General features: G+C 58.3%; 50 protein-coding genes (2 of these 50 cut by a window edge). 37 read left to right on the forward strand and 13 right to left on the reverse strand.

Annotated elements, in window-relative coordinates; all coding sequences use genetic code 11:
* From recJ to ung, 4 genes are all read left to right on the forward strand, one after another.
* Positions 1-124 carry the end of a single-stranded-DNA-specific exonuclease RecJ gene (gene recJ, locus AC13C0_RS15770; RefSeq protein ID WP_341581425.1) on the forward strand. It extends 1610 nt beyond the left edge of the window, so the window shows 124 of its 1734 coding nt (coding positions 1611-1734); its start codon lies off the left edge, out of view; it ends in the stop codon at positions 122-124.
* Between the two features lie 243 nt (positions 125-367).
* A protein-coding gene (gene prfB, locus AC13C0_RS15775) for a peptide chain release factor 2 (protein ID WP_117619790.1) occupies positions 368-1463 on the forward strand; the annotation gives its coding sequence in 2 pieces (ribosomal slippage) (positions 368-439 and positions 441-1463; 1095 coding nt in all).
* A gap of 52 nt (positions 1464-1515) precedes the next feature.
* Positions 1516-3051: a lysine--tRNA ligase gene (lysS, locus tag AC13C0_RS15780; protein WP_117619791.1), complete on the forward strand. Its 1536-nt coding sequence runs from the start codon at positions 1516-1518 to the stop codon at positions 3049-3051.
* Between the two features lie 3 nt (positions 3052-3054).
* Positions 3055-3789, forward strand: coding sequence for a uracil-DNA glycosylase (gene ung, locus AC13C0_RS15785; RefSeq protein WP_117619792.1), 735 nt, complete (start codon positions 3055-3057; stop codon positions 3787-3789).
* A gap of 129 nt (positions 3790-3918) precedes the next feature.
* Here ung and AC13C0_RS15790 read toward each other — a convergent pair whose 3' ends face one another.
* The 5 genes from AC13C0_RS15790 to nadB form a co-directional block, all read right to left on the reverse strand.
* Positions 3919-4752 carry an HDOD domain-containing protein gene (locus AC13C0_RS15790; protein WP_117619793.1) on the reverse strand — a complete coding sequence of 278 codons (834 nt, stop codon included), beginning with the start codon at positions 4750-4752 and terminating at the stop codon, positions 3919-3921.
* Positions 4753-4878: 126 nt separating this feature from the next.
* A complete protein-coding gene (ygfZ, locus tag AC13C0_RS15795) occupies positions 4879-5874 on the reverse strand; it encodes a CAF17-like 4Fe-4S cluster assembly/insertion protein YgfZ (RefSeq protein WP_117619794.1) in 996 nt (331 codons plus the stop codon).
* Between the two features lie 21 nt (positions 5875-5895).
* Complete coding sequence (locus AC13C0_RS15800; RefSeq protein WP_341581426.1) at positions 5896-6360, reverse strand: hypothetical protein; 465 nt, start codon at positions 6358-6360, stop codon at positions 5896-5898.
* Entirely contained in the window at positions 6344-6616 is a 273-nt protein-coding gene (locus tag AC13C0_RS15805; RefSeq protein WP_117619796.1) for an FAD assembly factor SdhE, read from the reverse strand. Before AC13C0_RS15805 ends, AC13C0_RS15800 begins: the two co-directional genes overlap by 17 nt.
* A 40-nt stretch (positions 6617-6656) precedes the next feature.
* Positions 6657-8261, reverse strand: a complete 1605-nt coding sequence (gene nadB / locus AC13C0_RS15810; protein WP_205422233.1) for an L-aspartate oxidase — start codon at positions 8259-8261, stop codon at positions 6657-6659.
* A 133-nt stretch (positions 8262-8394) separates the two neighbouring features.
* Here nadB and rpoE point away from each other — a divergent pair, with 133 nt between their 5' ends.
* From rpoE to pdxJ, 13 genes are all read left to right on the forward strand, one after another.
* On the forward strand, positions 8395-9081 hold the full coding sequence (rpoE, locus tag AC13C0_RS15815) for an RNA polymerase sigma factor RpoE (RefSeq protein WP_341581427.1): 687 nt from the start codon (positions 8395-8397) through the stop codon (positions 9079-9081).
* Positions 9082-9096: 15 nt separating this feature from the next.
* On the forward strand, positions 9097-9657 hold the full coding sequence (locus tag AC13C0_RS15820; RefSeq protein ID WP_117619798.1) for a sigma-E factor negative regulatory protein: 561 nt from the start codon (positions 9097-9099) through the stop codon (positions 9655-9657).
* Between the two features lie 71 nt (positions 9658-9728).
* Complete coding sequence (locus AC13C0_RS15825) at positions 9729-10700, forward strand: MucB/RseB C-terminal domain-containing protein (protein ID WP_162893792.1); 972 nt, start codon at positions 9729-9731, stop codon at positions 10698-10700.
* On the forward strand, positions 10697-11146 hold the full coding sequence (locus AC13C0_RS15830) for a SoxR reducing system RseC family protein (RefSeq protein ID WP_117619799.1): 450 nt from the start codon (positions 10697-10699) through the stop codon (positions 11144-11146). The genes AC13C0_RS15825 and AC13C0_RS15830 overlap by 4 nt, the downstream gene beginning before the upstream one ends.
* 81 nt (positions 11147-11227) lie before the next feature.
* Positions 11228-12700, forward strand: a complete 1473-nt coding sequence (locus AC13C0_RS15835) for a DegQ family serine endoprotease (RefSeq protein WP_117619800.1) — start codon at positions 11228-11230, stop codon at positions 12698-12700.
* Between the two features lie 128 nt (positions 12701-12828).
* Positions 12829-15555, forward strand: a complete 2727-nt coding sequence (locus AC13C0_RS15840; RefSeq protein ID WP_341581428.1) for a bifunctional diguanylate cyclase/phosphodiesterase — start codon at positions 12829-12831, stop codon at positions 15553-15555.
* 104 nt (positions 15556-15659) lie between these two features.
* Positions 15660-17462 (forward strand): translation elongation factor 4, encoded by a 1803-nt coding sequence (gene lepA, locus AC13C0_RS15845; RefSeq protein WP_117620455.1) that lies wholly within the window; start codon positions 15660-15662, stop codon positions 17460-17462.
* Positions 17463-17473: 11 nt separating this feature from the next.
* Positions 17474-18271, forward strand: a complete 798-nt coding sequence (gene lepB, locus AC13C0_RS15850) for a signal peptidase I (protein WP_117619802.1) — start codon at positions 17474-17476, stop codon at positions 18269-18271.
* Positions 18272-18297: 26 nt separating this feature from the next.
* A complete protein-coding gene (locus AC13C0_RS15855) occupies positions 18298-18687 on the forward strand; it encodes a DUF4845 domain-containing protein (protein ID WP_117619803.1) in 390 nt (129 codons plus the stop codon).
* Positions 18684-19373, forward strand: a complete 690-nt coding sequence (gene rnc, locus AC13C0_RS15860; protein ID WP_117619804.1) for a ribonuclease III — start codon at positions 18684-18686, stop codon at positions 19371-19373. Before AC13C0_RS15855 ends, rnc begins: the two co-directional genes overlap by 4 nt.
* On the forward strand, positions 19373-20290 hold the full coding sequence (gene era / locus AC13C0_RS15865; protein WP_117619805.1) for a GTPase Era: 918 nt from the start codon (positions 19373-19375) through the stop codon (positions 20288-20290). Before rnc ends, era begins: the two co-directional genes overlap by 1 nt.
* A 7-nt stretch (positions 20291-20297) precedes the next feature.
* A complete protein-coding gene (recO, locus tag AC13C0_RS15870) occupies positions 20298-21026 on the forward strand; it encodes a DNA repair protein RecO (RefSeq protein WP_117619806.1) in 729 nt (242 codons plus the stop codon).
* Entirely contained in the window at positions 21016-21756 is a 741-nt protein-coding gene (pdxJ, locus tag AC13C0_RS15875; protein WP_341581430.1) for a pyridoxine 5'-phosphate synthase, read from the forward strand. The genes recO and pdxJ overlap by 11 nt, the downstream gene beginning before the upstream one ends.
* On the opposite strand, the gene AC13C0_RS15880 is transcribed toward pdxJ, so the two are convergent.
* A complete protein-coding gene (locus AC13C0_RS15880) occupies positions 21757-24633 on the reverse strand; it encodes an ATP-binding protein (protein WP_117619808.1) in 2877 nt (958 codons plus the stop codon). It lies immediately after the preceding gene.
* 226 nt (positions 24634-24859) lie between these two features.
* Here AC13C0_RS15880 and cysM point away from each other — a divergent pair, with 226 nt between their 5' ends.
* From cysM to AC13C0_RS15905, 5 genes are all read left to right on the forward strand, one after another.
* Positions 24860-25753 carry a cysteine synthase CysM gene (gene cysM, locus AC13C0_RS15885; protein ID WP_117619809.1) on the forward strand — a complete coding sequence of 298 codons (894 nt, stop codon included), beginning with the start codon at positions 24860-24862 and terminating at the stop codon, positions 25751-25753.
* Between the two features lie 26 nt (positions 25754-25779).
* The gene (rlmD, locus tag AC13C0_RS15890) at positions 25780-27129 is read left to right on the forward strand and encodes a 23S rRNA (uracil(1939)-C(5))-methyltransferase RlmD (RefSeq protein ID WP_117619810.1); all 1350 of its coding nucleotides are present in this window, start codon (positions 25780-25782) and stop codon (positions 27127-27129) included.
* A 57-nt stretch (positions 27130-27186) separates the two neighbouring features.
* The gene (gene relA, locus AC13C0_RS15895) at positions 27187-29424 is read left to right on the forward strand and encodes a GTP diphosphokinase (RefSeq protein ID WP_117619811.1); all 2238 of its coding nucleotides are present in this window, start codon (positions 27187-27189) and stop codon (positions 29422-29424) included.
* Positions 29421-30278, forward strand: coding sequence for a nucleoside triphosphate pyrophosphohydrolase (mazG, locus tag AC13C0_RS15900; RefSeq protein WP_341581431.1), 858 nt, complete (start codon positions 29421-29423; stop codon positions 30276-30278). Before relA ends, mazG begins: the two co-directional genes overlap by 4 nt.
* A gap of 136 nt (positions 30279-30414) precedes the next feature.
* Positions 30415-30759, forward strand: coding sequence for a pilin assembly protein (locus AC13C0_RS15905; protein WP_117619813.1), 345 nt, complete (start codon positions 30415-30417; stop codon positions 30757-30759).
* 25 nt (positions 30760-30784) lie between these two features.
* On the opposite strand, the gene AC13C0_RS15910 is transcribed toward AC13C0_RS15905, so the two are convergent.
* Positions 30785-31024: a hypothetical protein gene (locus AC13C0_RS15910; protein WP_117619814.1), complete on the reverse strand. Its 240-nt coding sequence runs from the start codon at positions 31022-31024 to the stop codon at positions 30785-30787.
* A 104-nt stretch (positions 31025-31128) separates the two neighbouring features.
* On the opposite strand from AC13C0_RS15910, the gene ppc reads away from it, so the two are divergent.
* From ppc to AC13C0_RS15940, 6 genes are all read left to right on the forward strand, one after another.
* Positions 31129-33774, forward strand: a complete 2646-nt coding sequence (ppc, locus tag AC13C0_RS15915) for a phosphoenolpyruvate carboxylase (RefSeq protein ID WP_341581432.1) — start codon at positions 31129-31131, stop codon at positions 33772-33774.
* 59 nt (positions 33775-33833) lie between these two features.
* Positions 33834-35204, forward strand: coding sequence for an HDOD domain-containing protein (locus AC13C0_RS15920; protein WP_117619816.1), 1371 nt, complete (start codon positions 33834-33836; stop codon positions 35202-35204).
* 201 nt (positions 35205-35405) lie between these two features.
* Entirely contained in the window at positions 35406-36059 is a 654-nt protein-coding gene (gene adk / locus AC13C0_RS15925; RefSeq protein WP_117619817.1) for an adenylate kinase, read from the forward strand.
* A 34-nt stretch (positions 36060-36093) separates the two neighbouring features.
* Complete coding sequence (tsaB, locus tag AC13C0_RS15930; protein ID WP_341581433.1) at positions 36094-36804, forward strand: tRNA (adenosine(37)-N6)-threonylcarbamoyltransferase complex dimerization subunit type 1 TsaB; 711 nt, start codon at positions 36094-36096, stop codon at positions 36802-36804.
* Between the two features lie 131 nt (positions 36805-36935).
* Complete coding sequence (locus AC13C0_RS15935; protein ID WP_341581434.1) at positions 36936-37298, forward strand: UDP pyrophosphate phosphatase; 363 nt, start codon at positions 36936-36938, stop codon at positions 37296-37298.
* Positions 37298-38131, forward strand: coding sequence for a class I SAM-dependent methyltransferase (locus AC13C0_RS15940; RefSeq protein ID WP_117619820.1), 834 nt, complete (start codon positions 37298-37300; stop codon positions 38129-38131). The genes AC13C0_RS15935 and AC13C0_RS15940 overlap by 1 nt, the downstream gene beginning before the upstream one ends.
* A gap of 45 nt (positions 38132-38176) precedes the next feature.
* Here AC13C0_RS15940 and plsB read toward each other — a convergent pair whose 3' ends face one another.
* Positions 38177-40645 (reverse strand): glycerol-3-phosphate 1-O-acyltransferase PlsB, encoded by a 2469-nt coding sequence (gene plsB / locus AC13C0_RS15945; protein ID WP_117619821.1) that lies wholly within the window; start codon positions 40643-40645, stop codon positions 38177-38179.
* A gap of 152 nt (positions 40646-40797) precedes the next feature.
* Between plsB and nudC the strand changes: the two genes are divergently transcribed.
* A complete protein-coding gene (gene nudC / locus AC13C0_RS15950) occupies positions 40798-41613 on the forward strand; it encodes an NAD(+) diphosphatase (RefSeq protein ID WP_117620456.1) in 816 nt (271 codons plus the stop codon).
* A complete protein-coding gene (murI, locus tag AC13C0_RS15955) occupies positions 41610-42467 on the forward strand; it encodes a glutamate racemase (protein WP_341581437.1) in 858 nt (285 codons plus the stop codon). Before nudC ends, murI begins: the two co-directional genes overlap by 4 nt.
* Here the strand turns inward: murI and AC13C0_RS15960 are convergent.
* The 4 genes from AC13C0_RS15960 to AC13C0_RS15975 form a co-directional block, all read right to left on the reverse strand.
* A complete protein-coding gene (locus AC13C0_RS15960; protein WP_117619823.1) occupies positions 42451-43458 on the reverse strand; it encodes a DUF2156 domain-containing protein in 1008 nt (335 codons plus the stop codon). The two genes, murI and AC13C0_RS15960, sit on opposite strands and share 17 nt — an antisense overlap.
* A 51-nt stretch (positions 43459-43509) precedes the next feature.
* Positions 43510-44163: a class I SAM-dependent methyltransferase gene (locus AC13C0_RS15965; protein ID WP_117619824.1), complete on the reverse strand. Its 654-nt coding sequence runs from the start codon at positions 44161-44163 to the stop codon at positions 43510-43512.
* Between the two features lie 233 nt (positions 44164-44396).
* Entirely contained in the window at positions 44397-46574 is a 2178-nt protein-coding gene (locus tag AC13C0_RS15970) for a putative bifunctional diguanylate cyclase/phosphodiesterase (RefSeq protein WP_341581438.1), read from the reverse strand.
* A gap of 24 nt (positions 46575-46598) precedes the next feature.
* Positions 46599-48584, reverse strand: coding sequence for an HDOD domain-containing protein (locus tag AC13C0_RS15975; RefSeq protein WP_117619826.1), 1986 nt, complete (start codon positions 48582-48584; stop codon positions 46599-46601).
* 279 nt (positions 48585-48863) lie between these two features.
* Between AC13C0_RS15975 and AC13C0_RS15980 the strand changes: the two genes are divergently transcribed.
* The 4 genes from AC13C0_RS15980 (at position 48864) to AC13C0_RS15995 (ending at position 54860) form a co-directional block, all read left to right on the forward strand.
* Entirely contained in the window at positions 48864-50114 is a 1251-nt protein-coding gene (locus AC13C0_RS15980) for an AAA family ATPase (RefSeq protein ID WP_341581439.1), read from the forward strand.
* Between the two features lie 243 nt (positions 50115-50357).
* Positions 50358-51893 carry a fatty acyl-CoA reductase gene (locus AC13C0_RS15985; protein WP_117619827.1) on the forward strand — a complete coding sequence of 512 codons (1536 nt, stop codon included), beginning with the start codon at positions 50358-50360 and terminating at the stop codon, positions 51891-51893.
* A gap of 307 nt (positions 51894-52200) precedes the next feature.
* Entirely contained in the window at positions 52201-54150 is a 1950-nt protein-coding gene (acs, locus tag AC13C0_RS15990) for an acetate--CoA ligase (RefSeq protein WP_341581440.1), read from the forward strand.
* A 44-nt stretch (positions 54151-54194) separates the two neighbouring features.
* The gene (locus tag AC13C0_RS15995) at positions 54195-54860 is read left to right on the forward strand and encodes a LuxR C-terminal-related transcriptional regulator (protein WP_064227147.1); all 666 of its coding nucleotides are present in this window, start codon (positions 54195-54197) and stop codon (positions 54858-54860) included.
* Positions 54861-54933: 73 nt separating this feature from the next.
* Here the strand turns inward: AC13C0_RS15995 and AC13C0_RS16000 are convergent, their stop codons facing one another.
* Positions 54934-55917, reverse strand: coding sequence for a D-2-hydroxyacid dehydrogenase (locus AC13C0_RS16000; RefSeq protein ID WP_201257871.1), 984 nt, complete (start codon positions 55915-55917; stop codon positions 54934-54936).
* 240 nt (positions 55918-56157) lie between these two features.
* Between AC13C0_RS16000 and AC13C0_RS16005 the strand changes: the two genes are divergently transcribed.
* The 3 genes in view from AC13C0_RS16005 to AC13C0_RS16015 are tightly spaced (at most 9 nt apart) and all read left to right on the forward strand, a layout consistent with a single transcriptional unit that may run on beyond the window.
* On the forward strand, positions 56158-57384 hold the full coding sequence (locus AC13C0_RS16005; protein WP_064227150.1) for a pyridoxal phosphate-dependent aminotransferase: 1227 nt from the start codon (positions 56158-56160) through the stop codon (positions 57382-57384).
* 9 nt (positions 57385-57393) lie between these two features.
* Entirely contained in the window at positions 57394-57585 is a 192-nt protein-coding gene (locus AC13C0_RS16010; protein WP_064227151.1) for a CPXCG motif-containing cysteine-rich protein, read from the forward strand.
* Positions 57578-57671, forward strand: the start of a protein-coding gene (locus tag AC13C0_RS16015; protein ID WP_341581441.1) for a YceB family lipoprotein. 479 nt of this gene lie beyond the right edge of the window; the window shows 94 of its 573 coding nt (coding positions 1-94); it begins with the start codon at positions 57578-57580; its stop codon lies off the right edge, out of view. Before AC13C0_RS16010 ends, AC13C0_RS16015 begins: the two co-directional genes overlap by 8 nt.

The raw sequence follows: 57671 nt of genomic DNA on the forward strand, positions 1-57671 counted from the left end.
CGGTCCGGAAGTGCCTGACTATACCCGCACCGGGGCCCGGGTGGTTTACAAACCGGATGCCAATACCTTTCGGGGCCGCACCAATCTGCAGCTCCTGGTGGACTATCTCGAGCCGCTCTCCTGATTCCCGGAAAGCGATACCACTGACCAAGCTTGGGCAGGAGGCGGGGGAGTTGCTCCGGGAGTGTCGAAAACAGGGATGTTTTCGTCAAGCGTACAGGGACGTATTCACAGCGTCTCCCGGAGCAACTTCCCCGCCTCCTGCTTACTACCAGGTCGAGGATAACCACGGCTGATTTACAAACCGATTTCCGGTAGAATTCCGCCTCTGTTTTACTCTCCATTTTCAAGAGCGAGTAAGGGTTTCATGGAAATTAATCCGATTGTTACGAAGATTAAAGAGCTTCGTGAGCGCACTGAAGCGCTCAGGGGGTATCTTTGACTACGATCAGCGCAGTGAACGACTGATCGAAGTTGAGCGTGAGCTGGAGCAGCCCAGTGTCTGGGATGACCCGGACCGGGCTCAGGCTCTGGGAAAAGAGCGTGCGGATCTTGAATTGATCGTAAAGACCATCGATAACCTCACCTCCGGCCTGGAAGACGCGAAAGGTCTGCTGGATATTGCTGCAGAAGAAGAGGACGAAGCTACGGTCGCCGAGATCGAGTCTGACCTCGACGGTCTTGATAAGGAGCTCGAGAAGCTCGAATTTCGCCGCATGTTCTCCGGCGAGATGGACGCCAACAACGCCTACCTGGACATCCAGGCCGGCTCTGGCGGCACCGAAGCCCAGGACTGGGCCAACATGCTCCTGCGTATGTACCTGCGCTGGGCGGAGCGTCGGGGCTTCAAGGCGGAGATCGTCGAACTGATGGAAGGCGATGTGGCAGGCATCAAGAGTGCCACGATCCACGTTCAGGGTGACTACGCGTTCGGCTGGTTGCGCACGGAAACCGGCGTTCACCGGCTGGTTCGTAAATCGCCTTTTGATTCCGGCAACCGCCGCCACACCTCCTTCTCATCGGTGTTTGTGTCGCCGGAAGTGGACGACAGCTTCGAAATTGAAATCAACCCGGCGGATCTCCGGGTGGATGTCTACCGTGCCTCGGGCGCCGGTGGTCAGCACGTTAACCGGACCGAGTCAGCGGTACGTCTGACCCATAACCCCACCGGCATTGTTGTGGCCTGTCAGGCTGGCCGAAGCCAGCACCAGAACAAGGATCAGGCCATGAAGCAGCTGAAGGCGAAGCTGTTTGAGCGCGAGATGCAGGAGCGTAACGCCGAGAAACAGAAGGCCGAGGACGCCAAGGCCGATATTGGTTGGGGCAGCCAGATCCGTTCCTACGTTCTGGATGACAGCCGCATCAAGGACCTGCGCACCAAGGTCGAAACCAGTAATACCCAGTCGGTGCTGGACGGTGACATTGACAAGTTCATCGAAGCCAGCCTGAAGATGGCGCTGTAACCAGTGCCTTTGCCACGCTAACCCGGACAACCCCGATTCCTAGTGAGCCAAAATGACTGATCAAACTCAGAATGCCGCACAGCATGAGGACAACAAGCTGATTGCCGAGCGTCGCGCCAAACTGTCAGAGATGCGCGATCAGGGCAGTGCCTTCCCCAACGACTTCCGTCGTGACGCCACCGCCGCCGGGCTTCAGGCGAAATACGGTGACAAAACCAAGGAAGAGCTGGAGTCCCTGGGCATCAAAGTGGCCATTGCCGGCCGCATGATGCTCGACCGCAAGGCATTCAAGGTGGTTCAGGACATGACCGGCCGCATCCAGATCTATGCCTCCAAGGATGTCCAGAAAGACACCAAACACTGGGATCTCGGGGATATCGTGGGCGTGCGAGGAACCCTGTCCAAATCCGGCAAGGGCGACCTGTATGTCACCATGGACGAGTACATGATGCTCACCAAGTCCCTGCGGCCGCTGCCAGAGAAGCACAAGGGACTGACCGACACCGAAGCCCGTTACCGTCACCGCTACGTGGACCTGATGGTCAACGAGGACAGCCGCCGGGTGTTCTACGCACGCTCCAGGATCATCAGTGCCATGCGCCAGTACTTCACCGACCGGGACTTCATGGAAGTGGAAACCCCGATGCTTCAGGTGATTCCCGGTGGTGCCACCGCGCGCCCATTCGTGACCCACCATAACGCCCTGGGTATCGACATGTACCTGCGTATCGCGCCAGAGCTGTTCCTGAAGCGCCTGGTGGTGGGTGGCTTTGAGCGGGTGTTTGAGATCAACCGCAATTTCCGTAATGAGGGGCTCTCCACCCGCCATAATCCGGAGTTCACCATGGTGGAGTTCTACCAGGCCTACGCGGATTACAATGATCTGATGGACCTCACCGAGGACATGCTCCGCACCATCACCCAGAAGGTGCTGGGCACAACTACGGTTGTGAACTCCCGTACCCTGGCTGATGGCAGCGAGGAAACCGTCGAGTACGATTTTGGCAAAACCTTCGAACGCCTGACCGTGGTCGACGCCATCCTGCGTCATAACCCGGACATCAAGCCCGAGCAGCTGGCGGATAATGCCAGTGCCCGCCAGGTTGCCAAGGATCTGGGCATTCACCTCAAGGACGGCTGGGGCCTGGGTAAGGTTCAGATCGAGATTTTCGAGGCGACCGCCGAGCATCGCCTGATCCAGCCTACGTTCATCACTGAGTATCCGAAAGAAGTGTCGCCCCTGGCCCGCTGCAAGGACAGCAACCCGTTCGTCACCGAACGCTTCGAATTCTTCGTGGGTGGGCGCGAGATTGCCAACGGCTTCTCGGAGCTGAACGATGCGGAAGACCAGGCCGAACGCTTCCAGGACCAGGTGGCCGAAAAGGACGCCGGCGACGACGAGGCCATGTTCTACGACGAAGATTACATCATGGCGCTGGAATACGGCCTGCCGCCCACCGCCGGCGAAGGCATTGGCATCGACCGGCTGGCCATGCTGCTGACCAACTCGCCCTCGATCCGTGACGTCATCCTGTTCCCGGCCATGCGCCCCGAGCACAAGGCCGACAGCCGGAAAGACGAGGGCTGATCCATGAGCCCGGTTGAGGTACTGGCCAGCCAGCTCAGGCCCGACCGTGGCTGGAAAGAGCATCTCTCGGAAGAATTCCGCCAGCCCTACATGCAGAGCCTGGCGGAATTCCTGGCCGCTGAGGAGCAGGCCGGCAAAGTCCTGTTCCCCGCCAGCCATCACTGCTTTAACGCCCTTAACAGCACGCCCCTGGATAACGTAAGGGTGGTCATTCTCGGGCAAGACCCCTACCACGGCCCCGGCCAGGCCCATGGCCTGTGTTTCTCCGTGCGCCCGAACGTGGCAACCCCACCCTCGCTGGTCAACATCTTCAAGGAAATCCAGGGCGACCTGGGCGTCACCCCGCCGGACCACGGCTGCCTGCAACCCTGGGCAGAGCAGGGCGTATTACTGCTCAACAGCGTCCTCACCGTCGTCCAGGGCCAGGCCGGCGCCCACCAGGGCAAAGGCTGGGAAACCTTCACCGATAAGGTCATCGAAACGATCAATCGCGAACGGGAAGGCGTGGTGTTCCTGCTCTGGGGGAGCTACGCCAAAAAGAAAGGCCGGCACATCGACCGCAGCAAGCACCTGGTGCTGGACGGTCCGCATCCGTCACCACTGAGCGCCTACCGAGGCTTCTTCGGTTGCAAGCACTTCTCGAAAGCAAATGAGTGGTTGGAGCAGCAGGGCAAACCCACGGTTAAGTGGGAGCTGCCTTCAAAGGAAGTTTTGCTCGACCGGTACCGGAAAGCCTGAGCTCCAGCGGGTGGGGCAGTCTCCCAAAACCGTGCGGAGCCATGGATGGCGGAGCCGAGCGTACAGGGATGTATTTACAGCGTGTTTTGGGAGACTGCCCCACCCGCTGGAGCCGCCCCCAAGGTTGATTTACTGCAGAAGAGCCATGGCGGCTTCCATCTGGGCGTTCAGATCCTCTTCCTCGCTCATGTCGATATTCGGATCCAACCCAAGACGATCAAAAGCAGAAACCTTCGTCCAGTCCATCTCCGTCCAGGGGTGCTCGGAGCCCGCAACCAGCTGGAGATTGGCAACCATCACCAGGTCGGCATAGTCTGCCGCCGGAACCTCACGATTGAAGCGGGCGTATTCCAGCGGAACATTCTGAAGATCTATCGGGAAGTCCCACTTCTTGAGAATCGTCGCCCCGATTTTCGGGTGCAGCTCTTCAATCACGTTGTCCAGCATGATGCTGCTGATCTGAATATCCTGATCTTCCACGTATCGCAGGATCGGCAGAACCCCGATCAGATGAACCAGGCCCGCGAGAGTTGCCTGGTCCGGTTTGAGCCTGGTGTAGTGCTGGGCCAGTACGTGGCAGACACCGGCAACTTCGGTGCTGGTCTGCCAGGTGGCGCGCATCCGCTTGTCGATCATGTCAGAGGTGGCCTGGAACATCTGCTCCATGGCCAGGCCCATCGCCAGATTGCTGGTGTAGGCCATGCCGAGGCGGCTCACCGCCATGTTCAGGTTTTCAATAGCCCGGCTGCCACGGAACAACGGGCTGTTGCACACCCGGATAATGCGTGCGGAAAGGGCGGTGTCATTGCTGATCACCTTCACCAGGTCGGCGATGGCCGAATCCTCGGATTGCGCAATGTCCCGTACCTGCAGGGCCACTTCCGGAAGGGTAGGCAGCACAAGCTTGTCATTTTCGATGGCGGCATTAAGGTCGGCTTTAATGGTTTCGACAATATTCGACATGGTCAGTTACGGTCCGCATGTTGGTTCCGGATACCGACCACGGGTGTTGGTCGTTACCCTAAAAAAATCAGATATGTGAGCTACTGCATAGCAAAATAGCAAATTCCGAGGGGTTTGCCTGTCAACTTATGTATCTGATTGTGGGCTTTTTTCCCTCTCGGGTACAACGTAGGGCAAAGGCATCGGAATAAGGACAGCGTCGGGCTGCCCTTCCGGATGAAGGTTTTTTTCACACGCATCATGGCGTACAACGGCCAGCAACTCACAACTGCCGTTACGGTATTTCACTGAGTTGACCACCTCGCCCACCGAACGCTCGCCAGCAACCAATGCACTGCCAGGAACCGGGAGTTCACCGGCCTGTTCAATCCGGAAACGAAACAGGCTCTTCTTCAGTTGGCCGAGGAAGTGCATCCGGGCAATAACCTCCTGACCGGTGTAGCAGCCCTTCTTGAAGTGGATACCGCCCACGTGTTGCCAGTTCAGCATCTGGGGAACGAAGGACTCCTGGGTGGCGGTAGTGAGGGATGCGACGCCGGCAGCGATCTCCGAGGCGTACCAGTCTGCCCGGGGCCGCTGGTCAGAGGTGTCGAGGCTGTTCTCATCCCCCGTGGTTTGCCAGAACTCAAAACGGGGTGTGCCCTCGGCGGTCGGCTCTGTTCTCACCAGGAACCCGGTATCCAGCTCGACAGAGTCCCCGGGGTCCTTCAGATTGTTTATGGCATTTCCCGCCAGGGTCTCGGCCACCCGGTTACCGAGAATACCGACAAGGCTGGCTGCCGGAATCACGTCCATGGAAGTGCCCCGGAACAGCATCAAGTACTTGCGCAGGTGGCTGATGGTGTCGTCAGCGAGATCGGTGGAAAAGTCCATCAGGATATCCTCTCCGGCCCTGACCATGCGGGTCAGGCAGTAGGCGCGGCCTTTGGGTGTTGAGGCCGCCGCCCGGGGAGAGCGCCCGGCGGTTACTTCATTGAGGTTCTGGCTGAACTGGCCCTGGAGAAACTTGTCTGTCCCCGGGCCGCTGATCCGCACGACAATCCGGTTATTCAGGACCGTCCAGCCATCACCGGGCAAAGGAAAGTCTGCAACCGCTGGTACAGGTGTGTCTGGGTCAGTCATGGAGTGCTCCAGATCAATGCATCATGTGGATGGTGGCCTGGACCGGCCCAGTCTGAGCCACATTCTCAGGCGACGGAATGCCTCTTCAGCAACGTTGCCGGGCCGGCCGGATGACGATGTCAGAAGGATAATCGTGTATGGCCGGTATCTGGTGTCTGCAGGGCGAAGTTTCAAGAGCGCCTGCCCGGACCAGACCCGGCTGGCCGCCGATGCAACTACCGGGATCTTCCGATGGTCTGCGGTTCTCGCATACAGCTGGTCCTGCTCTACAAGCAATTCTTTGACGGAGCGACGGCCTTTGAGCAGGCCGTTGCATTGAAATTGCACCAGCGCGCCCGCCAAAACGACCGGAATGGCGGCCAGCAGCCAGGCTTTGCCAGCCAGGGCCGCCACAATCAGAAATGCCAGCAGCGCCAGCCAGGGCACAGTTGCCATGACCCCGACCAGCCAGGACGGTGAGAGCGTCAGCTCAATCCGGCTGGACACGATTGAGGATTATGTCGACCATCCGTTGCAGGTCCGGATCTTCCGGGCGGCTGCGCTGCATGAACCATTCGAACATGTCGTTATCCTCGCAGCTGAGCAGTTTTTTATAGCGGGCCTGGTCGTCGGCGTTGAGCTCCCGGTAGGCCTCCTCTACAAAGGGGATCAGGAGGTTGTCCAGTTCAAGCATGCCGCGACGGCTGTGCCACCACAGGCGGTTAAATTCTGCTTTTTCGGACGATGCAGGTGTCTCTGACATAGTTTTTACCATCGAATCGTTTGTAAAAGTCGGTGTTGATTCAGGGCGCAAGCGTGCGATAAGTCGTTGGTACCAGCACGGTATCACGGACCTCATGGAGCAGTCCCGGGTAATCCAGTGTGTAGTGCAGCCCACGGCTTTCCTTGCGCTGCAGTGCAGAACAGATTATCAGGTCTGATACGGTGACCAGGTTTCGCAGCTCTAGCAGGTCGTTGGTGACCCGGTAATTGCTGTAGAACTCGCCGATTTCCGCGGACAACAGGTCGGCCCGGTGCTTGGCCCGCTGCAGTCGTTTGGTGGTCCGCACAATTCCTACGTAGTCCCACATGAAGTGGCGCAGTTCGTCCCAGTTGTGGGAAATAACAACGTCTTCATCGGAATCGCGCACCTGGCTTTCATCCCAGTCCGGGGCTTCCGGGGGCGGCGGAATATCTGCCTCACGCCGGGTAATATCTGCCGCCGCCGCCCGCCCATAGACCAGACATTCCAGCAGGGAGTTGCTGGCCATACGGTTGGCACCGTGGAGCCCGGTGAACGCCGCTTCGCCCACCACATAAAGCTGGTTGATGTCGGTTCTGGCGCGTTCGTCGCTGACAATGCCGCCGCAGGTGTAGTGGGCGGCCGGGACCACGGGAATGGGTTCTCTGGTGATATCAATGCCAAAGCCCAGGCACTTCTCGTAAATGGTCGGGAAGTGGTGCTTTATAAAGTCTTCGGGTTTGTGGCTGATATCCAGGTACAGGTGATCGGCACCCAGGCGTTTCATCTCATGGTCAATGGCCCGGGCAACGATGTCCCGGGGTGCCAGTTCTCCGCGCGCATCGAAGCGGTCCATGAATCGAGTGCCATCGGGCAGTTTCAGCAAGCCGCCTTCACCGCGCACTGCTTCGGTGATCAGGAAGGACTTTGCATGGGGGTGATACAGGCAGGTCGGGTGGAACTGATTAAACTCCATGTTCGCCACCCGGCAGCCGGCCCGCCATGCCATGGCGATACCATCGCCGGATGCCCCGTCCGGATTGGTGGTGTAGCGGTAGGCCTTGGAGGCGCCCCCGGTGGCAATGACGGTAAACCGGGCCCGGAACAACTCCACATGGTTGTCCTCAAGGTTCAGGATGTAGGCGCCGATACAGCGGTTACCCGGCAGCGACAGTTTCCGGTTGGTGATCAGGTCTACCGCGACCCGGCCAGACATAAGCTCGATGTTGGGCCTGGCCTGGGCCTGGGATGTGAGGGTGGTTGAGACGGCATGACCGGTGGCATCGGCAGCGTGAATGATGCGCCGGTGGCTGTGACCGCCTTCCCGGGTCAGGTGATAGTGGGCATCCTGGTCCCGGCTGAAGTCGACTCCAGAATCAATCAGCCAGTCGATGCTTTCCTTGCCGTGCTCCACGGTGAAACGGACAGCATCCTCATGGCACAGGCCGGCCCCGGCATTCAGGGTGTCGGTGATGTGGTGTTCTGTGGAATCCTGATCATCCAGTACCGCCGCAATACCTCCCTGGGCCCAGAGGGTGGCGCCGCTGCTGATCTCGGCCTTGCTCACCACGCATACTTTCAGGTGCTCTGGCAGATTGAGAGCAACGGTCAGGCCGGCAGCACCACTGCCGATAATAAGAACATCGTATTCGCAGGACTGTGGCATCGGGTCGTTATCGCAGGCCATAATGTGGACGTGTATTGAACTAAACTTTACGCTTGCTGTCTATTTGGCCTGACAGGGTGAGCCGCCCGGCAGGTGGCGCACCCGTTTCATGAACGGACGCCGGATAGCATCAATGACGCAACGATACTTGGTACAGGCCGGACAGCTGGCCGTCAAATCAGGGAACCCCGGCAAACAGTCCATGACTCCTGATAAAGACAAGCAACAGGGTGAGCACCCCGACAGCCAGACAGACCTGCAGTTGGTGCGCAAGGTCAAGAGCGGTGACCGTGCCGCGTTCGACCTGCTGGTAGTCAAGTATCAGTCCAGGGTTGCGTCTATCATCAGCCGTTACGTTTACGATAGCCAGGAAGTCATGGATCTGACCCAGGAAACCTTCGTTAAGGTATTCCGGGCGATCGAACGCTTCCGTGGTGACAGCGCCTTCTATACCTGGCTTTACCGGATTGCCGTGAATACTGCCAAGAACTATCTGGAATCCCGGGGGCGGCGTCCCCAGGGCAGTGCCGATTCGGCTGAAGCGGAGAATTTTGATGAAGGCTCGAGGCTTCGGGATACCGCTTCACCGGAACGGCTGCTGCAGAGGGAACAGCTCCAGAAGGAGTTGACCAAGGCCATTGCCCAGTTGCCGGAAGAACTGCGTTCGGCGTTTTTGCTACGGGAATATGACGGCCTCAGTTATGAAGATATTGCCGGGATACTGGAGTGCCCCATCGGTACCGTGCGTTCACGAATTTTCAGGGCCCGGGATGCGGTTGATCGTCATCTCGGACCTTTGCTCAACCACTCGGTCACGTAATTGAGGTTGCATCCCATGGATGATCGTCTCAGAGAAACACTGTCCGCCATGATGGACGACGAAGCTGACGAACTGTCGGTACGTCGCCTGTTGTCACACGGTAGCCAGGATGAGGTCCGGGCCCAGTGGCAGCGATGGCAGGACGTTCGGGATCTTCTGCATGACGGCCACTCACCGGCCCATGGAGTGGATGTGAGTGTTGCTGTGCGTGAATTGCTCGATGGCCGAACGTCCGCTTCGGCGCGGTCCCAGGTCCTGCGGCCGAACACGAATGTTCGCCGCTGGCACTGGCCTGCCGTGGCCATGGTTGCCACGGCGCTGCTCGTTGGTTTTGGCGCTGGCGCAGGTTGGGATTCTTCTGATGTCGGGCCTGCCCAGCCAGCGACTTCTGCTGCGCCAGAGGTGCCGGCACCGGACCAGCCGGTCAGGGAGATTGCACTGCAGGGTCTGGATGATGAGCAGTGGGAGTACATGAGTCGTTATTTGCTGGAACACGCGCAGCACAACAGTGTCGGCGCCGGTCAGGGAGCCGTCGGCTATGCCCGCCTGGTCAGCGCCAATGGCAACGGTTACTGATCCCTGGAGTGAGTGTGATCATACGCAAAGCCCTGAGTGCTGTTTCCCGGAATCGGTCACTGTCATTGCTGATGGCCCTGGTGGTCTTGCTTACCGGCCCAGTGCCGGCGGCGGCTGCCGATGAAGAGGAAGCAGCGGCCTGGCTCGAACGCCTCGGTCCGGCTCTGAACATGACCTCCTATCGCGGCGTTTTCGTGTACGCCCGGGGTGACCGCGTGCATTCAATGCAGATTGCGCACCGTTACAATGACGGTGTTGTCGAGGAGCGGTTGGTTCTGCAGGACGGCGGCAGCGGCGAAATTGTCCGCAAGGGAATGAACGTGGTCTGCGTGCTTCCCGAAAGGGGCCGCATCAAACTTGATCAGGTTATCCCATCCGGTCCTTTCGCCGAGGCGTTTACCAGCCAGTTGGTGCCAGTGAGCCGCTGGTATCGTGCTGAAATGAAGGGTGAGGATCGGGTCGCGGGTTACGATGTGGTGACGGTGGCCCTTCGTGCGAAAGATCCCTACCGCTACAGTCACCGGTTGTGGCTGGAGAAGTCCACGGGGCTTCTGTTAAAGAGTCATGTGCGCAATGCCGAGGGCGAGGTTCTGGAGCATTTCCAGTTCACCAGTTTGCAGATCGGCGAAAACATCCCCGACAGTGAGTTTGAAATTCGCACCCGTGGCCGTGAAATTTCGAGGACGCTCGAGGGCTCGGCGCCTCAGGCATCGACTGTTCAGCGCATGGATGGCTGGCAGCTTGGCTGGCGACCGGACGGTTTCGTGCCGGCCGCGGCTCCGCGTTCTGGCAAGGGGAAGGCGGTTGCTTTCTCTGACGGCCTGGCGGCGTTTTCGGTCTTTGTTGAGCCCGCTGGCGCGGTAAACATGCCCACCGGCGCCTCCCGGATCGGTGCCACGACAGTCTATATGCGCAAGGTCTGGGATGAGGGCAGAGCATTTCTGGTCACTGTTGTCGGTGAATTGCCGCCACAAACCGCTCGCCAGGTTGCTGAATCCGTCCGGATCGAGAACGCATTGGCACTTGGTGCAGGTGGGTCATGATTACGGAAACGGGGAAAGTTGTTGCGCTCAAGGGCGACCGTGTCTGGGTTCGGACCATCCGCGCCAGTGCGTGTCAGAGCTGTGCTGCCCGTAATGGTTGCGGGCAGAAAGTGCTGGCAGCCGCAACCGGGGGGCGGGCGAATCAGATTCTGGTGACGAACACAATTAACGCCCGGGTCGGGGATGAGGTCACCATCGGAATTGATGAGCGGGCGCTGCTTGGTGCCTCGCTGGTAGTCTATGGGATCCCGCTGATTCTGATGGTGGTGGCGAGTGTTCTTGGCCACCATTTGTCTGGTGGGCAGGACAGTGCCGCCATGCTGGCCGCCGCAGGTGGCCTGGCCCTGGGTTTTGTGGTTGTACGCAAACTGCAGCGTCCCGGCACAACGGACTACGAGCCCCGGTTGGTTCGGGTTAACCGGATTTTCTCCCAAAACTGTCTATAAATCCTACCGTTTTTTAAGTTGAAATTCGGTGTCTTGACCCGAAAACTACTGCAAGGTCTTTGCTACACCAGGGAGTACAACATGTCGAGAACAACAGAAGTTGCCCCGCAGTCCCGGAATTTTCAGTCCGGTGGCGCACTGGCCATTCTGCTATTGGTGCTGTCCGTCATTGTGCTGACGGGTTGGAGTCAGGCAGGGTTGGCTCAGGGTTTGCCCGATTTTACCGAGCTTGTTGAAGATAACGCGGGCGCTGTGGTCAATATAAGCACGACCAGTGCGCCCAAGGCGGGGAACGCGCGGGGTATGCCGTTTGACGAGCGCCAGCTCGAACAGATGCCTGAATTTTTCCAGGACTTTTTCCGCGGCCCCCAGTCTCCCTTTGGTGGTGCTCCGGGGAACTCCCAGCCTCGCCGGTCCATGGGCTCCGGTTTTATTGTGTCTGAGGATGGCTACGTACTCACCAACAACCATGTGGTTGAAGGTGCCGATGAAATCATTGTTCGCCTGAATGACCGGAGGGAGCTGCCGGCAACACTGGTGGGGACAGATCCACGTTCCGACATGGCGGTTCTGAAAATCGAGAATGGTGAAGATTTGCCCGTGGTGAAAATAGGCCGCTCGAGCGAGTTGAAAGTCGGTGAATGGGTGTTTGCAATCGGGTCTCCGTTCGGTTTCGATTATACGGTGACCGCTGGAATCGTCAGCGCCCTGGGTCGTTCACTGCCGTCTGAGAATTATGTTCCCTTCATCCAGACCGACGTTGCCATTAATCCGGGCAATTCCGGTGGCCCTCTGTTCAATCTGGACGGTGAAGTGGTCGGCATCAATTCCCAGATCTACACCCGCTCCGGTGGTTTTATGGGCGTCTCTTTTGCCATCCCCATTGACGATGCCATGAACGTTTTCCGCCAGTTGCGCGACAAGGGCGTCGTTTCCCGCGGCTGGCTGGGTGTATTGATTCAGGAAGTGAATCGTGATCTGGCGGAGTCCTTCGGCCTTGAACGGCCAAGAGGCGCACTGATTGCCGAAGTCATGGCAGACTCTCCGGCGCAACAGGCGGGCCTGCAGGCGGGCGATATCGTGCTTAATTACGACGGTGAACCCGTTGAGCTTTCCTCGGACTTGCCGCCAATGGTGGGTCGCACTCCGGTCGGTGAAACGGCCAATCTCAGGGTGCTCCGTGGTGGCGAAGTCATTGAACTGGGTGTCGAAATCGGCCGGCTGCCCGAGGAAGGAAGCGAGCAGGCGGTAGTTCCTTCGGGTGGCAGTGGCGGCCCATCCTCTGCACCTCTGGGTATGAGGGTGGAGCCTCTGCCGGCGGATCTTGCCGATTCCCTCGGTGTTGATGGTGGGGTGATTGTTGCCGATGTCGCCCGTGGCGCCGCTTATGAAGCCGGCATCCGGCCGAGAGACGTAATCACTGAAATCAACCGCAAGAAGGTTGCCTCCGTTGCAGATTTTCGTGAGGTGGTCCGGGCGTTGCCTGACGACAAGGCAGTGTCGGTGAGAGTGGTGCGGCAGGGTCGCGCGCTGTACCTGGTGATGAAGCCCTGACCCTGAGTCACTGAGCACCAGGCAGTCTCTGAAAGCCCCCGGATGTGTTGAAAACGACACACCCGGGGGCTTTTGTTATACTCGCTGTCATAAATATAAATGAGTGGCCACGGAACGGACCAGAACCCATGATAAACAGACAGGAACTCTCCCTCCGCAAGCTGCTGGAATTTCGTAATGCCTGGGTCGCGTGGCTGATTTTTGCAGTGGCGGTAGCCGTCACTATCCTGCTTTGGCAGGTCTCAATCAGGCTTGTTGAAGACCGCACCGAAGCCAGATTCCGCACCCAGTCACTGCAGTTGAAATCGGCCATCGAAGAGCGCCTCCTGAACTATGAGCAGGTACTGGCCGGAAGCGCCGGGCTTTTCGCCGTGGCCGGCGATGTGTCCCGGGACCAGTGGCGGGAATACGTCGACAAGGTTGATATCAACCGTTATTACCCCGGTATTCAGGGTATTGGCTATGTCCGTCGTATTGGCGTGCGGCAGATGGCCGATCATATTTCATCCGTTCGGGCTGAGGGTGTTCACAACTACCTGGTGAAGCCGCTTGGAAGCGGTCCCTATTACTACCCCATGGTCTATCTGGAACCGGGAACCGAGCGGAATCGCCGCGCCCTGGGCTACGATGCCTTCAGTGATCCGGTCCATCGCCGGGCCATGGAACGGGCCCGTGATGACGCCGTCCCCACCATAACCGCGAAAGTCGTACTGGTTCAGGAGGAGCTCGGGAAGGACCAGGCAAGCTTTCTGATGTATTACCCCGTTTTTCAGGGCGGCGAAGTTCCCGGGATCCGAGCCGAGCGCCGCATGATGCTGGCGGGTTATGTGTTCAGTGCGTTTCGCATGAACAACCTGATTGACGGGATTGTTGGTCTGATATCGCCGTTTCTTGATGTCCGGATCTATGACGCGGGGGTCGCGGAGCGGCAGAATCTGATGTACGGCTCCAACCTGGGTTCGCTTGATAACGAATTCAGTTTCGAGATGAGCCAGACGATCAGCCAAGGGGGGCGTGACTGGTTACTGCAGACCCGGTCCACCCCGGCGTTCGATTTTCTGGCATCGGATCCGCGGCCGCCCATTGTGCTTGGAGCAGGCCTGGTTATCAGCGGACTGTTGTTCCTGTTCGTACTGGCTCTCATCCGCTCACGGCTGATGGCCCAGATCAGTGCCGGACGCTACCGGGCCATTACCGAAGGGGCTGCCAACGTCACGCTGGTAATGGACCGCACTGGGCAGGCTCTTTATGCCAGTCCGTCGAGCCTGGACATTCTTGGTTTTGAGCCGGACCAGGTGCAGGCCCTGAATTTTGAAGAGCTGGTTCATGGGGATGACTGGCCCCAGTTGCAAAAGGGCTTTGACGATTCCGTGAGCGCACCGGGCAAGCAGATGCCGGTTATCCGTATCCGGATTCGCGATGCCGAGGGCCGGTGGCGGGATATGGAAGGCACGTTCACAGCCATGCTGTCTGTGCCCGGTGTTAACGGCGTTGTCCTGAGCCTCCGTGATCTGACGCAGCTGAAGGCTGCCCGGTCCGAGCTGCACCGCCTGGCGTTCTACGACCCGCTGACAGGGCTGGCAAACCGGCAGCTTTTTCGGGATCGTCTCAACCATGTGGTGAGCCGCAGTCGCCGGAGCGGGGAGCCGGCCGCCCTGATGTTCCTGGATCTGGACGGATTCAAACGCATCAACGATACCCTCGGGCATGATTCGGGTGACGAGCTGCTGTGCCAGGTGGCCCAATGGCTGGTGGGTTGCGTTCGCGAAGAGGATTCGGTCGCCCGGCTGGGGGGCGACGAATTTGTTGTCCTGCTGTCCCGGATCAGCGGTCCGGACGCCGCAGGCAAGGTGGCAGAGACCATTTTGCGCAGCCTGTGCCAGCGCATCCGTCTTAACGATCATGAGGTCGGAATCACCGTCAGTATCGGCATTACCATGGTTCCCCACGACAGTGAGGATGCCGGAACCCTGATGAAGTATGCCGACCTGGCCATGTACCGGGCCAAGGAACTGGGTCGGAATACCTTCCAGTTCTTCACGCCCGCGATGAATATCAAGGCTGCCCGGAGGCTGCTCCAGCAGGAGGAGCTGGCAACGGCTCTGGATGGCGAACGCTTCGTGCTGCACTACCAGCCCAAGATTGATCTGGCCAGCGAACGGGTGATCGGGGTGGAGGCATTCCTGCGCTGGCACCATCCGGATAAAGGGCTGGTATCGGCCCAGCAGTTCATCGCGCTGGCGGAGGAAACGGGGCTGATTGTGCGCCTCGGCGAGATGGCACTTCGCCAGGCCTGTATCCAGGTTCAGGCTCTCGAACGGGCCGGATTTGAGTCCCTGAAGATGGCGGTGAATCTGTCGGTGCGCCAGCTGACTGACTCCGGCTTTCTGGATATGATCCGGCAGGTCATTACCGAGACAGGCGTGTCGCCCGAGCGACTGGAGCTGGAAATGCCGGCCGGGCTTCTCAATGAAGACCCGAGAATGCTGCGCGAGCTGCTGGTTTCGCTCCACGATCTGGGCGTGTGCCTGATTCTCGACGATTTCGGCACCGGCTCCTGTTCGCTGGTTGCGTTGCAACAGCTGCCGCTGGATGTGATCAAGATAGACCACCGGTTTATTCGCGATATCCCCTACAACGTAAGCGCCACCGATGTTGCCTCCGCGGTTATTGCCCTGGCCCGCAAACTCCACCTCACGGTGGTGGCCGAAGGAGTGGAAACCCCGCAGCAGCTGAGTTTCCTGAAATCCCACGGCTGCGCCCAGTGTCAGGGTAACCTGTTCAGCTACCCTCTGGACGAGGATGCCCTGATCGGCTTCCTGGTCCGGCAGTATGAAAGGCCGCTGATTTCCTGATCATGGCAATGGCGGCCGGTAACCGGTAAAATCACGCCGTTCCCGGAACCGGGTAGCGGCCTCTCCGGGCTCAATCCTTCGTCTTAACTGAGTATTCATTGTCTGTGACTGAACTGAGCCGAATCCGTAACTTTTCCATTATCGCCCACATCGACCACGGTAAATCCACGCTTGCAGACCGTTTCATCCAGATCTGTGGTGGCCTGACCGACCGTGAAATGGCCGAACAGGTCCTGGACTCCATGGATCTTGAGCGTGAGCGAGGGATTACCATCAAGGCCCAGAGTGTCACGCTCAATTACACAGCCCGGGATGGTCAGGAATACAAGCTGAATTTTATCGACACCCCGGGGCATGTGGATTTCTCCTACGAAGTGTCACGCTCGCTTTACGCCTGCGAAGGGGCGTTGCTGGTGGTGGACGCCGGGCAGGGTGTGGAAGCCCAGTCGGTGGCCAACTGCTATACCGCCATTGAACAGGGACTGGAAGTGGTGCCGGTCCTGAACAAAATGGATCTGCCCCAGGCCGAGCCGGAGCGGGTGGCTGCGGAAATTGAAGACATCATTGGTATCGAGGCGTCTGAGGCAGTGCGTTGCAGCGCCAAAAGCGGCATGGGCGTTGACGATGTGCTGGAAGACCTGATCAAAAAGATTCCGCCCCCCAAAGGCGATCGCAGCGCGCCTCTGCAAGCGCTGATCATTGATTCGTGGTTCGATAATTACCTGGGTGTTGTATCCCTGGTCAGGGTGACTGAAGGAACCCTGAAAAAGGGCGACAGGATCGTCATCAAATCCACCGGCAAAGCCTGGAACGCGGACAAGGTCGGGATATTCAATCCCAAGCCAACCGATACCGACGTGCTGGAAGCCGGCGACGTCGGCTTTGTCGTTGCCGGTATCAAGGATATTCATGGTGCGCCGGTCGGCGATACCATCGTGCACCAGAAGTTCGCTGCTGAAACACCCATGCTGCCCGGTTTCAAGAAGGTCAAGCCGCAGGTATACGCCGGTCTGTTCCCGGTGAGCGCGGACGACTACAACGATTTCCGGGATGCGCTGGAGAAACTGACCCTGAATGACGCCTCCCTGTTCTTCGAGCCAGAGAGCTCAGACGCCCTTGGTTTTGGTTTCCGGTGCGGTTTTCTCGGTATGTTGCACATGGAAATCATCCAGGAGCGGCTGGAACGGGAATACGATATCGACCTGATTACCACCGCTCCCACGGTGATCTATGAGGTGGTTACCAAACAGGGTGAGATCTTGTCGGTGGACAATCCCTCAAGCCTTCCGGATATTGGTTCTATTGAAGAAATGCGAGAGCCGATGGTGGAAGCGAACATTCTGGTGCCCCAGGAGCACCTCGGTAACGTGATTGCCCTGTGTGAGGAGAAGCGGGGCGTTCAGAAGAACATGCACTTCATGTCAACCCAGGTTCAGCTGACCTATGAGCTGCCCATGGCGGAAGTGGTGATGGATTTTTTCGACCGGATCAAGTCTGCCAGCCGTGGTTTTGCGTCACTGGATTACCATTTCACCCGTTTCCAGCAAGCCAGTCTGGTGCGGCTGGATGTGCTGATCAACGGTGAGCGCGTGGATGCGCTGGCACTGATTGTTCATAAGGAGCAGGCGCATCGTAAGGGGCGTCAGCTGATCGAGAAAATGAAGGAACTGATTCCTCGGCAGATGTTTGATATTGCCATTCAGGCCGCCATCGGAAACCAGGTAGTATCGCGGGTTACGGTGAAGGCGCTGCGCAAGAATGTAACCGCCAAGTGTTATGGTGGCGACGTCAGCCGGAAGAAGAAACTGCTGCAGAAGCAGAAAGAAGGTAAAAAGCGTATGAAGCAGCTGGGCAATGTCGAGGTGCCTCAGGAAGCGTTTCTTGCCGTACTGAAAGTGGATAACTAAAAGGCCCCTGGATGGATATCGATTTTCCCCTGGTTCTGGTAGTACTGACCTTCGCAACGGGTTTGATCTGGCTGGCGGACAAGCTGTTTCTTCGAGAGCGTCGCCTCGCTGGTTCCCGTGCCAGTGGCAATGCCGCAGGCGGCTCAGCCGTCGAGGAAGAAGAGCCCAAAGAGCCCTACCTGGTTGATCTCAGCCGCTCCTTTTTCCCGGTGCTGGCGATTGTACTGGTCCTTCGGTCCTTTCTGGTGGAACCATTCCAGATTCCGTCCGGCTCCATGCTGCCAACGCTTGAGGTCGGGGATTTTATTCTGGTGAACAAATACGCTTACGGGCTTCGGTTGCCCGTCGCGGGCACCAAAGTCCTTACCGTTGACGATCCTCGGCGGGGCGATGTAATGGTGTTCAAGTACCCGAAAGATGGTGAGACCAACTACATAAAACGGGTCATTGGCGAGCCAGGTGACCGCATTCGTTACAAAGACAAACAGCTGTTTATCAATGGCGAGCCTGTGGAGAGCCGATTTGTTGCAAGACTGCCCCCTGTGGAGTTGCGCCGGGAAGATCTGGGTGAGGTTGAACACGACATCTACCTGACCCTGGGCCGCCCCGGTGGAAGTGGTGAAGGGGAATGGCAGGTGCCCGAGGGCCACTACTTTGTCATGGGCGATAATCGTGACAACAGCAACGACAGCCGCTACTGGGGCATGGTCCCTGATGAGCTGGTAGTCGGCAAGGCCTTTGCAATCTGGATGCACTGGAAATCCCTTACCAGTCTGCCATCCTTTGATCGTGTGGGCGGAATCGAGTAACTCGGACTATCTGGAGTGCAGGCATAATGAAGAAAAACAATCTTTCCGGCATGGGCCGTCAAAGGGGTGCCTCGGCATTGACGATGATGGTCATGGTGCTGTTTTTTGGTGGTTTGCTGACTCTGGTGATCAAGCTCGGTCCCATTTACCTGGACGACATTACCATCCAGGAAGCGCTGGAAAGCCTTGATGGTACCGAGGGCCTGTCGGAGATGGGGGCTGCTCAGGTTCGCACGCTGATTAACAAGCGCCTAAGTGTGAACAATGTCCGGGGCTTTGATGCCAAGAATATCACCGTCGAGAAAAACGGCGAGTTCGTTGTGATCAATGTTGATTACGAAGTGCGCAATAACCTGTTCAGTAACGTGGATACCGTCGTCCACTTCAAGCATGAATATGAGATGAAGGGCAAGTGAGTTCACAACCGGATCTGGATCAGTTGCAGCGCCGCATCGGCTATCAGTTCCAATCGCCTGAGCGGCTTTTGCTGGCGCTTACCCACCGGAGTTACGGGAACCAGAATAACGAGCGCCTTGAGTTCCTCGGTGATTCCATTGTGAACATGGTCATTGCCGAATACCTGTTCCGTCATTTTGAAAAAGCCCGGGAAGGGCAGCTGAGCCGGCTTCGTGCCCGCATGGTCAAAGGCGTCACACTGGCGGAAATCGGCCGGGAGTTCCAGCTCGGTAATTACCTGCGTCTGGGGTCCGGGGAACTGAAAAGCGGGGGGTTCCGGCGGGAATCGATTTTGGCCGATGCGGTGGAGTCCATCATTGGTGCCATCTATCTGGACAGCGATTTCCACACCTGCCGTGAGCAGGTGCTGCGCTGGTTCGAACACCGCCTGGAAAAACTGGATCTTCAGGACACCCAGAAAGACCCGAAAACCCGTCTGCAGGAGTACCTTCAGTCCCGGCAGTTTCCGCTGCCGCTGTATGATGTGATTTCCGTGGACGGCGAAGCCCACAACCAAACCTTTCACGTATCCTGTGCGTTGCCTTCGCTGGACCGAAAAACCACCGGGACCGGCAGCAGCCGCCGCGTGGCGGAGCAGCAGGCGGCCCGTAACGCCCTGAAAGAACTGGGCGTGGAGAACCAGTAATGAACGATATCACCCGTCCTGAGAACCCGGACAGTCGCTGCGGTTTTGTGGCCATCGTCGGTCGTCCGAACGTGGGTAAATCCACGTTGCTGAATCACATTCTCGGGCAGAAACTGAGCATTACCTCCCGCAAGCCCCAGACCACGCGGCATCAGGTGCTTGGCATCAAGACCGTCGGGCCGGTCCAGGCGATTTATGTGGATACGCCGGGCATGCATGAAGATGAGCCCCGGGCCCTGAACCGCTATATGAACAAGGCGGCCACGTCGGCATTGATTGACGTGGATGTGGTGGTGTTCGTGGTGGATCAGCTGGCCTGGACCACCGCCGATGAGCTGGTGCTGGAGAAACTCAGCACGCTGAAATGCCCGGTTATCCTGGCGGTCAACAAGGTCGACAAGATCGGAAAGCGGGAAAGCCTGCTGCCTCACCTGGACATGCTCTCAAAAAAGCGCGAGTTTGCCGAGATCATTCCGCTTTCCGCCCTGAAGGAGACCAATCTGCAGCCTCTGGAAGAGGCCGTCGGGCGTTACCTGCCGGAGAGCATCCATTTCTATCCCGATGACCAGATCACCGATCGCAGCGAGCGCTTTCTTGCTTCGGAAATTGTCCGGGAAAAGATCACCCGCCAACTGGGTGCGGAGCTGCCGTACTCGGTGGCGGTAGAGATTGAGGAGTTCAGGCGCGAGGGCAGGACCCTTCACATCTCTGCGCTCATTCTGGTAGAACGTGAAGGGCAGAAAAAGATCATGATCGGCGACAGGGGCGAGCGGATGCGCCGTATCGGCCAGGAGGCGCGTGCCGATATGGAGCGTATGTTTGACAGCAAAATCATGCTGCGGCTCTGGGTGAAGGTAAAGCGTGGCTGGGCAGACAGCGACCGGGCCCTCAAGAGCCTGGGCATGAACGACCTCTGAGGCGGGTATGACAGGGCCTGAGTTGCAGGAGCCCGCCTATGTCCTTCACCGCCGCCCATGGCGGGAAACCAGCCTTATGGTTGATGTGTTCACCCTGAATCACGGCCGTATGACCGTGATCGCCAGGGGCGCCAACAGCACCAAAAGTCCCCTGAAAGCCCAGCTCCAGCCGTTCCAGCCGTTGGTTATGAACTGGGTCGGTCGGGGCGACCTGAAAACGCTTACCGAGGTTGATGTGCGCAGTGGCCCGGCGTTGAGGCGGACTATTTCCCTGTACAGCGGACTTTACCTGAATGAGCTGCTGCAGCGGGTTCTTCCGGCTGCTGATCCACACCCGACCCTGTTTGCGGCCTATATCGATGCCATCGACCAGCTCTCCGGCACAACCGACGTCGAGCCGGTGCTCCGTCGGTTCGAACTGGCGTTTGCTTCGGCCCTGGGCTACGACTTTGCCTGGGATGTCGCCACTGACACGGGGCAATCCATCGAGGCCGGCCAGCAGTATTGTTATGATCCGGAACAGGGCATTGTGTCCGGGGGCTCGCCCGGAGTACGCCTGCAAAATCTGCCGGGGGACGTGTTATTGGCCCTGGCCCGGGAGGATTTCGAATCCGGCGCCTGCCGCCGGGTGTCCAAGCGGGTTATGCGCGTGCTCACCGACTACCTTCTGCAGGGGCGGCCCCTGAACAGTCGCAGCCTTTTCACTCACCTTCGGGGAGAATCACATGAATCCTAGAGTTTTGCTTGGCGTCAATATTGATCACGTTGCCACCCTCCGGCAGGCGAGGGGGACCCGGTATCCGGACCCGGTACAGGCGGCGCTGATGGCCGAGGAGGCGGGTGCTGATGGCATCACCATCCATCCGAGGGAAGACCGGCGCCATATCCAGGACCGGGACGTGCTGCTCCTGAAAGAAGTACTGCAGACCAGGATGAACCTTGAAATGGCCGTTACCGATGCCATGCTGGCGTTTGCCGAGCAGGTGCGGCCGGAGTGTGTTTGTCTGGTGCCTGAAAAGCGGGAAGAGCTGACCACCGAGGGCGGCCTCGATGTCGATGGCCAGGAAACCAGGGTGGCGAAGGCCTGTGAGCGCCTCGCCCGGATCGGCGCCGAGGTGTCACTTTTTATTGCTCCAGATCCGGTGCAAATTGATGCTGCGGTTCGCTGTGGCGCCCCGGTGGTGGAGCTGCATACGGGCGAATATGCGGAAGCCGGCACTGCCGAGGCCGAGGATGCCACCTTCAGGACTATCGCCGAGGCCGCCGCCTACGCGCGCAAGAAGGGGCTGATTGTGAATGCGGGCCATGGCCTGCACTATCACAACACCGAGCGGGTGGCGGCTATTCAGGGCATCAACGAGCTGAATATTGGCCATGCCATTATCGCCCGGGCCGTCTTTGCCGGCCTGAAAGAGGCTGTCCGCGACATGAAAGCCATTCTTGATCAGGCCCGGAGCCGGGCCTGATCAAGAGGTTTCAGCCGCCTGGTGCCGTTCGCGAAACAGCTGCTGCCAGTCGGTCTGTTCGCTCCAGATCTGCAGGCGCTCCATGGCGGAAAGCAGCTGGTCTTTCCGGTGTTCCAGATCGGGTGCGGAGCACTTGATGGCTGTTTCCAGCCGATTGGCCGCGGCCCGGAGTTCCGGAACACCGCAGTAGCGGGTAGCGCCATGGAGCTTGTGAACACACTCCAGCAGCTCATCCATGCTCTGATTTACCCAGAGTTCTGATACCCGCTCCAGATCTACGTGGACCTGCTCCAGCAGCATACTGAACAGTTCCTCGGCCAGGTCAGCTTTGCCAGCCGCCAACTGAATGCTCTCATCAACACTCACGCAGTCCTGTTGCATCTGGCGCGTTGACGGACGCAGGGCGCGGCGGGTGTCCCGGACTTCCGGTATCCGGGTGCGCCCCGGGCCGGCCATGCCCGGGCAGACATAGCCGGTGTACTCGTGAATAATTTCGGTGAGCTGGCTGCTGCTGATGGGTTTCGGCATATAGCCGTCGAATCCCTGCCTGGTCAGCCTTTGCTGTTCGTCGGCAAGAGCATGCGCTGTGAGCGCAATGATCGGCGTGCGGGGACTCCCGGTATCCATCTCCCGTAATCTGGCTGTCGTCTCCACGCCATCCATTCCAGGCATCTGAAGGTCCATGAATACCAGGTCGAAGGGTTTTTGTCTGGCCTTGCTGAGGGCTTCAAATCCGCTGGAGGCGCCTTCGGCTTCGAGCTGGCAGTCTTCGAGCAGGGTAAGGACCAGTTTCAGGTTGGCGTCGTTGTCATCCACGGCGAGTACCCTGGGTACGTTGCCAGTGGACAGCCGATGGCCGCCAGTTTCATATTCCACAGTGGTGCGTCCCGCCGAGTTGATGCCATGCACCAGAAGCAATAGCTCGTCGTACAGGGCGTCCCGGCACACCGGTTTGGTCAGGTGGCCACTGGCCAGCCCGGAGAGCGGGGTGTCATGGGTTTCGAGCGTTGGTGTCAGCAGCAGGGTCCGGCAATCCCGTTCGATTTCCAGGGTGCGTACAAGCCCGCAGTACTGGCTGGAATTGAGCAGATGGCGGGTAATACCAACGATGGCCGCGGCATAACCGGTCTGGCTTTTCTGGGCTTCCTCAATCTGCTCCTGCAGGGCACCCGGGGATTCCACCCGGTCAACCACCATGCCCCAGTCCCGTAACAGGTGTTCTACCGCCAGGCCCGTGGTCTTCTGTTGTTCAAGGTAGATAACCCGCTCACCTTGCAGCGCATCCCTCGGCGCGATGGCTTCACCACTGGTTGCCAGCTCCGATGTCAGGGTAAACCAGAAGGTTGAGCCCTTGCCCAGTTCGCTCTCAAGGCCGATCCTGCCGCCCATCTCCTCCACCAGCCGTTTGGAGATGGCCAGGCCGAGACCGGTACCGCCATACTGGCGGGCAGTGGACGCGTCTGCCTGGCTGAAGGCATTGAACAGGGACTGCTGCTGGGCCCGGGAAAGGCCCACGCCGGAATCGGAAATGCTCAGGCGGAGGGTGACCCGATTGGTGTCTTTCTCTTCTTCTTCCAGGCTTGCGCGGAGCACCACTTCACCCGTCTGGGTAAACTTGATGGCGTTATTCACCAGGTTGGTGATGACCTGTTTGACTCGCAACGGGTCGCCCATGATGTTGTCCGGCACATCGTTATAGACCAGAGGCACCAGGTCCAGGTTTTTGGCGTGGGCCGCGGGCGCGAGCATGACCATGACCTCTTCGACAATGTCCCTTAACTGGAAGGGTACACGGTCGAGTATCAGTTTGCCGGCCTCGATCTTGGAGAAGTCCAGAATGTCGTTGATGATGGTGAGCAGTATTTCAGAAGACTTGCGGATGGTGCTCAGATGGTCCCTCTGCTGCCTTGGCAGCGGGCTTTTCAGCAACAGTTCGGTGAAGCCGATAATGCCATTGAGGGGGGTGCGGATTTCGTGGGACATATTGGCCAGAAATTCCGACTTGATCCGGCTGGCTTCCAGGGCCTCCTTCCGTGCGAAGTCCAGTTCAATATTCTGGATCTCGATGGTTTCCAGGGTCTCACGCAGGTCCCCGGTAGCCTGGTCGACATTCTGCTGCATCTCGGCCTGGGCTTTGCTCAGCTCTTCAGCCATGGCATTGAGCCCGGATTCGAGCTGCTCGAATTCAGGGCCGGCTCCGGTATGGATACGGGTGTCCAGCCTTCCTTCCTTGAGTTTGGCAACGGCTGCATTCAGTTCAAACACCGGATTGGTGAAGGCCCGGCTGAGCCTCAGGGCAATCGCCATACTGAGGATGACGCCGCCCAGAACCAGCAGCAGGGAGATCAGCAGAGCCTTGTAGGTCTCCTTCTCGGTACGGATGTGGGACATCTCCACGACGACCCAGCCCAGGGGCTCCCGCAGGCCGGACATGGACTGGCGGGCATCCGGGTCCATCATGCTCTCGATCATCAGATCCTGAAGGAAGACGGGGGTAATAAAGCGGGTGCTGTTCTCCCGGGAAATTCGTGTGGCACGTTCGGCGGTCAGCTCTTCGCTGTTCACGGTCTCGGAACTGCCAGGCCCGGTATGCAGCAGTCGTGAGCCGTCACTGCCAAAGAAGGTGATTGAGCGGACATCCTGTTCTTCGAGAAGGGCATTGGAGAGATTGCTGAGCAGGCTCCGGTTAGCGGTGAACAAACCGTACTCCGACCCTGCCGCCAACTGGCGTGACAGAGATTCACCCCGGTCCCTGAGCAGACTCTCAATATCGGTGACCCAGCTGTAGGTGAAAAACAGCCCCAGCATCAAGGTGGTCAGAAGGGTGGGAACCAGGGTTACCACCAAAACTTTCTTGCGAATGCCCCAACGTCGCATACTGTGTTCCTGAATTATTGCTTTGTCCGCACGCAGGTGCGGAAAACTTCCCTGTTAAGAATAGATGATCCGGACGCGGATAACTGTGTTAATTCAGTCCCGGCAGCCCCGGAAAATCTCGTGGCGGATATAGCCACCGGTCATGGATATAGCAAGAAGCTGTATTGGGAGACCGGGGCGATAACGCGTATCATGCGAAGCCAAAAGTGTACCACAGGGTTATCATATGCATTTTCCCACCATTGAAGATTATGTCGGGCACACCCCTCTGGTTCGCCTGCAACGTCTCCCCGGTGAGACCAGCAACATCATTCTGGCCAAGCTGGAGGGTAACAACCCCGCCGGCTCGGTAAAGGATCGCCCGGCCATCAGCATGATCCAGGAGGCGGAGCGCCGCGGTGAAATCAAGCCGGGCGATACTCTGATTGAGGCGACCAGTGGCAATACCGGCATAGCCCTTGCGATGGCGGCAGCGATCAAGGGCTACCGTATGGTGCTGATTATGCCCGCCAACATGAGTGAGGAGCGCCGGGCCTCCATGCGGGCCTATGGCGCAGAGATTGTCACGGTTACCAAAGAAGAGGGCATGGAAGCCGCCCGGGACCTGGCCCTCAGGATGGAAGCCGAGGGCAAGGGTAAGGTGCTGGACCAGTTCAGTAACCAGGATAATCCACTGGCGCATTACCGCACGACCGGACCCGAAATCTGGGAGCAGACCGAAGGGCGTGTCACGCACTTTGTCAGCTCGATGGGCACCACTGGCACCATCATGGGCGTTTCCCGGTATCTCAAGGAGCGCAACCCTGATATCCGCATTATCGGTCTGCAGCCGAAAGAGGGCGCCTCGATCCCCGGAATCCGGCGCTGGCCCGAGGCCTACCTGCCGAAAATCTACGATGCCACTCGGGTGGACCAGGTGCTGGACATCGGGCAGGAAGAAGCCGAGACCACCATGCGGGCCCTGGCCTCCGAAGAGGGTATCTTTTGCGGGGTATCCTCGGGCGGGTCCATTGCCGCCGCCCTGAAACTGTCACAACAGGTTGAAAATGCCATCATCGTAGCCATTATCTGTGATCGCGGTGATCGCTACCTGTCGACTGGCGTGTTTCCCGGCGCCTGAATCCGTTTTTACCAAGAGACCCGAATATGAGCAGACGACGCAGGAAGGCTCTTCCCAAAGAGCCTGTGCGCTGTGACATTGAATCCCTGAGCCACGACGGCCGGGGGATCGCCCGTCAGGACGGCAAAATCCAGTTTGTGGATGGCGCCCTGCCCGGGGAGACGGTGATCGCCAAAGTGGTGTCCAGCCGCAGCAAATTTGATGAACTGCGCGCCGAACAGGTGTTGGAAGCCGCGCCGGAGCGCCAGGCACCGCCCTGCGAGTTCGCCGACCTGTGCGGGGGCTGCAGCCTTCAGCACATGAGTGGCGATGCCCAGATCCGGTTCAAGGAAACTACCCTGCGTGAACATTTTGCCCACTTCGGGGGCATTGAACCCGAAGAGTGGATCGAACCCCTGCGCTCGGAAAGCAGCCTGGGTTATCGCCGTAAGGCGCGCCTGGGGGTCCGTTACGTGAAGGCCCGGGAATCCGTTCTGGTGGGTTTCCGGGAGAAGCGCAACAGCTTCCTGACCGACATTGATCGCTGCGCAGTGCTGGATCCGCGCATTGGAGAGCGGGTGCTGCCACTGCGCGACATGCTCCACGACCTGGACGCCTACAACCGGATTGCCCAGGTGGAAGTGGCCTGTGGTGATGATGTGGCTGTGATGGTTTTCCGAAACATGGATGAGCTCTCGGCGGGTGACCGGGAAAAACTCATTGCCTTTGGTCAGGCCCACGATTTGCATATTTACCTGCAACCCAAGGGGCCGGATACCGTGCACCGGATCTGGCCTGAATCTGCTGGCCGGGATGACGAACGTCTGAGCTACCGGCTGGAAGAATTCAAACTGACCATGAAATTTCATCCCATGGACTTTACCCAGGTCAATGCAGGCATCAACCGGGCGATGGTACACAGGGCTGTCGAGTGGCTGGATGTGCAGCCAGAGGAGCGGGTGCTGGATCTGTTTTGCGGCCTTGGCAACTTCACCCTGCCGCTGGCCAGGAAGGGTGGCCAGGTTGTTGGCGTGGAAGGCGATGAGACCATGGTCGTCCGTGGTCGGGAAAACGCGGAACTAAACGGTCTGGATAATGTCGCTTTTCACGGCGCCGATCTGCATGGGGATTTCACGGGACAAAGTTGGGCAAAGGAAGGGTTCGACAAGATCCTGATTGATCCGCCCCGTTCCGGTGCCGAAGAAATCTGCACGTACCTGACGGCATTCGGGGCCCGGAGGATTGTCTATGTGTCCTGCAATCCGGCCACCCTGGCGCGGGATGCGGGGGTGATGGTGCGCAACGGCTATCGTCTGGTGCGCGCGGGTGTGATGGACATGTTTCCCCACACCACCCATGTGGAATCCATCGCGCTGTTCGAGCGGGATTCCGGCTGAAGATGTCGTGGGCCGTCAGGGATGGCTGCGGGAACCATCAGGAACAACAAGACTGATATGGTAAAAGTTCGCGAAGACTACGCAATGACCGGCGACGGCCAGGTGGATATTGAGGGCTGGGTACACCAGATTGCCTCGCAAACACATCTGGACGACGTTAACCAGTTCCGGCGAGCCTGCGAAAAGGCGGCTGAGATTGATCTGCAGGCGTTCCGGGAAGATCGCCTGTGGGCGCCCGGTTCCAGCAGTTTCCGTATCGGTATTGAAATGGCCCAGGTGCTGGCGGAACTGCATCTGGACCAGGCCAGTCTGGTGGCCGCGATTCTGTATCGGTCCGTTCGTGAGGAACGGGTTCCGCTTGAAGACATCCGCAAGGAATTTGGCGATGAGGTCGCAGGCCTGATCAATGGCGTTCAGCAAATGGCGGCGATTTCCTCCATTCATCACCCGCTCAAGGGCAATGTGCTGGGGCAGAGTGAAGGCCAGCTGGACAACGTTCGCAAGATGCTCGTTACCATGATCGATGACGTGCGCGTTGCCCTGATCAAGCTCGCGGAGCGGACCTGCGCCATCCGGGCCGTCAAGAATGGCACCGAAGAGAAGCGCATGCGCGTTGCCCGGGAAGTGTTCGACATCTATTCGCCGCTTGCCCATCGTCTTGGCATAGGCCACATCAAATGGGAGCTGGAGGACCTGTCCTTCCGCTACCTGCACGGGTCCGCCTACAAAAAGATTGCCAGGCTGCTTGATGAAAAGCGCCTTGACCGGGACGGCTACATAAGGCAGGTAATTAAGACCCTCCAGACGGAACTGAAAGCCTTCGGAATTGAGGGCGAACTTTCGGGCCGGGCCAAGCACATCTACAGCATCTGGCGGAAAATGCGGCGCAAGGGTATCGACTTTTCCCAGGTGTACGATGTCCGTGCTGTGCGAATCCTGGTGCCGGAAGTACGGGACTGCTATGCCGCGCTCGGGATCGTTCATACCCTGTGGCGCCATATCCCCAACGAGTTCGATGACTATATTGCCAATCCCAAGGAAAACGGTTACCAGTCGCTGCACACGGCGGTGATCGGGCCGGAAGGCAAGGTCATGGAGGTCCAGATCCGTACCCACAAGATGCACGAGGAAGCGGAGCTGGGTGTGTGCGCCCATTGGTTGTACAAGGGCACGGACAAAAGCAACAAGTCCACCGGTTACGATGCCAAGATCAACTGGCTGCGCCAGGTTCTTGAATGGCAGGAAGAGCTTGGCGACCTGTCCGGGCTGGCGGACCATCTGAAGTCCGATGTGACATCGGACCGGGTGTATGTATTCACCCCCGAGGGCCATGTGGTGGATCTGCCCCAGGGTGCGACCCCGGTGGATTTCGCCTATCGGGTCCATACTGAAATCGGCCACGCCTGTCGGGGAGCGCGGGTGAACAGTCGTATCGTGCCGCTGACCTATCCGCTGAAAACCGGGGATCAGGTGTTTGTCCTGACCTCCAATAACCCGGCCCCCAGTCGTGACTGGCTGAACCCGAGCCTCGGCTATATCCAGACGTCCCGGGCCCGGGCCAAGGTAACGCACTGGTTCAAGCAACAGGATCGCGGCCGCAATATCATTGATGGCCGGGCCATCCTTGAGGACGAATTCGGGCGCCTGTCGCTTTACGATGTGGATCTCGGCGAGCTGGCAGAGAAAGTGAACTACCACAGCGCCGAGGACATGTTTGCCGCGGTTGGTGCCGGCGACCTGCGCCCGACTCATGTGGCCAACGTGGCCCAGCAGATGCTGGAGCCGAAATCCGGGCAACTGGACCTCAAGCTCAGCACCCAGCGGCGCAGGCCTTACGACACTGAATCCGATATCCAGATTGTCGGCGTAGGCAAGCTGAAGACCCAGGTGGCAAAATGCTGCAAACCCTTGCCCGGGGATGCCATTGGCGGCTACATCACCGTGGGTCGGGGGGTAACCGTGCACCGTCAGGATTGCCTGACATTCCTGAATCTGCAGGAGTTTGAACCGAACCGGATAATCGAGGTGAGCTGGGGCGGCCGACCGGCGGCTGTCTATCCGGTGGACATCGAGATTGAAGCCTACGACCGGTCCGGATTGCTGCGGGACATCACCCAGGTGCTGTCCTCGTCCAGGAGTGATGTGCTGGCGCTGAATACCCTGAGTAACAAGGATGAAAATACGGCCACCATGTTGTTGACGGTAGAGATTTCCAGTCTGGAGCAGTTGGCTCGACTGCTGGCGAAGATCCGTAACCTGCCCAATGTCATTGATGTAAGGCGTAAGCGCGGATGAGCTACACTATTGATGACCTGAAAACCCTCATGGCCCGGCTCCGGGACCCGGAGACCGGCTGCCCATGGGACACCTGGCAAACCTACAAGACCATTGTGCCTCATACCCTTGAGGAGGCCTACGAAGTCGCCGATGCCATTGAGCGCGAGAATTACCCGCATCTGAAGGATGAATTGGGTGACCTGCTGTTCCAGGTGATCTTCTACGCCCAGATTGGTCGGGAAGACGGGCATTTCGACTTTGATGGTGTGGTTGATCACCTGGTTCGGAAACTGGTGCGTCGGCACCCCCACGTCTTTCCCGAGGGCACCCTGGAAAGCCGTATCGACCCGGATCACCGGCCGGATGAAGCCTGGATCAGGGAAAGCTGGGAGCGCATCAAAGCGGAAGAGCGGGCACTGGCCTCCACCCCGGAGACTAACGAGCAATCCAGCCGGCTTGACGGCATTGCCCGAACCCTGCCGGCCATGGCCCGGGCTGAAAAGCTCCAGAAGCGGGCGGCCCGGCACGGTTTTGACTGGCCGGATACCGGACCGGTCTTCGACAAGCTCCACGAGGAAATCGACGAGCTCAAGGAAGCATGGGAGGCGGCGCAAACTGGCGCTGGCGATCCAGACGCCGTTGAAGATGAACTGGGTGATCTTCTTTTCGTCTGCGTGAACCTGGCACGGTTCATGAGGGTCAATCCTGAGCAGGCCCTCAATCGAACCAACCACAAGTTCGATGCCCGCTTCCGGGCGATTGAACGTGTGCTTGAACGAGAGGGCCGCGACATGGGCGAAGAATCACTGGAGGCGCTGGATGCCGTCTGGCAGGCGGTTAAAGGCGTGGAGCGGGGAGGGAACGGATGCTGAATCCGGCCGATCGGTAAGTACAATCCGTTACCAATTTTCCCGCCCCCGGACCGACGGCTTCGTCTACACTTCCGGAAACGGATGCACGGTTTTCGTGCGCCGTGCGCCATCAATAAGATGCAGGAGTGAAGGCACCATGAAAATCAAAGATCTGGTCAATTACTGGGACAAGCATGCTCGTGGTCGGCTTACCCGGGACGCCTATTTCATGGCGTTATCTGACCAGCATCACAAGCGCCTCGAAAAGCTCGCAGCGCTTTATCCAATGAAGTCGCCCCAGGACCTGATGCGGGATCTGATTTCCGCAGCACTGGACGAGATGGAAACCAGTTTTCCCTATGTTCAGGGAACCCGGGTGGTGGCTTATGACGAGGACGGTTTTGAGATCTACGAAGATCAGGGCCTGACTCCGAAGTTTGTCAGCCTGAGCCAGAAGCACATTCAGCGCCTCAAGGCCCGTCAGCTGGAATCAGTAGCCTGACGGGCAGCCCGCTGCCCGTCGATACTTACTTTTCCTTTTCCTTTCCCTCCAGCCTGTCCTTCAGCGGGCTCTGGCGAACCAGATCGTCCAGGGCCGCACCAATCATATCGTTCAGGATATCGCTCTCACTGCGGTCCGGGTATAGCTCGGCCAGTGTAGCCACCCGTGCCGCATCCTCCAGTGGAAGGCGCAAATTGTAATCGTGAGTGCGCTCCACGGGCTCTTTTTGCTTTTCCCAGTGTTTGGGCAGATCAGTAACCTTCATGATGACTCCTTGCAGCTACAGGCTTGAATCGCCAATAGACTTTCTCGACTGTTCCTTAGTATCGTAAGTTTACTTTGCCTCCGTCAATTCAAAAGGACGCCAATGTGACTGAGCTACATCCGGATCTCAGAGAAAACGTGCGAATGTTGGGCGAGCTGCTGGGCCAGAGCATACGACGACACCCCGGGCAGGATTGTTATGAGCTGATCGAGGAAATCCGGGCCGCTGCCAAAGCGGACCGCCTGCACGAAAGCGGCTCTGGCCAGCGGCTGGTGAGCTTGCTGGGTAAGCTGCGCGATGACGAACTCCTGCCGGTTACCCGGGCCTTCAACCAGTTTCTCAACCTCGCCAACCTGGCCGAGCAGTACCATGGTATAAGGCGAAAACGGGGGCATCAGTCTGATCTGATGGTTGAATCCCTGGGTGAGGTCTTCGATCGGCTGAAAACCGGAGGTGTCAGCCCGGAGGAACTCCACCAGCGGGTTGCCGATCTGCGGATCGAGTTTGTGCTGACCGCTCACCCCACCGAAGTGGCCCGCCGCACACTGATCATGAAATACGACGAAATGTCGGATTGCCTGGCGAGGCTGGATCACGAGGACCTGATGCCCGCGGAGAGCGAGGAAATTGCCAACCGCCTGTCCCAGCTGGTTACGGAAGCCTGGCATACCGACGAGATTCGCCATGAGCGGCCAACGGCCGTGGATGAAGCCAAATGGGGTTTTGCGGTGATCGAGAACAGCCTCTGGCAGGCGTTACCACAGTTTCTGAGAAGCCTCGACACTTCTTTGCAGGAGGCTACGGATAGAGGGCTGCCCTTGCAGGCGTCTCCTATCCGGATTGCGTCCTGGATGGGGGGAGACCGCGATGGCAATCCCAACGTGACCCATAAAGTGACCCGCAAGGTTTTCCTGCTGGGCCGCTGGATGGCAGCGGATCTCTATCTTCGGGATATTCAGGCGCTGCGGGCCGAACTGTCCATGTGGCAGGCGAGCGATGAGCTCAAGGCAGTTGCCGGTGATTCCCGGGAACCCTATCGCCATGTCCTCGCCGAACTCCGTGACTGGCTGATTAAAACCCGTGACTGGGCCGAGGCGAGCGTTAACGGCGAACCGGCAGATGCCACCGGTATTCTGTTCGAGAACGAGGACTTTACCGGGCCCCTGGAGCTTTGTTACCGGTCTCTGGTCGATTGCGGCCTGGAGACGATTGCCAACGGCCCGCTGCTGGACACCATTCGCCGGGCACACACCTTCGGCCTGCCACTGATTCGGCTGGATATTCGCCAGGAAGCGGCCCGTCACGCCGAAGCCGTTGCAGAAATGGTGGATTATGTCGGTCTGGGGGATTACCTGTCCTGGTCTGAACAGGAGCGTCAGTCGTTTCTGGTGCAGGAGCTCCAGGGTCGGCGGCCACTGGTACCCCGCAACTGGGAACCCTCGGAGTCGGTTGGGGAGGTACTTGCCACCTGCGAAGTCGTAGCCCAGCAAACGCCCCAGGCTCTGGGCTCCTATGTGATTTCCATGGCCAGCAAGCCTTCCGATGTGCTCAGCGTCATTCTGCTGCTGCGGGAATCGGGAATGAAGTACCCGATGCGTGTGGTGCCCCTGTTTGAAACCCTGGACGACCTGCGTGGTGCCCCTGAGAGCATGGCTGCGCTGTATGAGGTGGAGTGGTATCGGGAGTATTGCCAGGGCCGCCAGGAAGTCATGATTGGTTACTCCGATTCCTCCAAGGATGCCGGTCAGCTCATGGCCGCCTGGGCGCAGTATCAGGCCCAGGAAAAGCTCACCCACGTTGCAAGCCAGTATGGTGTGCATCTCACTCTGTTCCACGGCCGCGGTGGCACCGTGGGCCGAGGTGGTGGCCCGGCCAACCGGGCCATCCTGTCCCAGCCGCCGGGTTCGGTAAACGGCAGTTTCCGGATTACCGAGCAGGGTGAAATGATCCGTTTCAAGTTCGGTTTGCCCAGGCTGGCGGTGCAGAGCCTGACGCTCTACACCACGGCGGTTATTGAAGCGACCCTGGCGCCGCCGCCGAAGCCGGAGGACAGCTGGCGGGAAACCATGGACTGGCTCACGGAGCGCTCCCTGAAGGCCTATCGGGATGTGGTCCGTGAGAATCCGGACTTTGTACCTTATTTTCGCCAGGTAACGCCGGAGCAGGCGTTGGGAAAACTGGCACTTGGAAGCCGGCCGGCGCGAAGAAAGGCGACCGGCGGCGTGGAAAGCCTGCGGGCCATTCCCTGGATTTTCGCCTGGACCCAGATGCGGCTGATGCTGCCCAGCTGGCTGGGCAGTGATGTGGCGCTGGAAGAGGCGGCACGGGATAACCGGCTCCCGGTCCTCAGGGATATGATGCATGGCTGGCCTTTCTTCCGCACCTATGTGGATATGCTGGAGATGGTGCTGGCCAAGGCAGATTTGCGCATCGCCAGCTATTATGAGCAGACGTTGCTGGACGATGACAAACTCAAGGCCCTCGGGAAAAGCCTGAGAATACGGCTTCAGGGCTGCATTCAGCGGCTTCTGGAGCTCAAGGAGCAGAACGACTTGCTGGAAGGTGAGCCGGTGTTCGCGCATTCCATGCGGGTGCGTAATCCCTACACGGATCCTTTGCATTATCTGCAGGCCGAGTTGCTCCGACGTGACCGGGAAAGTGAAGGCAAGGGCGAAGTGCCGGAGTTGGTGGAGCGTGCCCTGAAAGTCACGATGGCTGGCATCTCGGCCGGCATGCGCAACACCGGCTAAAAAGTGCTGGAAAGAGGCCGGGTAGCTCGGCCACTGACGCTGGATAACAGGAGTAAGCTGTGGCACTGGCTGCACGATTGGAGCGTTTTCTTGCCCGCAAGGGTATTGGTTTTCAGGAGTTGCCGATTGACCCGGTAACCAGCCTGGATTCAGCGGTTATTGCCTCGGGGCTCCCCCAGGCCGATTTTATCCAGGCCACACTGCTGATTGATATCAGCGGTGTGGTGATGGCCGTTCACAAATTTGACAGCTCCCTTGACCCGGATGCGGTCTACCAGTTGACCGGTCGCCGATTGCAGCCCCTGACCGCCCGCCAGACCATGCGCCTGTTCGGGGACTGCGACCCGGGGTTCACACCGCCCATTGGCCAGGCTTATGAGCTTCCGGTGGTGGTGGATGAAGATGTCGCCAAGGCCGAGCGGGTGCTTTTCTCCAGCGGTACCGATCACTCGCTGATGGAGATGGATGGCCGGTCCCTCAGGTTGGCGCTTGCGGGTGCCAGAGAAGGGCATCTGGTAATCCGCGGGCCGGGCAACGGCAACCGTGAGGCGCTGACCCTGGAGGAAGTGGCCGACAAACTCCAGAAACTCTACCGCCTGCCACCGATGCCGGCCCTTGCGCTGCGCATTCTCCGGCTGACCGCAAATACCGAAGCCACCGCTCGCGAGCTGGCCGAGCTCATCGAGTTTGACCCGAGTCTGACGGCCCAGGTTATGCGCTATGCCCGATCGGCCCTGTTCAACTACCCGGGCCAGATCAATTCCGTACAGGAGGCCGTTACCCGGGTACTCGGTTTCGACCGCGTGGCCCATATCGCCTTGGGCATCGCGTCGGTCCGGGCGTTCGACGTGCCTCGTCAGGGTCTGCTGGGTATGGACAATTTCTGGCGCCACTCACTGTATTGCGCGTTCCTGTGCCAGAGTATTGCACCCAGGTGCGGTGCTGAAAAAGGCCTTGGCTATCTCTGCGGGTTGCTCCACAACTTCGGCCTGTTGCTGGTGGGGCACCTGTTTCCCGCTGAATTTGATGAGCTTAATCAGCTCCGTGAAGCCAACCCTGAAGCCAGTATGCATTCCATTGAGCAGCAGGTATTCGGCCAGGGGGACGGACAGGAAATTCTTGCTGTGGGCCATGGTGCCATTGGCGGGATTCTCCATCGTTTGTGGCAACTGCCGGACCCCGTGATCAAGGCAGCTGGTATCCATCAGCAGCCCGGCTATCACGGAGAGCATGAAAATTACGTGTTGATGGTGCAGCTGTCGAATGCCTTGCTCAAGGAGCGTGGGATTGGTGATGAATTCAATCCCGACGATGTGCCAGCGCTGGTAGAGGGGCTGGGGCTGCAGCCAAATGTACTGGATGAACTCACGGCAGAAATGGATCGGGTAGCTCCGGATCTGGACGCCCTGGCCAGCTCCCTGTCATCCTGACACCCTGGCGTTGTTTGCGGGGAAATGCGCACTTCCGGTGCATGATACGGAGGTCGACTTTCTCTGACGTGGCTGACTTCGTATAATGCGCCCTCGCCGATTCCGGCTGACACCTGTTCCGGATGAGAGAGGCTGTCGCAAAGGCAGGGGTTTTTGCCACAGCTTTTCAAACGATAATGACTAAAACGGGAGCACAGCGTTATGCGAATCATCATGTTAGGCGCGCCGGGCGCAGGTAAGGGAACTCAGGCCCAGTTCATAACCGAGCGGTTCGATATTCCCCAGATCTCCACCGGTGACATGCTGCGGGCGGCGGTTAAGGCCGAGTCCGGGCTGGGTAAGCAGGTGAAGGAAGTCATGGCGACCGGCGGCCTGGTGTCTGACGACATCATCATCGCGCTGATTGAAGAGCGCATCCAGCAGCCGGATTGCAGGAACGGCTTCCTGCTGGACGGTTTCCCCCGCACCATTCCACAGGCAGAGGCCCTGAAAGATCAGGGGATTGCCATTGATTATGTTGTCGAGATTGCTGTCGACGACGACGAAATCGTCAGCCGTCTGTCCGGCCGCCGGGTTCACGAAGGTAGTGGCCGGATTTACCACGTAAAATATGATCCACCCAAGGTGGAAGGCAAGGACAATGAAACCGGTGAGCCACTGGTTCAGCGTGAAGATGACAAGGAAGAAACGGTTCGCAAGCGTCTGAAAATCTACCACGACCAGACTGCACCGCTGATCGGTTACTACCAGGACTGGGCATCAAAAGAGCCGGCCGCGGCACCCAGATACGTGCGGGTAGAAGGTGTTGGCAGCCTGGACAGCATTCGCGACCAGATCCTGTCTGAACTCACGTAAATCCACGGCATCCTGACCTGAGGTTTTCACACACGTGAAACTGCTGGCACTGGATACGTCATCAGAGGGCTGCTCCGCAGCCCTTCTTGTTGATGGCGAGATCTCTGAACGTTTTGAACTTGCCCCGCGCGGTCATACCCGGCTGCTGATGCCGATGGTGCGGGAGCTGCTCCTGGCGCAGGGCCTGGTGCCCGAGGATCTGGATGTCCTGGCGTTTGCCTGTGGCCCCGGTTCCTTTACCGGCCTGCGAATCGCAACCGGGGTGGTACAGGGGCTGGCATGGGGTCTGGATATTCCGGTGGTACCGGTTTCTTCTCTTGAAGCCGTTGCCCTTGGCGCGATCGAAACCCTCGATATTCCCGGGCACAGTATTCCCGGGCACAGTGGTATCGCAGTGGCCTTTGATGCCCGCATGGGGGAGGTCTACTGGGGCTGTTTCGAGTGCCGGGCTGGCATTCCGGTTTTACTGGGAGAGGAGCAGGTTTGTCTTCCCTCAGACGTTGCTCTCCCGTCGGGGCCCGATCACTGGTATGGCGTTGGCCAGGGCTGGCAGTATCGCTCCGGGATGCCCTCCGCAATAACCGGACAGGTAGAAACGATCGATGAAGCACTGGTGCTTCGTGCCTCCTGGGTTGCACGGTTGGCCGCTATCGGATACCGGCAGGGTAAGGCGGTTCCGGCGGAACAGGCCCAACCGGTGTATATCCGGGACGAAGTGGCCTGGAAGAAGCTGCCCGGTCGGTAGTCAGTCCGATCACTCAGGCCTGAGTAAATACTGAACAGCTGCCTTTTCTTCCGGGCGACAATCTTCCATACTTCCAGCTCAGGTTTTCCTGTCATCGGGCCAGCGGTATCTGAACATGGCGGTATCTGAACATGATTGGTGGCATTAATCCGGGCAACAATGTCGTTTCGCAGACGGGCAACAACAGCCAGGTCCGCGAGCGCAGTGATGTCGCACGCGCTCCCGCTTCGGCACCAGAGAAAACGGGCGATTCCGCTCGCCGTGATCTTGCCGATGGCCGCCAGAGTGTGGTCAGTGAGCGAACCCCCACCGAAAGTCTCGAGCGCCGGGTCGAGGCCAGGCGTGCCTCCGAAGACATCCGCCTTGAACGTTTCCGGGCTGGTGAAATCTCCTTGCCCGCCGCCCGAGCCCTGTCCACGTTTGCTTCCGTTGCGGCCGCCGGTCAGGACGCCGGCACCGGCGGCAGCCTGGCCGGAATCGATATTCTGGTCTGATGTCTGATCCCTCTGCTTCTTCTGTAATGCCCGCCGACTGGCAACAAACCATTGCCATTGCCCGAAGTCCTCTGGGGGACAGGTTTCAGGCTGAGTCTCTGGCCGAGTCTCTGTTACTGGAGAATTTAGGGGTGGTGCTGCCCAGGGACGTTCGCGATGTCCCGGTTCTGTTGTTCCTTGATGAGCAGGGCCTGGGCCTGCAAGTTACCGGCAAGGGAGCGCCCGGGCCGGTGCGCGCGGAATTCGTTACCGGCAAGATGGGCTACCGGCGTGAACACGGCGGCGGGGCCGGTCAGCTGGTCGCCAGGGCTGTCGGCCTGCAGAAAACCCGCGCCAATCTGCATATTGTTGATGCCACGGCAGGGCTTGGCCAGGATGCGTTTATCCTCGCCAGCCTTGGGTGCCGGGTAACGTTGTTTGAGCGCAATCCGGTTATCCATGCGCTCCTGGCGGATGGCCTGGCCCGTGCCGCTCTGAACGTGGATTGTGCGATGATCGTTGAACGCATGCAGTTGATGGAAGGCAGCAGTATCGACTGGCTTGAACGGGCTGGCGGTGAGGCTGCCGATGTAATCTATCTGGACCCGATGTTTCCGCACCGGGATAAATCGGCCCTGGTTAAAAAGGAAATGCAGGTATTCCGGACAGTTGTCGGCGACGATGACGATTCCGGACGCCTGCTCGCGGGTGCCCTGGAGTGCGCCCGTTACCGGGTGGTGGTCAAGCGTCCGCGGAAGGCGCCGGCGATTGCCGGGCCGGACCCAACCACACGGATAGAGGGCAAAAGCAGCCGCTACGATGTCTATGCCATCAAGGCCCTGCCTGCCCAGTGAGCCCTTAGCCTGTAAAAAGCCCTTGGTTACCCTGTGAAGCGCCCCTCAGGCTCCCATCATCGTGACCTGCTGAATCGCCTGTCGCTTCTCGACGCCCAGCACCAGCCGTGCGTCCTCTGCCACCTCATCCAGCCCCTCGCCATAACACAGCAAGCCGTTATCATCGGTGGTGATCACGCCGTTCTTCTGCATGTTGGCTATGAAGTTCTGGAACAGGCTCTTGTCGAAGAACTCCGGTGCATTCAGGCCAAACAGGATCGACATGCGTTCGGCCAGCAGTGCGCTCTGCTCTTCCAGTTCTGCCGCACTGATCTTGCCCGAGCCGTATTTCCGGAGGATGCCGAGCGCGATATGGTAGCGCTCTACCGTCTGGATGATAAAACGTGACAGCACACGCAACCTCAGCATGGCCTCGGTGCCTTCGTCTGGTCGGCCGATCCGGTCGTCGTCCAGAGGCTTGAGCAAACCCTGGGCTATCAGAACATCGATCCATTGATTGATGACGGTTTCGGTTTCATCCGAGTGGTACTTCAGGAACAGCTCGGATTGCAGGTAGGGATAGGCCACGCTGGCCAGGAACACGATCTTCTCTCGCCTCAGGGAATCCTTGTTCTCAAAGAGGCTGGCAATCAGTGAAGGCAGCGCGAACAGGTGCTGGATATTGTTGCGGTAGTAGGTCATCAGAATGGCATTGCTGCCTTCCAGGGCGATGATATCGCCCAGCTTCTGGGGCTGGCGGTTAATCAGCCCCATGCCCTCACAGTAGGCCACCCAGTCTTTACCGCTGCCTTCGGGCAGGGTGACCGTCGCGGCATAGGGAAAGGCTTTCAGCAGGGCGGCGTACTGATCCATCAGCCGGATCAACTGGCCTTCGTCCATCGCCAGACGCTCGGTCCCGAGCAGAACCGTTGCGGCCATGCCAATCGGATTAACCGCGACAGAGGCATTGATGCTGGAGGCTACCCGGAATGCGAGTTCGGATACGGCAGTGTTGAGCCAGGCCGGGCGGTGCCCGGCGTCGTAGGCTTCCTCGCGCCAGCTGTCATGGACATCATCCAGAACGTCGGAAAGGTGAATGGCCTCACCGAAGTTGACCGCCACGCGACCGAAGGAATTGCTGAGTTTACGCGCCGTTTTGGCCAACCCGAAGACACTCTCTTTTTCTTTTTTCTTGCCGCGAAGTTCACCCAGATACGAGCGGCCCTCCATAACCTTTTCGTAGCCAATGTAAACGGGGACGAACACGATGGGCTTGCGGTGATCCCGAAGGAAACTGCGTACTGTCATTGCCAGCATCCCGGGCCGGGGTTGCAGCATCCGGCCTGTGCGGCTTCGGCCACCCTCGACAAAATACTCCACCGAGTAACCCCGGGAAAACATTACATGCATGTATTCGTTGAACACGGTGGCGTACAGCGGGTTGTCCTTGAAGCTGCGGCGCATGAAAAAGGCGCCGCCCCGACGCAGAATGGGGCCCACGACGGGCATATTGAGGTTGACCCCTGCAGCAATGTGCGGCGGCATCAGGCCGTTTTTGTAGAGCACGTAGGACAACAGCAGGTAGTCGATGTGGGAACGATGGCAGGGTACGTAAACGACAGCATTGTCCTGGGCGACGTCTTTCACCACCCGGATGTTGTTGATGGCGATGCCTTTGTAGATCCGGTTCCACAGCCGCGACAACACCACCTCAAGAACGCGAATGGTGACGACGGACATGTTGGCGGCAATTTCGTCGGCATACTTGTAGGCTTTGGCGCGAACCTTTTCCGGCGGGATATCATCTTTGGCGGCCGTTTCCCGGATCGCTTCCTTTACTGACTGGGTCCGCACCAGGCCTGCGACAAGGGTGCGGCGGTGTGACAGGTCTGGTCCCAGTACAGCCTGGCGTACCCGGCGGAAGTGGGTTCTGAGTATCCGGGCCAGTTTCCGGTTGGCGCGCTCTTCGTTATGCCGGTATTCATCAATAACCTGCTTGAGCGAGAGGGGCTGATTGAACTGAACGTAGGTGTTGCGGCCGTGGACCATAATGATCAGAAGTTTCTGCAGCCTGCCGGCAATGGACCAGGTGTCAGACAGCAACAGTTTTACCAGGGATTTCTCCTTGTCCGGGGAGCGGCCCCAGAACAGGGAAACCGGAACGATCTGGACATCCTGATCCGGGTGTTCGAGGCCGTAGTGAACCAGAGCCTGGAACTCGCTGGTAGGCGCCGGTGCCTGGCGCCCCCGGAAAAAACCGCCAATCCGGCGGTACAGAAAGAAGAAAGAATGCGACGGTCCGTTTTTAACCGGCAGGGCTTCTGCCGCTCCGGGTAATCCGGCCCGGATCACTTCCTGCTCCAGAACCAGCCGGCCGGATAGGGAGCTGTACTGAAGCACGTAACATACCGGCGTGTCCGGATCCAGGGCGAGGGCGTCAACGCTGTTGCCGCTGACATCTGTCCGGACCCAGATAAACAGTATCTTGCGAAAAAGGGTCAGGATCAGGCTGCGAATGCCCTGGTAAAGACGCATAAAGTGCAACTCCGTTGAAAAGACAGGTGCCAAGTTTACTTGGTTGAGTACAGAGCGGAAAGCCGAGGTTGCATTCTTGGCCAGCAAGGCAATGTGGTACATTTCAGTTTGGTCTTATAATCACTCAGGCAGCACATCAGATGGTGGTCTCGATGACTCAGTGGAAACCCGGCTGGACAAACAGACCGCCGGAGCAGAACGACCTGATTCTGGCGCTTGCGGGATCGGGCGTGGTGAAGCCCGGTAACGGTTGGCTGCATCCCCGGGACAGCGCGCTGTTCGGGGATGTCCTGTCCGATGCCGTCTCTGTGGGAACCTTCGGCGGTCGCGATGTATTCGTGACCGAGTTGCCGGAAAGCTCGGTTGAACAACAGGAGATCATTCCCCTGAGGGAGGCCCTGCTGATGATGAACGATGCCCCCGCGGATATGCTGAGTACCGGTTTCCAGGTCTGGCAGTGGTGGCGTGACCACCAGTATTGTGGGCGCTGCGGTGAGAAAACCGGTTTTCATGCCCGGGAGCGTGCCAGATGGTGTGAAGCCTGCGGGATTCCCTGGTACCCGAGGCTCGCCCCCTGCGTTATTGTTGTTATCCGTCGGGATGACCGCCTGTTGCTGGCCAGGTCGTCACGGGTCAAACGCCACTTCTACAGCCTGATCGCCGGATTTGTTGAGCCGGGGGAGAGCCTGGAAGGGGCTGTTTGCCGGGAGGTGAAAGAGGAGACCGGCCTGGATGTGACCAATATCCGGTACCACGCGTCGCAGCCCTGGCCCTTCCCGCACCAGTTGATGGTTGGATTCTTCGCTGATTACGCCGGAGGGAACCTGGTGTTGCAGGAAGACGAGCTCGCCGATGCCGACTGGTTTTTACCGGGTGACACACCGCCGGTGCCGCCGGAAACCACGATTTCAGGCCGTCTGATCCGGGCTATGGAGAAGGAAATTTCCCGGGGAGGCATTCCGGTTTGAACGATCAGGCGCCGCCCAGGGTTCTGGTGTTCGATTCCGGTGTCGGCGGTCTGAGTGTTGCTGCCTGCATTCACCGGTACCTGCCGGGCGCGGACCTGACCTACCTGGCGGACAACGCTGGATTTCCTTACGGCGACAAGTCGGAACCGGTAGTGATTGAACGCTGCTGCACCCTGATTGCCCGTGCCCTTGAGCAATACCCCGCCGATGTCATCGTGGTCGCCTGTAACACGGCCAGTACCGTGGTATTGCCCCATCTGCGTGGGAGAACATCGGTGCCGGTTGTGGGGGTGGTGCCAGCGATCAAGCCCGCGGCGGCGAAAACCCGGAACCGGCGTATCGGGCTCCTTGCAACGCCGGCCACAGTCCGCAGACCCTATCTGGACAGACTGATCGAGGAATTTGCCGGTGATTGCCGGGTGGAGCGTATCGGGCATCCCGGCCTGGTGCGCTGGGCGGAAGAGCTGGTTGCCGGCGGTGTGGTGCCGGCCCGCGAACTGGCAGATGCCATGGAGGCATTTCGTGACGCAGAGGTGGATACGGTAGTGCTGGGCTGTACCCACTATCCCCTGTTACTGGAAAGCCTGAAGCGGAGCCTGCCGGCGGTTCGGTTCTGGGTGGATTCAGGAGAGGCGATCGCTCGGCGGGTAGCCTGGCTGCTGGAACAGACAGACCAGCTTGCCGTCGCCGAGAGATCCATTGCGGAGCCGGTACACTTGCCGGTCACTGCTGCCCTGTTTTCCGGCCCGTCCCCGGAAGGAATCGCCGGCTTCATGTCCGGGCTGGGCCTGTCTCCCCGGCGGGTGTGCGGAGACTGGCCCGACCAGCGCCCGGTGGCTATAGAAGCCGGGTGAGCTTGAACATGGCGAGAAATTCCAGCGCCGGAATCGACCGTTTGTGGCAGCAATAGGTCTTGAAGCTGTCGCCCCGAAAGCGTGACTTGGTGAACTCCAGCCCTTTGAAGTTGTAAAGGAAGTTGCCTTTCTCATAGAGCCCGTGCAGCAGGCGTTTGAGCAGGCGGCTCTCTTGATGTTCGGTCGCCGGATCAAGCGACAGGGGAATCAGTCCCAGATCCAGATAGGGCACGCCCTCGGTCTTGAAAACGCCTATGGCATGGGCCATCAGGGTGTAGAAAATGCCCTGGCGAAAGTCGGCATTGGCCCGGGAAATATTGGGCACATAGCTGATGATCTCGTTGTTGCGGTAAATCGGATCAAAGTAGATAAAGCCGACTGCCTTGCCATCCTGATAGGCATAGAAATGCCGTTCATTTTCCCGGTATTCCATTTCCATGGGCCGGATCAGAAAGCGGATCTCATTGCTTTTACACTTGCGGGTGCGTATCCAGGCCTCGGAGATCTCCCGGGTGTGATCGTCGCTGAAACGTTCCATGACGGTGATGCCATTTTTTTCCGCCTGGTTCAGCGCGGTTCTGAGCACCTGTTTCTTTTTCCCGCTGAGGGACCACCGGGCAAGATCGATTCGGGATTCGCTGCCGAACTGGGTGCCATAGAGACCAAAGCGCAGATGCAGAAAATCCACCACCGGCTTTGATACCTGAATGTAACTGGCGTTCGGGAAGCGCCGATGAAAGCTCTCCAGCAGCCGACCGAAATCGCCCGGCGCACAAACCGGGTCCGAGAGGACAAATGTCCCGCCCCATTTCCGCATGTAGGCGATATAGCCAATGCCCGGCACATCAAAATACTGCATGCCCGGCTGCAGCGTCGAGAAGGACTGGGAGTGGGTTCCGAACTTCTTCAGATAACCAACCCGTTCGCTGAAGGTGAACGAACCGCTATCCAGTGTGCTGATTCTGTCCAGTGCGAGTATCTGATCCGACATGCTACTGCTCCCCGATTATTTTTTTGTTGGGCGATCCTTGAGCGACGCTACTCAGGCCTGCTTGCGTCCGAGAATGGACCAGTAACAGTTCATATTCAGAAGCTTGAAATGCTTCTTCTCGGTGACCTGGAGACCCAGGCGCTGCATGTGCTCGGGGTAGTTGTAGATCTTGTGGAATGCGTTATTGGCAAACAGCCAGAAGATGAATACGGCCATGTACCAGTAAAGCTTCTTGAACATCCGGGAGAGGATGTTGCCGGTGGGGTAGCAAAAGTCGCCGACAACCACTCTGGCGTCTGGCTTGCCAAGACGAATGAGGTGCTCCAGGACCCGGACCATCATGTCTTCATCAAACACGTTGAGGAAGAAGTTGGCCACCACCATGTCGTACTGCTCGAACTCGTCCACCTTCATGATGTCGCAGTGGATACGGCGGATAGTCAGGTGAGGGGCCTCCTTCTGCTGGGCTTCGCCAAACTTGCGCAACATGGTTTCTGACAGGTCTACCACGGTAACGTCCGCACCCAGTTCAGCTGCACGAATGGCGTCCCGGCCATGGCCAACACCGGCAAACAGAATCCTGTCTCCGGGTTTGACGGTTTCAACGTCCAGCATGGCAGTTTTGCAGTGGTGTATGTTCTTGCCGCTGTAGAGGTTGCTCAGAAAATCGTAGACGGGGCCAATGTACTTGTACTTGTCGCGCATGATGACTGCTGCCTGTTCTTGTTCCCTGGATGCCGCCACCGTTGTTGTCGTTTTTGACCCGACAGACTGTCGGACATTTCGGTGGTCAACGCCTGATGGATTTGAGCTTAGAGAACAGGGTGGGAGAAATATGTGCAGTAATGCGCATTTCCGGATACACAAAGTAACGTACTGCAATACTTTGCAAACCAGATCGCGGTTTTATATCGGAGTGTCCGACAATAAATAATCGCCTATCCGAACGAGGCTTCTCGGGCCTTGGTGATTCCGAGGATTTTTGAAATCTCGGCCGCGGGCCGTGCCGGCCCGTAGAAGAAGCCCTGGACCTGATGACAGCCAAGACTTCTGAGGTACTCAAGTTGTTCGTCGGTTTCCACACCTTCCGCAATAATCTCGAGCTTGAGGCCGTGGGCCATGGCGACTATGGCATTCACGATGCAGGCGCCGTCGTCGCCGCTGCGAATGGCCTTTATGAAGGACTGGTCCACCTTCAGGGTATGGATGGGCAGGCGATGCAGGTAGTTCAGGGAGGAATAGCCAGTGCCGAAGTCATCAATCGCAATCCGCACGCCGAAAGAGGCCAGTTCCCGGAGTTTCTGACTGATCTGCTCCAGATCATTCATGATCACGTTTTCGGTGATTTCAATCTCCAGGTTGCCGGCCGGGAAGTTGTGAGCCTCGACCTGCTGCATCAGGGTCTCCACAAACCGGGAGTGCTCCACCTGGATGGGAGACAGGTTGACTGCCAGGCGGAGATCTGGGCGCCCTGAGCGAATCCAGTGCCCGACGTCCTGGCAGGCCTGGTCGAGAACACGCTCACTGAGCTGGCCAATGAGCTTGGTTTCCTCTGCCAGCGGCAGGAAATCCCGGGGGTAGAGCAGTCCCCGTTCAGGGTGCTGCCAACGCACCAGTGCCTCAAGCCCAACGACCCGGTTGCTGGTCGAGCACATCTGGGGCTGGTAGAAAACCCGCAATTCGTCACGCTCCAGCGCCTGGCGCAGATCCCTCTCCAGGTTCAGACGGTTGGCGGTGTCGATGCTCATGCTTTCGGAATAGAAGCGATAGCTGTCCTTGCCCTTGGCCTTCACGTGGTACATGGCAATATCGGCGTTCTGGATCAGGTGATCCATGGTTTCGCCGGCCTCCGGGAAGATGGAAATACCAATGCTTACGCCGACAAACACCTCATGATCGCCCAGCTGGAAAGGCGCGCGCAGTGCATCAATCAGTTTTTTTGCAATTTGCCTCGCATCCTCATGGTTGTGGATGGATGGCAGCAACAGAGTGAATTCATCACCACCGAACCGGGACAGGGTATCACCCTTGCGCAGGCATTTTTCCAGCCTGTGGGTCACTGCCTGCAGCAAACGGTCCCCCATGGCGTGCCCCAGGGTATCGTTGATTACCTTGAAACGATCCAGGTCAAGGAACATCACCGCCAGTTTCTGGCCGTCGCGTTTGGCATGGGTGATCGCCAGTTCAAGGCGGTCCTTGAACAGGGCCCGGTTTGGCAGGCGGGTTAGCAGGTCGTGGTATGCCTGGAAGTTGATAAACGCCTCAGCTTCTTTCCGTTCGGTCACATCCCGGGCGGTACCGTAATATTGAGCACCGTTGCCATTGCCACCGCCCTGGGTCGTCCCGGAATGGGGCCAGGTCTGCGGGTCAATGGGGAAGGCAGTGATCTCGAAGTGGCGGGTTGCCCGGCGGCTGCCACGGGTTTTCAGCCGGACTTCCAGGGTTCTCGGGGTGTCTGCGGTGATATTGGGGCCCTTCAGGGCCATGGTTCCCCGGGTAACATCCCGGTCGTCGAGGATATGCCGGAAATGCTGCCCACAGAGTTCCGATGGCTGATATCCCAGCAAACTCTCCACCTTGCTGTTTACAAAACAGAAATGACCTTTTTGGTCGAGCATGAAGACGATATCCGGGGAGCTGTTGACGATGTACCGGTGCAGGGCTTCGGATTTTTCCAGTCGGAGCTGGATGTGTTCGTGGGCTTTGAGGAGGGACTTTTTGCCGATGACGTTTTCGACAGTCGCCAGCAATTCCTCCGGGTCAAAGGGCTTGCGGATATAGTCCAGGGCGCCCCGCCGGAGCGCCCTGCTGACTGAGCTGAAGGAACTTTCGCCGCTGATAACGATCACGCCGCATTCCGGTTGTCCGTTGGCAAGGTGGGCCATGACATCAAACCCGTTCACCTCCGGCATCCGCAGATCCAGTAGCGCCAGGTCGAACCCCTGCCGGTCGATCAATTCGCAGGCTTTCCTGCCACCGTGGGCTTCCGATACGTCGTAACCACGACTGCGCAGCAGCGAAGCCAGGGTGTCCAGCAGGCGGGGTTCGTCATCTGCCACCAGTATCCGTGCCGTTAACCCGTCACGGAAAGGCTGATCAGTGAGTTCAGGTGCCATCGGTCTGTGTCCGTTGTTTCTGCGTCAGTCGGTCTCATTTTTTTTATGGCTGGCCGCGGGAAACAGAATCCTGAAGGTGGTGCCTTCCTGTCCCGTGCGACAAGCAATGATGCCCTCCATGTCATCAACAAGCTGTTTCACAATGCTCAGGCCCAAACCGCTGTGACCCTCTCCTTTTGTGGTCCTTGCCGGTGAAAACAGGGTGTCCCTGATTTCACCGGGTATTCCGGTGCCCGTGTCCGTGATCTCCATTTCCACCCAGGTGCGCTGATTCTGCCACACCGGGCAAGACGTGCGGACCTCTACCATACCACCTTCATCCGGAAGACTCTCGGCTGCATTGCGGATCAGATTGATCACAACCTGGCGAATCCGGGTGGTGCCGGCGGCAACCAGCGTTGGCTGGTTGCAAAGTTTCAGCGTCAGTTGACGGCTTTCGGAGCTGAACAGACTGTCTTCCAGAATCCGGGCGAGGCTTTCCAGCTCCGCATTCAGTTCAACGACGTCGGCATCGTGATCCGTAGTGTCCGTGTGACTCATCTGCAGCAAAAGATTTCCGGCCCGGTCCAGCTCATCCCGGATCACGTCCAGTTCCTGCTGAACGTCGGTATCCTCCAGCCGGCCTCTGAGCTGATAAATGTACTGCCGGATGATGGTCAGGGGATTGCTGACCTCATGGACCTGTCTGAGTAGCCGGTCACGGGCTATTTCCTGGTCCAGCCGTTTACCGTCAGTCCCGGCCTCTTTGTCCGGGAGTGGCCGGTTTGCGAGTACAGAAGACAGCTGGCGGGTGAAAATGTCTGCCAGTTCCAGCGTGGTCGGCAATTGATCGTTGTCGGTGCCCAGGGCAAAGACTCCCGGACAGTCGTCGCCACTGACGACCGGGACAGCCAAAAGCGACGGGGTGTGTAACAAGGATAGCAGCTGCCTGTCGAGCACCGTCGGTGAACGCTCACCGAGGCTGACGGGCACTCCCGAAACAAAGGCCTCGGTCAGTACGCTGCCGCCCGGTTTGGCGGTCACGGCCAGATCCGGGATATCGCCAATTGTTCCGGACAGAAGCACCAGGTTGTCCCCGGTATGGCCAAAGCACAGGGCGGGCAGGCCGGTAATCAGGGTCAGGCTGTTGACCGTTTCGGCAAGGATGTCCTCGGTTTCACCGGTTACATCGGCAAGATTGATTGCCTGGCTGGCCATGGCCTGGCGCAGAATGGTCTGCTTCAGTTGCCTGGACGCGCTTTCGCCGTTGTATTCCTCATCAAGGGGAATGCCAAGAGACGCTGCCATTCCGGATACTTCATGTCCGATCCGGCGATTGATCTCGCGGGTGAGCTCCTCATTCAGCCCGAATACCGTACCTGCCGCCGCAATGCCGGCGGCATCGGAAAGCGCCAGCCGGTTAGCCAGGCTGATCAGCTTCACCAGGTGGCCGGCATCCCGCAGCTCCGAAGGGAGGGCCTGCTGGTATCGCATGGCATCGGCGGCCATCGGTCCCAACCCCCAGGAAGAGACAAGCTCGGCGGCAATATCGGATTGATGATCAAGATAGTGTTGCTTCGTTTCGGTTGCTGGCGTTTTAATAGCGATCAGTTCACCGATGTTGTGAAGCATGCCCAGCATGAACGCTTCGTCCGGCTCCGGGTAACGGGTGAGGGTGGCAAGCGCCTGTGCGGTCAGCGCAGTGGTCAGTGAGTGCCGCCAGAAATCCCTGAGTTGCTGCCACTCGTCACCCCCGAGTTCGAACAGCAGCTGGCGCAGGGCAGCGGTAAGTACGAGCGTATGGAATCGCCGGGTACCCAGCCTCAGCAACGCCTGATCCACCGACCGGATTGGTGTGGAAGGGCCGTAAAGCGCGGAATTGGCTAGCGCGAGTATGCGGGCGACCAGAGCGGTGTCGGCGGAGACAATCTCGCTGATGGTCCGGTAGCTTTCGTCCCGATGACAAGCATCCAGCGCCCGCAAGGTCACTTCCGGAAGGCTCGGTAACTGTAAATCAGGCGCAATCTGCATAGGCCTATCTGCCGTGCGACGTAACAAATCGGTATTTGACGAATCGTTCACTCTTGTCCGGAAAGAGCTTAGACAATAAACCGTCGTTATTAAATACTTGTTGCTGTTTTTTTAAGCAATATATTATCTGATTCGTGATATGTGTAGAATTTTGACAGGTTAAATAGCCTGCAACCGTAAAATCAGGGACCTAGATTGCCGGTGACGACTGCCAGAGAACCTGTAAAACACAATCCGAACCAACCCCGAACCATCGCCATTGCCGGTGGGAAGGGTGGGGTGGGCAAAACCTCCGTCGCCCTGAATCTGGCTCTCACCCTCGCGAGGCAGGATAAGCGGGTTTTGCTTCTGGACGGTGACACGGATCTGGCCAATGTCAGCATCATGGTGGGTCTGTATCCCCGGAAAACCCTTGCCAGCGTCATGGCCGGGGAATGCCGGCTGGAGGACATCATTCTCGAGACCGACTACGGTCTCCACATTGTTCCCGGGGCCTCCGGGGTTCAGGAATGTATGGACATGGGGCCGGCTGAGAGCCTGCGCGTTCTCCGGGCTCTGTACAACCTCGAAAATCGGTACGACTATGTTATTACCGATACGGCGGCGGGTCTTCAGGCGGCGGGGCTTCATATGATCGCGGCCACGGAGCTGGCCTGCATGGTGGTAACCCCGGATCCGGCTTCCCTGACAGACGCCTTCTCCCTGATCAAGGTTCTTCGGCGCAGGGGCTACAACCGGATCCCGAGTATTCTCGTCAACATGGCCCAGGGGGCCAGTCAGGCCCGCTCCGTGTTTCAGCGCCTTGATGCAGCCGCACAACGCCATCTGGGGATTTCCCTGCATTATATGGGCGGAATATGGCGGGACGAAACTCTCCGTCAGTCGGTTCTGAACCAGAAGCCCGTTGCACTGCTGCCGGTGTCAGACCCATCCTGCCGTCAATTTCATACCCTCGCGGATATGCTGAATGTGCGACTGTCCCAGCTTCCCAGGCGAAAGGCCGGTATCGCGGCATACTGGCACAAGGTGTCTCGCAGGGAGGCGGACGTTACACCTGCCCCGGTTGCCGCGCCCGGAAAAACGGCGGAAGAGGAAATTCCAGATGCTAAAACGCAGTGCCTGAGTGCGGTGAGCCAACTGGAGTCGGTGTTCGCCCAGGCGCCCGTCGACCCGATGCTGCGTTATGAAGCATTTACCCGGCTTTTTGCACTCCTGGGGAGCGCATTGGACAGCGATGCGATTGAAATCGTCCAGACTGGACTGGGGTCTTTTCCGTGGGAAAACCTCGATCCGGAGCGTAAGAACCACCTGGCCACACACCTGCGGGAGCTTGCTGACCAGATTTCGCCCCCGCCACGAGAAGCAAGGAAACCGGAACCTGCTTCTTCGGTTCTGCGCGAGCCCTTTTATGACCGTATCAGCTTTGGAGAGCAGGATCGTTTGGTGCGCGTGTTGAAGGAGCAGCCCGCGGATATTTCCCTGGATCGGCTTCTGCGGTCACTCTCGGGCAATGATCAGGGCCGCTCCTGATACGCAGAAAAACCTACCTCCTTTTCCGTCATTTTATTAGCGCTTTTTGTAGCGTAACTTTGCTGTGTGTCACCACTCTGTCACCGAAGTTGTGCAAGTATTGAGCATAAATCTGAATCTATTGAGCATAAACCTGAATCGTGGCCCGCAATATGCAGTGGCTCTTTTGTACCTGATTCGCAAACTTTCCCCTGCCGGCAGGTATGCGCCGGCGATGAATTTGAATAGAGAAGGAGTTCTCCCATGGCAACACAGCAGCTGAATCCCGGGGCATCATCGAAAGCACTCGAACAGCTCCGCGGAAAGCACGTACTGATTACCGGTACCACCGGATTTCTTGGCAAGGTGGTACTGGAAAAGCTGATTCGCGCCGTTCCCGATATCGGCGGCATTCACCTGCTGATCCGTGGTAACAAGCGCCACCGGGATGCCCGGGGGCGTTTTCTCGATGAGATTGCTACATCGTCGGTATTTGACCGTCTTCGCCAGGAGGATCAGGAGGCTTTTGAATCCTTCATTGAGGATCGGGTGTATTGCGTTACCGGTGAAGTCACCGAACCATTATTCGGTCTGTCGGGCGATCGCTTCCGCAAGCTGGCCGGCGATATTGATGCCGTGATCAACTCGGCCGCCAGCGTCAACTTCCGTGAAGAGCTGGACAAGGCCCTGGCGGTCAACACTCTGTGCCTGGAAAACGTTGCCGAGCTGGCGCGGCAGAACAAGTCCTTGGCGGTGCTTCAGGTGTCCACCTGCTACGTGAACGGAATGAACGCCGGCCAGATTACCGAATCGGTCATCAAGCCCGCGGGCGAATCCATTCCTCGCAGCACGGAAGGCTACTACGAGATTGAAGAGCTGGTCCGGTTGCTGGAAGACAAGATTGCCGATGTCCGGTCACGGTATTCCGGAAAGACGCTGGAAAAGAAACTGGTGGACCTGGGTATTCGTGAAGCCAATCACTACGGCTGGAGCGACACCTACACCTTTACCAAGTGGCTGGGTGAGCAGCTTTTGCTGAAAGCCCTTTCGGGAAGGGCGTTGACCATTGTGCGCCCGTCGATTATTGAGAGTGCTCTTGAGGAGCCCGCGCCTGGCTGGATTGAAGGTGTAAAGGTGGCAGACGCCATTATCCTTGCCTATGCCCGAGAGAAGGTCACCCTGTTTCCCGGCAAGCGTTCCGGGGTCATTGATGTCATTCCCGTTGACCTGGTGGCCAACGCCATCATCCTGGCTGCCGCCGAGGCGATGGGTGAGTCCCCGCGTCACCGGGTTTACCAGTGCTGCAGTGGCAGCTGCAACCCGGTTTCCCTGGGCGAATTCATTGATCACCTGATGGCGGAAGCCAGGGCAAATTACGCGGAATATGACCAGCTGTTCTATCGGCAGCCGACCAGGCCGTTCATTGCCGTGAATCGCAGGCTTTTTGATGCGGTAGTGGGCGGAGTGCGCATTCCCCTTGGCATTGCCGGGAAGGTGTTGAAATTATTGGGCCAGAACCGGGAATTGAAAGTGCTTCGGAACCTTGATACCACCCGTTCCCTGGCAACTATTTTCGGTTTCTACACGGCACCGGATTACATCTTCCGCAATGATGATTTGCTGGCCCTGGCCTCGCGCATGGGTGAGCTGGACAAAGTGCTGTTCCCGGTGGATGCCCGCCAGATCGACTGGGCAGTTTACCTGCGCAAGATCCACCTTGCCGGGCTTAACCGGTATGCCCTGAAGGAGCGTAAGGTCTACAGTCTCCGTTCGGCCAAGGCCCGAAAGAAAGCGGCGTAAAAAACCTGAGCCCGGTCGCCAGGGCCGGGCCGTTGCCTGGCCTGTTTTCCTCACCAGTTTGCGATTGGTCCCGATAGAACTATCCTTTAAGAAGCTTTTTTGTCCGGTACAAATAACCCTTGTTTTCTTGTGAGTTACCGGCCAGTTTTGGCCAAAAGTTCAGGCGCATTAGGACGTTAGTCTAATTCATTGTGTAGTGGCACACATGTTGAACTACGGCTATCCGTCTATAGAGGGCCGGAAAGGTCCCAGCGCTCAGAATTCCAAAACCGACAATGACAACAGACTCTGACAAAGGGGGAGCACAATGACTGATAAACAGGTATATCCGGTTAGCCCGGAGGTGGCCAAGCGGGCCCTTCTGAACCGGGAACAGTATGAAGAAATGTATCGTCAGTCAGTTGAAGACCCGGATACCTTCTGGGGTGAGCACGGCAAACGCCTTGAGTGGATCAAGCCTTACACCAAGGTGAAAAACACGACCTACGATTACAACAATCTGTCCATCAAGTGGTTTGAAGATGGCCAGCTGAACGCATCCGCCAACTGTCTGGACCGTCATCTGGAGAAGCGTGGCGACCAGACCGCCATCATCTTTGAAGGTGATGACCCTGCCGATTCGCGTAACGTGACCTATCGCGAACTGCACGAAGAAACCAGCAAATTCGCCAACGTCCTGAAAGGGCTGGGCGTGAAAAAGGGTGATGTTGTTACGATCTACATGCCGATGATTGTCGAGACAGCCGTCGCCATGCTGGCTTGTGCTCGTATCGGCGCGATTCACTCTGTGGTTTTCGGTGGTTTCTCGCCGGAAGCCCTGGGCGCCCGGATTGTTAACGGCAAGTCCCGCTTTGTGGTGACCGCGGATGAAGGTGTTCGTGGTGGCCGCAAGATCCCGTTGAAAAAGAACGTGGATGCCGCCCTCAAGAACGAAGACACCGCCAATGTCGAAAAAGTGGTGGTCGTGACCCGTACCGGCAATTCCGAAGTGCCCTGGAATGATGCCCGTGACGAGCGTTACGAGGATCTGATGAAGGCTGCATCTGCAGACTGCCCACCAGAGCCCATGAACGCCGAAGATCCGCTGTTCATGCTGTACACCTCTGGCTCCACAGGCGCACCGAAGGGTGTGCTTCACACGACCGGCGGTTACATGGTCTATGCCTCCATGACCCACGAGTACGTGTTCGATTATCACCCGGGTGACGTGTACTGGTGTACGGCTGATTTTGGCTGGGTGACCGGCCATAGTTACATCCTGTATGGCCCGCTGGCCAACGGTGCCATCACCGTTCTGTTCGAAGGTGTGCCTAACTATCCTGACAGCTCGCGCATGGGACAGGTGGTCGACAAACACAAGGTAAACATCCTTTACACCGCGCCGACCGCAATCCGTGCCCTGATGGCGGAAGGTGAGTCCTGCATGAGCGGCACCACCCGCGAAAGCCTGAAACTGCTGGGCTCGGTGGGCGAGCCGATCAACCCGGAAGCCTGGGAGTGGTACCACCGGGTTATCGGCAACAACAAGTGCCCCATCGTGGATACCTGGTGGCAGACCGAGACCGGCGGCATCCTGATCTCTCCGCTGCCGGGCGCCATTGATCTGAAACCGGGTTCCGCAACCGTTCCGTTCTTCGGTGTCCAGCCTGCACTGGTGGATAACGACGGCAATATCCTCGAAGGCAAGACCGAGGGTAACCTGGTTATCCTGGACAGCTGGCCGGGCCAGATGCGCACAATCTTTGGCGATCATGAGCGTTTTGCCCAGACCTATTTCAGCACCTATAAGGGCATGTACTTTACAGGTGATGGCGCCCGTCGTGATGAGGACGGCTACTATTGGATCACCGGCCGCGTCGATGACGTTCTGAACGTGTCCGGTCACCGTCTGGGTACCGCGGAAGTTGAAAGCGCGCTCGTTGCCCATGATAAAGTCGCCGAAGCGGCTGTTGTTGGCTATCCCCATGAAATCAAGGGGCAGGGCATCTATGTCTACGTTACCCTGGTTCATGGCGAGGAGCCCTCTGACGAGCTGAAGAAGGAACTGGTGCAGTGGGTGCGCAAGGAAATCGGTCCGATTGCCTCCCCGGATGTGATCCAGTGGGCGCCTGGACTGCCCAAAACCCGTTCTGGCAAGATTATGCGCCGGATTTTGCGTAAGATTGCGTCTAACGAGCACGACCAGTTGGGTGATACGTCTACGCTGGCAGACCCGGGTGTAGTCGATGACCTGATCAGCGGTCGTGCGAACCAGTAACGCCTGTGTGTTACCAGGCCACGTACCTGTAAGGAATCTGTTGAATGGCACAAACAATTATCGTCGCTGATGATCACCCGCTGTTTCGCGCAGCATTGAAGCAGGCGGTCAGTCAGGCGGTGCCCGATGCCGAGACGGTGGAAGTCGACAGCATCAAGGCACTGCAGGCGGCGGTAGAGTCGCACCCGGATGCGGATCTGGTTCTGCTGGATCTCAACATGCCGGGTGCCCACGGCTTCTCCGGGCTCGTGTTCATGCGCGGGCAGTACCCGGGGCTGCCTGTAGTGGTAGTGTCAGGTTCTGAGGAATTGCAGGTGATGCGTCGCTCGATTGACTACGGTGCTTCCGGCTTTATTCCGAAGTCGGCGCCGCTGCCCACCATCACTGAGGCGATTCAGGCTGTTCTGGAAGGGGATGTGTGGTTGCCGGAGGGGGTGGCTGACAAGATCGAGCGGATGCATTCGGATGCCACCGACTTTTCCGAGAAGCTGGCGTCGCTCACGCCGCAACAGTTCCGGGTGCTGGGAATGCTGGCCGAGGGGCTTCTGAACAAGCAGATAGCTTATGATCTGGACGTGTCGGAGGCTACCATCAAGGCGCATATCACGGCGGTGTTCCGGAAGCTTGGGGTGCGAAACCGCACTCAGGCGGTGATTGCGATTCAGCAGATGGAGATCGATCCTTCGGATCAGTCGTTGTCTGGTAGCTGATCTGGTTTTACTGGTTTGGATTTGAGACGGGAGCCTTCGGGCTCCCGTTTTTTTGACTGGGGGATAAAGTCGGTTATTTGCTGCCAGCGTATCCCAGTTCTTTATCCACCAGGTTGAACAGCTCCTCGCCCTTGTGCCAGCGGTCGAAGTTCTCCAGGAATTGGTCGGTCAGGGCCCGCTTCCAGCCGATGAAGTCGCCGGCCATGTGGGCGGTCATGGTGACGTTCTCCATGTCCCAGAGTGGGTGATCTTCTGCCAGCGGTTCCTCTTCGAAGACATCGAGTCCGGCGCCGGCAATCTCGCCATTTTTGAGGGCTGTAATCAGATCATTGGTTTTGACGATCGGCCCGCGTCCGATGTTGATCAGGCGGGCGGAGTTTTTCATGGCCTTGAAGGCTTTCTCGTCAAACAGGCCTTCGGTCTGGGGCGTCAGAGGTGCCGCAATCACCACGAAGTCCGCGTGACCCAACTGCTCATAAATATCGTCGTTGCCGTGCACCGCTACAAAATCCGGATCCTCTTTTCTCGGTTTGCGGGCAATGCCGTGTGCTTTTAATCCGGCAGCGCCAACCAGGCGACCAATCTGGCGGCCGATAGAGCCGGCACCAACAACCAGAACCTGCTTGCCCTCAGCCCGCTCAGTATCCCGATGTTTCCACTGGTGCTTCATCTGCAGCCGGATGGAATTCGGGAAATCCTTGGCGAACATCAGGATGGTGCAGAGCACATACTCGGCAATGGTGCGGTCGAAAATGCCCCGGGCATTGGTCACGGTGACATCACCCTTGATCAGGTCCGGGAACATCAGCGCATCGACGCCAGCACTGGTAGCGTGGATCCATTTCAGCTTGTCTGCCGTGTGCCAGGCGGCCGCCAGGGCCTCTGTGCGAAAGTCCGTCACCATCATGATGTCGGTGCCGGGCAGGGTGTCGCGAAGGGTTGGCTCGTCACAGGCAAAACGCACATCCGCGCGGGCCCTGACTGCGTCCATCCCCGGCGGTTCCTGCTCCCCTGGCGCGGTGAGAACGGTAACAACAGGTTTGCTGTGCTGAGTCATTGAGCCTCCGCTTTTTGTGATGAATGACTATGTGTGACTGATGATCGCCCATGAGGGTATTTACAGTCTGGTCGGCAGGTACTGTCGGGTCAACTTGCTGGGCAACAGATTTTGCTCTGACGGCGGTGATGGCGGTACTTTCACGTACATCATCTTTATGACGTTTTGTCTTGTAGAGGCCTTTCATACTGACTAACCTGCAGGAGTAGATTCTATTTGCCCCGTTTGCAGGAGGTGTTTATGGCAGAAGCCGCCAACAAAGAAACCGGCCAGACCAAACCGCGTAGAGTGAAGTACCGGAAAACCAAGGCCAGTTGGAACCCTGCCATGCAGGCGATCCCGGTGCCGGGCATCCGGCGCATGGTGAATATGGCGGCCACCATGAAGGATGTCATTCATCTTTCCATCGGTCAGCCGGATCTGCCGACCCCCAAGCACGTAATCGATGCCTATATCGATGCGCTCAATGCGGGGCAGACCGGCTACACCATGGATGCCGGTCTGCCGGAACTGCTGGTGGCCCTGCGTGACTACTACGGCAAGCGTTACAACCGCAAGCTGACCCGGGATAACATCCTGATTACCAGTGGTGCCACAGAGGCCATGTACCTGGCGATTTCCGCTACCTCTGCGCCAGGTCGGCAGTTTATCGTGACGGATCCGTCATTCCTGCTCTATGCACCACTGATCCGAATGAACGGTGGTGAGGTGAAGTTTGTCCAGACCCGGGCGGAAAACAACCACCAGCTGGACCCGGATGAGGTTATCCGGGCCATGGGGCCCCGTACCTTCGCGCTGATCCTGAACAACCCCAACAATCCGACCGGGGCGGTTTACCCGCGCAGTACCGTTGAAACCATCCTTGAAGAGTGCGCCTACCGGGGCATCCAGGTCTATGCGGACGAAGTATACGATCACCTGATCTTCGACGATGACGACTTCGCCAGCGTGCTGAACTGTTCGATGGACCTGGACAACATCATGTGCATCAGCAGCTTCTCGAAAACCTACAGCATGGCGGGGCTGCGTGTGGGGTGGGTGATTTCCAGCCAGGCCGCTATCAAGTCGCTGCGGCGCTACCACATGTTCACCACGTCGGTGGCCAACACGCCCTCCCAGTTTGCCGGCGTGGCCGCTCTGACGGGGGACCAGCAGTGCGTTCGCGATATGGTCGATATCTATCGTGAGCGTCGGGACAAGGTGGTTGAGCTGGTTGACCAGACGCCCTACATGACTGGCTACAAGCCTGGTGGTGCCTTTTTTGCGTTTCCCGATCTGCCGCCCCATGTGGATGGCTCGGATCTGGCCCTGCGGATGCTGAAAGAAACCGGCGTCTGTATGGTGCCCGGTGATGCCTTCGGCGAAGGGTGCACCAACGCCGTCAGGATCAGTTTTTCCACAACCTGCGAGAAACTGGAAGAGGCGTTTGATCGCGTCATCCCGTGGATGGCCAAGCAACAGTTCTGAGGTGATGACATGTCAGCCCTGGACTCGGTATTGATTCAGTGCCCGTATTGCTGGGAGACGCTGGATATCAGCGTCGACCCCTCAGTGCCGGAACAGGAGTATGTCGAGGATTGCCAGGTCTGTTGCAGGCCCATCCTGTTGCATGTGGTTTTTGACGACAATCTGACGCCTCAAGTGGAGGCCCGTGCTGAAAATGAATAAAACGCCGCTGTATATCTTTCGGGCGCTACTGGTCCTGATGCTGGCGCTCGCCAGCGGCTGTGCCAGTCTGTCGCCCTATTCGATTT

It is taken from the genome of Marinobacter sp. B-21, assembly GCF_056857895.1.

Excerpts from the sequence above, each read along its gene's own strand:
- lysS (WP_117619791.1), top strand. The coding sequence starts at position 1,516 with ATGACTGATCAAACTCAGAATGCCGCACAGCATGAGGACAACAAGCTG.
- ung (WP_117619792.1), top strand. The coding sequence starts at position 3,055 with ATGAGCCCGGTTGAGGTACTGGCCAGCCAGCTCAGGCCCGACCGTGGC.
- AC13C0_RS15790 (WP_117619793.1), bottom strand. The coding sequence starts at position 4,752 with ATGTCGAATATTGTCGAAACCATTAAAGCCGACCTTAATGCCGCCATC.
- ygfZ (WP_117619794.1), bottom strand. The coding sequence starts at position 5,874 with ATGACTGACCCAGACACACCTGTACCAGCGGTTGCAGACTTTCCTTTG.
- AC13C0_RS15805 (WP_117619796.1), bottom strand. The coding sequence starts at position 6,616 with ATGTCAGAGACACCTGCATCGTCCGAAAAAGCAGAATTTAACCGCCTG.
- nadB (WP_205422233.1), bottom strand. The coding sequence starts at position 8,261 with ATGCCACAGTCCTGCGAATACGATGTTCTTATTATCGGCAGTGGTGCT.
- rpoE (WP_341581427.1), top strand. The coding sequence starts at position 8,395 with ATGACGCAACGATACTTGGTACAGGCCGGACAGCTGGCCGTCAAATCA.
- AC13C0_RS15820 (WP_117619798.1), top strand. The coding sequence starts at position 9,097 with ATGGATGATCGTCTCAGAGAAACACTGTCCGCCATGATGGACGACGAA.
- AC13C0_RS15825 (WP_162893792.1), top strand. The coding sequence starts at position 9,729 with ATGGCCCTGGTGGTCTTGCTTACCGGCCCAGTGCCGGCGGCGGCTGCC.
- AC13C0_RS15830 (WP_117619799.1), top strand. The coding sequence starts at position 10,697 with ATGATTACGGAAACGGGGAAAGTTGTTGCGCTCAAGGGCGACCGTGTC.
- AC13C0_RS15835 (WP_117619800.1), top strand. The coding sequence starts at position 11,228 with ATGTCGAGAACAACAGAAGTTGCCCCGCAGTCCCGGAATTTTCAGTCC.
- AC13C0_RS15840 (WP_341581428.1), top strand. The coding sequence starts at position 12,829 with ATGATAAACAGACAGGAACTCTCCCTCCGCAAGCTGCTGGAATTTCGT.
- lepB (WP_117619802.1), top strand. The coding sequence starts at position 17,474 with ATGGATATCGATTTTCCCCTGGTTCTGGTAGTACTGACCTTCGCAACG.
- AC13C0_RS15855 (WP_117619803.1), top strand. The coding sequence starts at position 18,298 with ATGAAGAAAAACAATCTTTCCGGCATGGGCCGTCAAAGGGGTGCCTCG.
- era (WP_117619805.1), top strand. The coding sequence starts at position 19,373 with ATGAACGATATCACCCGTCCTGAGAACCCGGACAGTCGCTGCGGTTTT.
- recO (WP_117619806.1), top strand. The coding sequence starts at position 20,298 with ATGACAGGGCCTGAGTTGCAGGAGCCCGCCTATGTCCTTCACCGCCGC.
- pdxJ (WP_341581430.1), top strand. The coding sequence starts at position 21,016 with ATGAATCCTAGAGTTTTGCTTGGCGTCAATATTGATCACGTTGCCACC.
- AC13C0_RS15880 (WP_117619808.1), bottom strand. The coding sequence starts at position 24,633 with ATGCGACGTTGGGGCATTCGCAAGAAAGTTTTGGTGGTAACCCTGGTT.
- cysM (WP_117619809.1), top strand. The coding sequence starts at position 24,860 with ATGCATTTTCCCACCATTGAAGATTATGTCGGGCACACCCCTCTGGTT.
- rlmD (WP_117619810.1), top strand. The coding sequence starts at position 25,780 with ATGAGCAGACGACGCAGGAAGGCTCTTCCCAAAGAGCCTGTGCGCTGT.
- relA (WP_117619811.1), top strand. The coding sequence starts at position 27,187 with ATGGTAAAAGTTCGCGAAGACTACGCAATGACCGGCGACGGCCAGGTG.
- mazG (WP_341581431.1), top strand. The coding sequence starts at position 29,421 with ATGAGCTACACTATTGATGACCTGAAAACCCTCATGGCCCGGCTCCGG.
- AC13C0_RS15905 (WP_117619813.1), top strand. The coding sequence starts at position 30,415 with ATGAAAATCAAAGATCTGGTCAATTACTGGGACAAGCATGCTCGTGGT.
- AC13C0_RS15910 (WP_117619814.1), bottom strand. The coding sequence starts at position 31,024 with ATGAAGGTTACTGATCTGCCCAAACACTGGGAAAAGCAAAAAGAGCCC.
- adk (WP_117619817.1), top strand. The coding sequence starts at position 35,406 with ATGCGAATCATCATGTTAGGCGCGCCGGGCGCAGGTAAGGGAACTCAG.
- AC13C0_RS15935 (WP_341581434.1), top strand. The coding sequence starts at position 36,936 with ATGATTGGTGGCATTAATCCGGGCAACAATGTCGTTTCGCAGACGGGC.
- AC13C0_RS15940 (WP_117619820.1), top strand. The coding sequence starts at position 37,298 with ATGTCTGATCCCTCTGCTTCTTCTGTAATGCCCGCCGACTGGCAACAA.
- plsB (WP_117619821.1), bottom strand. The coding sequence starts at position 40,645 with ATGCGTCTTTACCAGGGCATTCGCAGCCTGATCCTGACCCTTTTTCGC.
- nudC (WP_117620456.1), top strand. The coding sequence starts at position 40,798 with ATGACTCAGTGGAAACCCGGCTGGACAAACAGACCGCCGGAGCAGAAC.
- AC13C0_RS15960 (WP_117619823.1), bottom strand. The coding sequence starts at position 43,458 with ATGTCGGATCAGATACTCGCACTGGACAGAATCAGCACACTGGATAGC.
- AC13C0_RS15965 (WP_117619824.1), bottom strand. The coding sequence starts at position 44,163 with ATGCGCGACAAGTACAAGTACATTGGCCCCGTCTACGATTTTCTGAGC.
- AC13C0_RS15970 (WP_341581438.1), bottom strand. The coding sequence starts at position 46,574 with ATGGCACCTGAACTCACTGATCAGCCTTTCCGTGACGGGTTAACGGCA.
- AC13C0_RS15975 (WP_117619826.1), bottom strand. The coding sequence starts at position 48,584 with ATGCAGATTGCGCCTGATTTACAGTTACCGAGCCTTCCGGAAGTGACC.
- AC13C0_RS15985 (WP_117619827.1), top strand. The coding sequence starts at position 50,358 with ATGGCAACACAGCAGCTGAATCCCGGGGCATCATCGAAAGCACTCGAA.
- acs (WP_341581440.1), top strand. The coding sequence starts at position 52,201 with ATGACTGATAAACAGGTATATCCGGTTAGCCCGGAGGTGGCCAAGCGG.
- AC13C0_RS15995 (WP_064227147.1), top strand. The coding sequence starts at position 54,195 with ATGGCACAAACAATTATCGTCGCTGATGATCACCCGCTGTTTCGCGCA.
- AC13C0_RS16000 (WP_201257871.1), bottom strand. The coding sequence starts at position 55,917 with ATGACTCAGCACAGCAAACCTGTTGTTACCGTTCTCACCGCGCCAGGG.
- AC13C0_RS16005 (WP_064227150.1), top strand. The coding sequence starts at position 56,158 with ATGGCAGAAGCCGCCAACAAAGAAACCGGCCAGACCAAACCGCGTAGA.
- AC13C0_RS16010 (WP_064227151.1), top strand. The coding sequence starts at position 57,394 with ATGTCAGCCCTGGACTCGGTATTGATTCAGTGCCCGTATTGCTGGGAG.